This is a genomic window from Terriglobus albidus (assembly GCF_025685425.1).
GTDB lineage: Bacteria > Acidobacteriota > Terriglobia > Terriglobales > Acidobacteriaceae > Terriglobus > Terriglobus albidus.
Genome location: NZ_JAGTAS010000056.1, coordinates 346,029 through 403,699, shown reverse-complemented (window position 1 = coordinate 403,699; position 57,671 = coordinate 346,029). Strand labels below are relative to the sequence as shown.

Here is a 57,671-nt window from a genome sequence, read left to right as displayed (position 1 = left end):
TTGCCACCGAAGGTGCTGCTCCGTTTGTTCCAGAAGGTCGCAGCTTGCCTGTGCTTCGTGAGGCGGTACAGCATTGCCAGGGATGCGACCTTTACCGGCATGCGACCCAGGCCGTATTCGGCGAGTTGGAAACTCATCAGAATGCCACGCGACCAAAGGTCGCGATGATGATGATTGGCGAACAGCCGGGCGATCAGGAGGATAGGCAGGGCCGCCCGTTCGTTGGCCCGGCCGGAAAACTACTCGATCAGTGTCTCGATGAAGCACAGATCGATCGTCATGCCGTATACGTCACCAATACCGTCAAGCATTTCAAGTGGGAACCTCGCGGGAAACTTCGCATTCACAAGAAACCTGGTATGCAGGAGATCCGTGCGTGCAGACCATGGCTTCGGGCCGAACTTGAGACGGTACATCCGCAACTGATTGTCTGCCTGGGCGCCGTTGCCGCACAGTCGTTACTCGGCTCAAAGTTCAAGCTTACACAAGCACACGGAGAGATTGAACGGGCCGAGGGCCTTCCCCCGATTATCGCGACATTACATCCCTCGGCGGTCCTTCGAGCGCAAACGGATGAAGACCGGCATCGCAACCGAGAGATTCTCGTTGAAGACCTGAAACAGGCAGCGGCTTATTTGCATCACGCTCGTTCATAGCACCTTCGCCGCGTTGGCGATGATCATGCGGAAACCACGCCCACTCCTTGGGGATGAGGGGCATGATCCTGCAATGCTGGCAGCACGTTAAACAGCATAGCCCGGGAATATCCCGGGCTATGCTCGTAAAAGAGGTCCTGTTAGAAAATCTGGAAGTTCACCGCGACCGCCAGTTCTACCGCTACTGGTACGCCGTTCTCAGTAGCAGGCTTGAAGCGGTATTGCCGTACGGCTTCGATTGCCTTGTCGTCCAGCCCCATGCCAACCGGGCGTGGGACGCGGACGCGTTGCGGGCGACCCTGTGTATCAACGATCAGGCTGACAATGACTTCGCCCTGGAACTTGGCTTTACGGGCTTCCTCGCTGAACTCAGGCTCCGGACCGTAGATCAACTGGGGCGCAAGAACACCGTTGCCGATCTTTTTAACGCCGCCACCGTAGTTTCCACCCGATCCCGGTCCGAGACCTGATCCGTTGCCGGAGCCAATGCCTGTTCCAGAGCCGTTGCCAAGAGAGGATACCCCGACCGCCGGCGCATTCGGCATACCGAAGTTCGGCATGGTCACGTTCGACATCTTCAGGTCCTTCTGGACCTCGATCGTGGGCTGAACATGAATCTTCGGCTCTTCAATAGGAGGCTTGTTCGGAGGAACAATCTGCTTATCAGCGAACTTCGGAAGTTCACCTTTAGTGACCGGCGTCGGACCACGCTGACCGCCGCCGCCGCCCATGCGTTGCGCGGCCTTAAGCGAAACAGGAGGAGGCACCTTCGACATGTCCAGGTTGCTGACGACGGGCTTTGCCATGATCTGGACGACCTTGTTCTTCACTATCCAGAAGATGGCAAGGATCACCACCACATGTACAACCACCGCTATGGCCGTAGACTTGGGGTCGCGCTTAACCTTCATGCGGTCGACGACCGCAATCGGCTTTGATTGCAATTGGAGAGGGGGCAGTTTCTCCGGGAAAAAAACGTCCTTCACGCTCGCCCACAGCGAAACGAACACGTTTTCTTCTGTCTTCTGGAGTTCTGTCCCGAAAAGAGGCTCGGCGCTTTTGAGGGCGTCGAACTGACCGTCGTTCTTAGGATCGAGTCCTGGTGGCGTCAAAACGGTATTCGCCATAAGCTGCTTCGCAAACCTGGCCTGCGGGCCGTATTGCACCCACACCCTTCTTCCAAATTCTCGCGCCGTTGGTGGACTACGTCTCCCGGTCTTCGCCGGCTCCTGCCACGGATCGCGCTCAGCGTCTGGCTCCGCTCCTAGTTTACAGAGGTTTTACCAGCCGCGCAGTCACTTTCTTTGACGCATGGAACCACATCCGGGTATACGGCTGCAATGCCCCGACAAAGTAAAATGATCTTTTGGTGACCTCGCGTACCAACTCAGGAAAAAGCATGTCAGATTCGCCCGCGCAGAAGCCGTTGAAGTCTACCCTGAACCTGCCGCAGACCGCCTTCCCCATGAAGGCCGGCCTTCCGCAGAACGAACCAGCACGCCTCCAGAAGTGGATCGAAAACGACCTCTACGGACAAATTCGTGCCGCCCGCGCCGGCGCGCCGAAGTACATTCTGCATGACGGCCCGCCATACGCGAACGGCGCTATCCACCTGGGCCATGCGCTGAATAAGTGCATCAAGGACTTCGTCGTTAAATCCAAGACGATGGCCGGTTTTGATTCCCCCTATGTGCCCGGGTGGGACTGTCATGGCCTGCCCATCGAAATCAAAGTCGATGAGCAGCTTGGCCGCAAGAAGCTGGAAATGGACGCCGTTACCGTCCGTCAGCAGTGCCGTGACTACGCGCAGAAGTACGTGGACCTGCAGCGCTCGCAGTTCCGCCGCATGGGAGTCCTGGGCCGCTGGGACGATCCTTATCTGACAATGAGCTTCCCCTACGAAGCCCGTATCGTCGAGACCTTCTACGAGTTCTTCGAGCATGGCTACGTCTACAAGGGTCTGAAGCCGGTCTACTGGTGCTGGCACGACAAAACGGCTCTGGCGGAAGCCGAGGTGGAGTACGAGATGCACACCTCGCCCTCCATCTACGTTCGCTATCGGCTCCTCAGCGATCCTGCCGACCTGTCGCCGGAGCTTGCCGGCCGCGAGGTTTACACCATCATCTACACCACCACGCCGTGGACGCTTCCCTCTTCGCTGGCGGTTGCCTTCAATCCGGAGTTCGACTACGTCGCCCTCGAAAACAGCGACGGCGCCGTCTACCTGGTTGCTGAAGCGCTTGCCGCCGCTGTCCGTGAGTCCTGCAACATGCCGGAGGCAAAGGTGCTCACCCATGTAAAAGGCACGGCGCTGGAGAACACCACCTTCGCGCATCCTTTCCTGCATGGACGAACGATCCTCGGAGTGCTGGGCGATCACGTGACCGCCGAACAGGGTACAGGCGCCGTCCACACCGCTCCGGCACACGGTCCCGATGACTTCTACACCGGCGCAAAGTACGGCCTGCCGCAGACCACGAATGTCGACGATGCGGGACGAATCCGCAACGGCCTGCCGGAGTACGACGGCCTGCACATCTATAAGGCCAACCCGATCATTCTGGACATCATCCGCAAGAACGGGGCTTTGCTCTCCGAAACCGAGGTCAAGCACAGCTACCCGCACTGCTGGCGCTGCCACAGGCCGGTGATCTACCGCGCCACAGAACAGTGGTTTATCGGTATGGAGACGCCGGTCAAAGACCAACAGGGTAACGAGACCACCTTCCGCCAGCGCGCGCTGGATGAGATCAAGAAGGTGACCTGGGATCCCTCCTGGGGCGAAGAGCGCATCTCGAACATGATCGCCACACGCCCCGACTGGTGCATCTCGCGCCAGCGTATCTGGGGTGTGCCCATCGCCGTCTTCCTGTGCCAGAGCTGTGACCACCCCATCAGCGATAAGGCCCTCAATCAGAGCATCGTGAAGCTCTTCGAGAAGGAAGGCGCCGACGCCTGGTACAAGTACCCGGCCGAGCAACTGCTGCCTGCCGGAACCACCTGCACGAAGTGTGGGCACTCAGCCTTCCGCAAGGAGATGGACATCCTCGACGTCTGGTTCGAGTCCGGCTCATCGTGGCATGCCGTACTGGAGGTTGAGCCTGAACTCCGCTTCCCCGCCGATATGTACACCGAGGGCGGCGACCAGCATCGCGGCTGGTTCCATTCGTCGCTGCTGGCCTCTGTCGGCATCCGCAATGCCGCGCCTTACAAGTACGTTGCCACCAGCGGTTGGACGCTTGACGAGCAGCGCCGCGCCTTCTCCAAGTCGCTCGGCAACGGCGTGGATCCCGTCCTGGTCATGGACCAGCTCGGCGGCGACATCGTCCGTCTTTGGGTGGCCTCGGTCGACTTCCGCGAAGACGTCATCGCCTCCGTCCCACTGATGAAGCGCCTCGCAGAGGAGATCTACCGCAAGCTACGCAATACCTTCCGCATCCTGCTGGCGAATCTGTATGACTTCAATCCGGCGGAAGATGCGGTAAAGGAGTTCAGCGCTCTCGAACCACTCGACCAGTACATGCTGGCCAAGGGGGCCGAGATTGTCGCTAAGGTGCGTAAGGCCTACGATGAGTTCGAGTTCCATCGGGCGTATCACGCCATCAACGAGTTCTGTAACTCTGACCTGAGCGCGTTTTATATCGACGTTCTGAAGGACCGCCTCTACACCTTCGCGCCCAACGCTCCGGGACGCCGGAGCGCCCAGACCGCGATCTGGAAGATTACGGAGGCACTGGTTCGCCTGGTCGCTCCGGTGCTCTCGTTCACGGCAGATGAGGTGTGGGAGTATCTGCCGAAGGTCGACGGCCGTGAAGCAAGCGTCCACATCGCGCATTTCCCTGCGCCTGAAGACCTGGCTCCGGCTAGCACCGAGACCCTGGTTGCGAATTGGGAGAAGTTGCTTGCTGTTCGTGATACGGTTCTTCTGTCGCTCGAAGAAGCCAGAAAGAATAAGCAGATCGGTAAAGCGCTCGATGCCAGCGTTGCCGTAACTATTCCGATGGTGTTGAAAGAAAGCTTCGATAGCTTCGGCTCGCATTTCGCAGAGCTGTGCAATGTATCTGCATTCCGGTTCTCGGTGGATGGCGATCAGGCGTCTTCGGTGGAAGTAACGCCCTGCGAGACGCTCTCCGAGATCACAAAGTGCGAACGTTGCTGGCGCTATACCAACGATGTTGCCTCCAATAGCCATTACCCAACCGTCTGCGCCCGCTGTGCAACAGCACTCGACGAGATCGGCTACGAGCCCTACACGGCGTCCTAGGAGTAGTCCACCAAATGCCTGAAGTGGTTGTTCATCCAATCGTCCCGTCCAGCCGTACACGCGACCTTCGGCTGTGGCTGCTTGTCATTACCGCACTGGTAGTGACTGCAGACCGCCTGTCGAAGCTATGGATTGAAGCGCATATTGACCTGGGTTCGGCCATCACCATCATCCCGCGGGTCTTCCGGTTGACCCATGTCCTGAACACAGGAGCGGCGTTCTCCATGTTCGCCGACTCCACTTCGCCGGAACGTGTGCGCATTGCGTTGGTTGTTTTTTCAATCTGTGTCACGGTGGTGATTGCCGCCATGATCTACAGAATGGGCCGCACACTATCACTCACCAGCTTCGGACTGGCTCTGATTCTCGGTGGAGCGCTCGGCAATCTGTACGACCGCATCCGCTTTAATCATGTAGTCGACTTCCTGGAAGTCCACATCGGCACCTACCACTGGCCCGACTTCAATCTGGCCGACTCTGCCATCTGTGTTGGCGCTTGCCTGCTGCTGCTTGAGATATTCCGGCCGCAGCCGAAGGAATCAGCAAGCGTCCAGGAATGAGAAGAGAAACATCGGGGAATGAGAAAAGGGCTGCCAGACCGGGCAGCCCTTTCCACGTATCAGTGGCTCCGGCCCCGACGGCGGCACAGAGTCTACGTTGACGAAAACCTTACTCCTGTTCGTCCCCTGCTGTCACCTTCACCGCTTCTTCGCGGGGGCCTTTTTCGCAGGAGCCTTCTTGGCAGGCTTCGGCGCAGGCTTGGTCGCCTTATGAGCAACGGGCTTCTTTGCCGGAACGGCTTTCTTCGCTGGAGGGGCCGGCTTTTTGGCAGCAGCATGCTTGACCGGAGCCGCCTTCTTTGCCGGAACCGCAGCTTTCTTTGCGGGCGCCGGTACCGGCTTCTTGGCCTCCGGTTTCGCAGGAGCTTTCTTCGCAGGAGCAGGAGCCGGCTTCTTAGCAGCAGCCTTTGCCGGCGGAGCCGGAGCCGCCTTCTTCGCAGGAGTTGCAGGAAGTGCCGGCTTTTTCGATGGCGCAGGCGTGGTCGCAGCCTTCTTCGCAGGAGCATGCTCTGCAGCCTTCGCTTCTGCTGGTGTGGCCTTCTTCGCAGAAGCTGCCTTCACTGGCTCAGGAGCAGCCTCATTGATCTCGGTGGCCAGATTCTCATCTGCAATCTCGATGCCGACGTCACCAGAGGCGATCAGCTCATCTGCGGCCTCCTCGACGACAGGAGCGGCCTTCTTCGCCCGCTTTGATTCTTTCTTGGCCGCACGCGGACGGCGCAGGTTAACAGGCGGAGGCGGAGCAGGCGGCGAGTAGGGCTCGAGGTACGCCTTCATCTCCTCCACAGTCGACAACTTGCCATCCATCAACTCAAAGAAAAGCTTCTCGACCAACTCGTCATAGCCAGGGAGATCCGGCGTGATACGCATCTCCAGCATCAACGCATAAGGGATCTTCAAGCGGGCCTGCGGCCACTCCGCGGTAAAAGCCTTGAACTTGTTCTGCACGGAAGAACCGGACTTTGCCGCAAAGACCATCTGCAGTACGGCTTCAGGCTTGGCAGCGTGCAACAACTTCCACGCAGCGGATGGAGCCGCTGCCGACTTGCCGGTAAATTCCGTGGCAAGCGTCTTGCCTTGAGCCTCCATGCCGTCAATCGCTTCCACAAAGGCCTGACGCGGAAAGCTATGCTTCAGCGTCGCGACATCCTTCGGCGGCAGTTTGGCCGTCAGCAGAGGGAAGGCAATCGCAGAGGCGTCCGGAAAGATTCCCTGTAATTGCAGTACACCTACTTTGTCGCGCAGATCGTCCAGACCGGTCGCATTCACGACCTTCGGTCCCCAGGCCGGCATGAGGGCCTTCATCCAGCCCTCGTTCTCCAGGTGGCGCAGAACACGCAGGCCGTCTTCCTCATATGCGATCTCTTCCAACTCGTAACCGCGGTACCAGGCCGGAAGATTGGCGATATAGTCTTCTTCCTTTGCCGTCTCGTAACGGGCGCGGGTACGCTCTTCCAGTTGCCAGCCAAGACGCGCGGATAATCGGGCGGCACGAATCAGACGGGACGGATCCTCAATGAATCCATAATTCGAGACTAGCCGGAGTTCCCGGTTCTCAATATCGGCAACGCCGTTCAACGGATCCATCAGGAGACCCCAGGATCCCTCATTGAGCGACAGCGCCATGGCATTGGCCGTGAAGTCACGGCGGCGCAGGTCTTCCAGAATGTTCGCCGGCTTGTAGACCGGCTTGGCCGGTTTGGGATAGGTGACACCCAGCGTACTGCTGATCTCCACCCGTACAGAGCCTGGAAAGTCGAAGAAAAGTGACTGTGTCGGCTCATACTCCCCAGAGAAAGTCCCACCGACTTTCTGTATATCTTTCTTTAACTTGAGAGCATTTCCCTGAACTGCTACATCAAGATCGCGCACGGAGGTGCCTGCCGTAAGGTCGCGCACGGCTCCTCCAACAAGGAACAACGTCATTCCGCGCTCCCGGACGACGGCCCTGATCTTCTCCAGCGCATCCTTCTGGTTAGCGGATAGTCGATTTTCGAGCAGGTAGATGTAGTCGGCCATAGATAGGCGGGCAGCGCTCCGGGCTTCGGATTCGTCGCTAACTCTCGCCGTATCAATCGCTTAGCATCGGCAAGCAAGACGACACAAAAGCCAAATGTAACATATAGGTACTGCTTTTGCTACATTCCTGCTGCTTTTTATGAACCCGATGAGACAATGCCGAGTATGCCTGCGGGACGAAAAAAAGTTCTCATCCGAAGATTTAGCCGCGACAGCATAGCCGGTTACCTGCCGGCCGCAGGCTTTGTCCAGGACGATGCACTGGAGCTTCTGGATCTTTCCGGAAGGGTGACGCCTGTTCCCCTCTCCGAGATAAAGATGGTGCTTTACGTCCGCGACTTCAATCTTACGGAAAAGGATCCGGAGCGGACGCTGCGGAAGACCTTTCTCTCCAAGCCGCGGACGGAGGGCCTTTTTATCCGACTGAAGCTCCGCGATGAAGATGTGCTGGAAGGTCTTGCACCGTTGGACATCAGCCTGATGGATTCGGCGCTGGAGGATAAGGGTATCCAGTTCACACCTCCTGACGTCCGTTCCAATGTGCAGCGGATCTTCGTTCCCCGCCGGGCCATTGAGAGCATGGACCTCCTGGCGGTAATCACTACACCGTCCAAGAAGAAACCTGCCGCCTCGACCCCCGACAAATCTCTCCAGGAACAGCTTTTCGCCACCGAGCTGCCGCCGAATTCAAGACCCAATTAAAGCTAGGAATCTTGTCCAAAATGAAAGGGGCGGCACGCGGCCGCCCTTCATTCTTTACGACTGGAAGCTAGTCGGCAGCAACTTCGTTCTCGACCTTAGCCTGCACCTTCGAGTTGAAACGGGAGTAGGTGAAGTAGACCACCAGGCCAATGATGAGCCAACCGATCAGGCGGGCCCAGTTCTGCCAGCCGAGCTTGTACATCATGTAGCCGTTGAACACCACACCGAGAACCGGCACAACCGGGATCGGCCATACCAGCGGAGCGCGGAAGGGGCGCTCGCGGCTTGGATCGGTCTTGCGCAGCACCACAACCGCGATGCAGACGATTACGAAGGCCAGCAGCGTACCGATGTTCACCATCTTGCCGATATCGTCGATCGGTGTAATGGAACCGACGATGGCGGCCAGCAAGCCGGCCAGGATGGTTCCCTTCCATGGTGTGCGGAACCGCGGGTGAATCGCACCGAAGAACTTCGGCGGTAACAGACCATCCTTGGCCATGGCATACAGGACTCGGGACTGACCGAGCAACATCACCAGCATGACCGAGGTGAGACCAGCCAGAGCTCCGACTGTGATGATATCCGCCGCCCATCCCAGGTTATGGGAGAGGAAGGCGCGGGCCACTGGAGCTTCGATGTTGATGTCCTTCCAATAGACCATGCCGGTGAGAACACCTGCCACACCGATGTAGAGCACGGTGCAGATCAGCAGGGAGAGGATGATGCCGATCGGCAGATCACGTTGCGGATTCTTGGCCTCCTGGGCGGTAGTCGAAACCGCGTCAAAACCGATATAGCTGAAGAAGACCAGACCCGCCGCCAAACCGATACCACCACTACCAAAGGGTGCGAAGGTCGACCAGTCATGACCCCAGTTCGCCTTGTCGACGTACTTGATACCAAGCAGGATGACGAACAGAACCACGGCTACCTTCATCACGACGATACCGGAGTTGAATTTAGCCGACTCCGAGATACCGATCACCAGAATTGTCGTGATGACCAGAGCGATGATGAAGGCCGGAAGGTTGAATCCTATCTCCATGCCGAAGAGATGCGGGGCTCCAAGCAGTGCATGCGCCTGCGCGGTTAGATCAGCCGGAGCGGCAGCCTTCAATGCATCCAGAGCGGCAGAAAACGTCTGCGTTCCTGGGATCAGCTCGGGATGCTGTACAGCCAGCATCTTGCGGGCAATGACATCGGTCGCAGTACGCAGGCCCGTCCAATGGTCATAGGAGAGCCACAGCGGAAACTTCAGTCCGAAGATCGATAGAAACTCGATGAAGTGATTCGACCAGCCAGAGGAAACGGTACTGGCGCCCATAGCGTACTCGAGCGTCAGATCCCAGCCGATGATCCAGGCGAAGATCTCACCCAGCGTGGCATACGCGTAAGTATAGGCAGAACCCGCCAGCGGAATCATGGCGGCGAACTCGGCGTAGCAGAGACCGGCGAAGACGCATCCTAGGCCAGAAAGTACATAGGCCAGCGTAAGAGCCGGCCCTGCGGAGTGTGCGCCTATCCCGGCGAGAACAAAGATGCCGGCGCCAATAACCGCGCCAATGCCGAGCGCAGTCAGTTGAAACGGTCCGAGCGCTCGGACGAGTGTGTCGGAGCCTTCCTCATGTGCCTCTTCGAGGAGAGTATCCATTGATTTCGTGGCGAGTAGTTTGGCCATGTAGCGGCGACAGCTCCTTAGTGCCTCAGTATTGCTGGGATGTGAAGAGAATACCCGAAGGTGGGCGGGTTGCGGGGAAAACTCTCCGGCCCCCGCCTTCGGGGTTAAATCCTTTTACATGCACTGCTAAACGTACAACGACACGAGCTTTCTGCCAATCTCCTGAAAGACCAAATTGCTCTGCTCCGTCTCCAGCTTGCTGCCGGTGTAATACACGGTGATCAGAATCGGTTGACGGTTGGGTGGATACAGGATCGCGATATCGTTGGTCGTGTTGTAGTCGCCCCCTCCTGTTTTGTCGCCTTCCTTCCAGTTACCTGGCAAACCGGCCCTGATCTTCTTCAGACCGGTCTGCGTCGCCAACATCCAATCATTCAACTGTTTACGTGAGGCAGCGCTGAGCACATTGCCGAGAGTCAGCTTCTGCAGTGTCGTCAGCATCGCCGATGGGGTGGTGGTGTCGCGCGGGTCGCCTGGGATTGCGGAGTTCAGGCTTGGCTCATTCCGGTCAAGCCTTGTGGTCTTATCGCCGATGCTCCGCAGCCACTTTGTAAACCCGGCTGGTCCGCCCACGGTCACCAGCAATAGATTCGCCGCCGTATTATCCGAAAGCGTAATCGCTGCTTCACATAGCGCTCCGACGGTCATTCCGGTCGCGACGTGCTCCTTCGCGGCCGGCGCGTGCGAAAGCACCTCTGCCTGGGTATAAGTCACCAGGCGATCGAGCTTCTCTTGCCCTCGGTCCACGCGTGTAAGTACCTGAGCCGCCAGCGCCAGTTTGAAAGTACTGCACATCGGAAAGGCTTCACCGACACGATAAGCGGCCCGGGCTCCGGTCTGCGTATCGAGAACAGACACGCCCAGGCGTCCGCCTTTCTCTTTCTCCAGTTGCATGAGAAAGGGCTCCAGCGATTTGAGTTCGGGCGTAGATGAAGCAGCAAACAATCTGTTCCTGGAGGCAAGAACAGCGGCAGTGGATGCAAGAAAGGCGCGGCGTGTCGGCATGATGCGTTCAGGGTAGATGGAGACCTTCCTGTGGACGGTGCCGCAGGAATTCAATCAGTAACGCCCACGCCGTCCAGGCTCTCAGACTTCTCACTGCGGCTCTTCCAAACCAGGTACACCGGTACCCCCAGCAACACCAGGATCAATCCCGGCCAGGTGTACTGAGGCTTATACCGCAACAGGACGTAGCTTACCCACGCTGCCATCACGATATAGATTGCCGGCAGCACCGGATATCCGATCGCCTTGTAGGGACGAGGCGCATCGGGTTGTTTCTGCCGCAGGATGAAGATGCCTGCGATGGTCAGGATGTAGAAAACCAGCGCAGCAAAGATCACATAATCCAGCAACTGCCCGTACGATCCGGAGAGACACAACAGGCACGTCCACAGGCACTGCACCCAGAGCGAGACTGTTGGCGTGTTCGTCTTGTGCGACAGCTTACCGACCGACTTGAAGAAAAGGCCGTCCTGGCTCATGGCATAGTACACACGCGCCCCGGCGAGCAGCATGCCGTTCGCGCAGCCAAAGGTCGAGATCAGGATGGCGAGCGCCATGATGCGCGAGCCGTATCCCGAGAATGCTTGCTCCATGACTGCCGTCGCTACACGGTCCTGGCTCGCATACTGAATGCCGCGGGCAACGATCGTGGTTCCCTGCGGATCGCCGTGCAGCGGAAGCACCGCCAGATAGATGAAGTTGCAGAGGATATACAGCAGCAGTACGGTACCAGTGCCCAGCACCAGCGAAAGCGGCAGGTTGCGCTTGGGGTTGCGGACCTCACCTGCGGTGAAGGTGACGTTATTCCACGCATCGGCGGAAAAGAGCGAACCAACCTGTACCACCGCCAGCACCGTAAAGAGACCGATCAATACGGTCGGACCGCCCGCTCCCTGCTGTACCGGATGCAGATCGCTCCATCCGGCGCCCTTCCAGAAATTGCCATTGGAGAAGTTGGCGGCGATCGCTGTGGCATTGCGGGCCAGCAGGCCAAGAAGAACCACCATGGCGAGAGCAAAGATCTTCGCCGAGGTAAAGATGTTCTGCACCAGGGCTCCCAGCCGCACGCCCATCGAGTTGAGCGCGGTGAGTAGAACGATGATGATGATCGCTGCCAGATTAGCCGTGGACAAACCGATATCCATATTGCCCAGCACCATGGGACCCACTGGAATCGGAGGAACGTGCGCGAGATGGATCAGCCAGTGATCTGCGGCGACCGATGGGAAAAAGACTCCAAGAAACTTGCCGAAAGCGACTCCCACCGCGGCAATCGTGCCTGTCTGGATCACCAGGAAGAGCGTCCATCCATACAGGAAACCCCAGAGTGGACCGATCGCTTCGCGGAGATAGATATACTGTCCGCCGGCCTTCGGCATCATGGCAGCAAGCTCGCCATAGCTGAGTGCGCCGATGATGGTCATCACCGCGGTCACCAGCCATGCGCCGATCAACAGCGCGGGCGAACTGGTACCGCGAGCGATATCCGCTGCAACGATGAAGATACCGGAGCCAATCATGGATCCCATGACGATGGCAGTGGCAGAGAACAGGCCGAGGCCCTGAACAAATTTAGGCTGCGAGGTTTCTTGCGTGGACACGTTGGCACTGTTGTACCAGTTGAGGTGGAAGGTTGCCAGTTCGGAATATCGCTTCCTGCAAAATACGAAAAAATTCGTTGACGCGGGGAACTTCCCTACCCCCACCGCGTAGCCTTGTCTAACCGAAACCGGTTTCAGTCCTCACAAGGAGAGTCGCATGAAGGGTTTGGCAGTGATGGTGTGCTTGTTCGGATGCGTTGCGTCAGGAATCGCGCAGGAACAGAGTCTGACGGGCAATTGGATGGCAACGGTAGATTTCTATGGCTCGCCTCTTTACTGGAAGATGGAGCTCAAGCAGGACGGGGAGAGGATCACCGGAGACTTCTCCGGCGATAAAGTCGAGGGGACCTATGCCGGCGGTAAACTCCAGTTCCTGGCGAAGGATACGCACGGCGGCTCAGAAGAGCTGACTGCCTCTGTTGTGAATGGCCAGATCAGCGGCACCGTGATCTGGATCGACAGCTCCGACAAGGAGCATCCAGCGACGCGCACCTTCCTTGCGGAGCGGGTACCAGTCCGCCCCGAGGGTCCTGCGAAGACACATGAATTTGTCCCCACAGTCTTCCATCGCCAGTTCTCTGCCCTGAACAAGCCTGTGCTCACCATCAATCCAGGCGACACCATCCATACGACCACGGTCGATGCCGGCGGAGCTGATGCCACTGGCGTCAGGCGCTCGCTTGGAGGCAATCCCGAGACCGGCCCGTTCTACATAAGTAGCGCTATGCCGGGCGATACCCTGGTTATCCATATCAAGTCACTCAAATTGAACCGGGATTACGCCATCAGTACGGACGGCATTGTTCCCAGGGCGCAGAGCCAGGGCATGGCGGTGACGATGAAGGACACGGGCAAAGGGACAAAGTGGAAGCTCGACCTGACTAAAGGCATTGCGACCCCGGAAAACCCAGGGGAACACATGAAGAACTACACCGTCCCGGTCCGCCCCATGCTTGGGTGTATCGCCGTTGCAGTACGCCCCTCCAATGCCGCCCCTGGGACAGGAGACGACGGAAGTTATGGCGGAAATATGGATTTCAACGAGATCACTGAAGGCGCCACAGTCTACCTGCCGGTCATGGTTCCGGGAGCTCTGCTCTACTTCGGTGACGGCCACGCGGTTCAGGGCGATGGAGAAACCACGGGAGATGCTCTTGAGACCTCCATGGACGTCACCGTGACAGTTGATGTCATCCCGGGCAAGCGTCCCATGGAGCCCCGGATCGAAAATGCGACGCACATTATGGCGATGGGCGAAAACGGATCGCTCGACGATGCCATCAAGGAAGCCACCGAGAATATGGCGAGCTGGCTCAAAGACGAGTACCACCTCACGCCGAGTGAGATCGGTATGGTCTTCGGCACCGCGGCCGAATATCGCATCAGCGAAGTAGCCGACCGGAATGCGGGCGTTGTGCTCAAGATCAGCAAGGAAAGGCTGAAAGGTCTGTCGAAATAAGAGCTTGGCCATCACTGCGCCGGAGACAGGCGGCAGGGGGAGTTTCCCTCAACCGCCCGCTCCGGCGACAATAGAAGACTGGCCATGAACGAGCAGATCGTCATCCGCGGAGCGCGCACCCACAACCTGAAAAACATCGATGTCGACATCCCCCACAACGCCCTGACGGTGGTCTCCGGCGTTTCCGGCTCGGGAAAGTCGTCGCTTGCCTTCGATACGGTCTACGCCGAGGGACAGCGCCGCTATGTCGAATCGCTCTCGGCGTACGCCCGCCAGTTTCTGGAGCGTATCGAGAAGCCCGATGTCGACCACATGGAGGGGCTTGCTCCGGCAATCGCCATCAAGCAGAAGAACACTACCCGGAATCCGCGTTCCACGGTTGCGACCGCCACGGAAATCTATGACTATATGCGGCTTCTGTATGCCCGCTGCGGTACGGTAACCTGCCTGCACTGCGGCGGCATTGTTCGCCGCGATACGGTCGACGAGATCGCTGCCGCAGTCCTCGGCCTGGGTGATGGTACCCGTCTGTACGCACTCTTCCCGATCCAGCGCCGCGATGTCCTGCTCGAACCGATGCAGGAGTTTGCCCCTGCTTCGGAGGAAGAGGCAGCTCCTCCCAAGCCTGCAAAAAAAGCAGCGAAGAAGAGCGCGAAATCGGCAAAACCTGTCGAAACACCCGCTCTGGTGGATCCAACCGACGCCCAGAAAGAGCGCCTCTCCGAGCTCCGCAAGCGCGGCTACAACCGGCTTTTTCAGAACGGCAACATCGTGGAGTTCTCTACCCCCGAGTCGTTGCTGGAGCTCGACTTCACCAAGCCGATCTATGTACTGGTCGACCGGCTCTCAGTCTCCGCAGATGTTCGTGCCCGTATCGTCGATGCCATCGAGACCGGTTATCGCGAATCCAACGAGATCTACTTCCAGACAGCTCCGCGTGACGGCTCCTCCCCGCAGACATTGCACTTCTCCGCCGCCTTCGAATGCGTGAACTGCCACCGTGCTTATCGTGAGCCAGAGCCGCGCCTCTTCAGTTTCAATAACCCCTTCGGCGCGTGCCCTCGTTGCCAGGGTTTCGGCAACACCATCGATTTCGATCCCGGCCTCATCATTCCCGATCCGTCGAAGACCCTGGCCGGCGGCGCCATCGATCCGTGGGAGCGTCCAAAGTACCGCGCCTTCCACGGCGAGCTAAAGCGCTTCGCCAGGGCCAATGACATCCCCATCGACGCTCCCTGGTACGACCTGACTCCAGCGCAGCAGGAGATGGTGCGGCAGGGCGGGAATGGCTTCCCTGGCATCCGCGGATTCTTCGACCAGCTTGAGAAGAAGAAATACAAGCTCCACGTACGTGTCTTCCTTGCAAAGTACCGGGGTTATGCTCCCTGCCCGGTCTGCCATGGTCAGCGGCTCCGCGCCGAGGCACGGGCTGTTCTATTGAACGGAAAGAACATCTGCGAGGCTTCGTCGCTCACCATCACCGCCGCCCGCGAGTTCTTTGACAGCCTGAGTCTCACTCCGGCACAGACCGAAATCGCCGGAAAGATCCTGGAGGAGGTTCGTCAGCGTATCGGCTTCCTGGAACAGGTTGGCCTCGATTACCTCACTCTCGACCGGCTCTCCTCTACGCTGTCCGGGGGCGAAGCCCAGCGCATTCAGCTTGCTACCTCACTAGGGTCGCGTCTGGTTGGCGCTCTGTATGTTCTCGATGAACCGTCGATTGGACTGCATACGCGGGATACCGCCAAGCTTATCCACATCCTGGAAGAACTGCGTGATCTGGGCAACACCATCCTCGTTGTTGAGCATGATCCCGATGTCATCCGCTCCGCCGACCGTCTCATCGACATGGGCCCAGGCGCGGGAGAACTCGGCGGTAAATTGCTGGCCTCCGGGACGGTTGCGGAAGTCGCAAAGCATCCGGACTCCACCACGGGACGGTACCTCTCCGGACGCGCTCACATTCCCGTCCCCGCGACCCGCCGTGAACCCGGCCGCACGAAGCTGAAGCTTACAGGCGCACGCATTCATAACCTTCGCGGCGTGGATGTTGAGATTCCGCTGAACCTGCTCTGCGTCGTCACCGGAGTCAGCGGATCGGGCAAGTCGACCCTGATCCATCAGGTTCTGTACCGGGCTCTCATGCAGCAGATGGGGCAAACCGAAGGCGGAGATCCCACCGGACTTTACCGTGAACTCACCGGGGCGCAGAACCTGAGCGAAGTCGTGCTCGTCGACCAGTCGCCCATCGGCCGTACACCGCGCTCCAATCCCGTTACTTACATCAAGGCATTCGATGCCATCCGCGATCTGTTCGCCGCGCAACCCGACTCCAAGCGCAAGGGCTACACCGCCGGAAGCTTCAGCTTCAATGTCCCCGGCGGACGGTGCGATGTCTGCGAAGGTGACGGCACGGTCACTGTCGAGATGCAGTTCCTTGCCGACGTTGAGCTGCCCTGCGACGAGTGCCATGGAACCCGCTATAAAGCCGGCATCCTCGAGATCAAGTACAAGGGCAAGAACATCCATGACGTGCTGAACATGACTGTCCGCGATGCCCTGAGCTACTTTGCCGGCCATCCGAAGATTATCGATCGGCTCGCAGTACTGGATGAGGTCGGCCTCGGCTACGTTCGTCTCGGCCAGTCGGCCACTACCCTGAGCGGTGGCGAGGCACAGCGTGTGAAGCTGGCCGCCCACCTGGCAACCGCCCGTGCCGCCATTGCGGCGCAACGCGGAGAGAGCGCGAACAAGAAAGCATCGTCCCGCACTCTCTACATCCTCGATGAGCCAACGACCGGCCTGCACTTCGACGATGTGGCAAAGCTGCTTGCTGCCTTCCGCAAGCTGATCGAAGGCGGCGGCTCTCTGCTGGTGATCGAGCACAACCTCGACGTGATCAAGAGCGCCGACTGGGTCATCGATCTCGGCCCCGAGGGCGGCTCCCGCGGCGGACAGATCGTCGCCATCGGAACTCCGGAAGAGATTGCCGCCAACCCCGACAGCCTTACCGGGAAGTGGCTTGCGCCGGTGCTCGACGTCAAACATTAAGAGGAACATCCATGGCATCGAAGATCTTTCCGGCGTCCCTGCGCCTTTTCACCTTCGGCGGAGCGCTTCTGGCCGCCACCACCGGCCCATGGATGCTCCCTGTCGCCGGCCAGCAATTGCCTGCCGGGACCCGCTCCGTCGCCGACGAAGACCAGGATCGAGCCGAACAGTACAAGAAGGCCCAGACCGCTCTTGACCAGCAGAACTATGCCGAGGCTGAACGCCTGCTGACGGGTCTCGTCAAAGCCGATCCGAAGAACGCCGGGATGCTTTACCAACTCGCCTTCTCTCAGGAAGCACAGGACAAGGACGATGCGGCGGAGGTCACCTATAAAGCCGCGATCTCCGCCGATCCAAAGCAGTTCGAATCCACCCTGGCACTTGGCCTTCTACAGGCCCGGAGGGGGCATTTGGATAGCGCAAGAGAGACGCTGCAGAAGGCAGTCGTTTTGCAGCCGGGAGATGCTGCACAAGCAAATGCTTTGAAAGCGCGGGCTTTCCGTGCTCTCGCCCAGATCGACCAGACCAAAGACCCGGCCGCTGCGCGCGACTGGCTGGTAGCAGCGCTCAAGCTTACGCCCGAAACACCCGAAGATACTCTCATGGTCGCCGAGCTTGCCGATGCCGCCGGAGACACTGCTGACGCTCTGGCTCAGTACAAAAAGCTGATGGCAAAAGGCCCCACCAGCCCCGAAGTTGCCGTGAGTTACGCCCGTTACCTGCTGCGGCACGGCCAGGCAGCGGAGGCGACTCCGCTACTTGAGCAGTTGTTGGCAGCGCATCCTGACGATGCCAATCTGAAGCGGCTGCTTGCGCACCTCTATACCCAGGCAAACGATCCGGCGAAGGCCGAACCGATGCTGCGTGCTGCTCTTGCCGCAACGCCGGACGACCCGTCTTTGCTGGACGATCTCGGTTCTGCCCTGGTGCTGGAAAAGAAGTTCGACGAAGCGCAGCAGGTGTTCGCCAAAGCCGTAGCATTACCTTTGGATCGCTGGGAACGCCCACAGGATCTGGGTGAGACACTCGGTCATCTCGCTTTTGCAGCGTCAGAGAATCATCAGCCTAGAATTGTGTTGCAGGCGCTGACACAGAGAGCTACACTCCTTCCAAATTCGCCGTCAACTCTATTTTTGGAGGCAACGGCGAACGATAGCCTGCATCAGACGGAACGAGCTGTTCTGCTGTATCACCAGTTCTTATCAGCCGCTGCAGGTAAGTATCCGGACCAAGAGTGGCAGGCTCGCCACCGACTTGCCGCTCTCGAACACAGGTGAGCACTTCCGAAAGGGGTGCGGTATGCCGTTCGCAGTACGCAGTGCATGTAACGCTTTACTTCGCCCTGGTTTCCGCCACGCCGCTCTTTCCTTTTTCGCGGTGGGCGTCCTACTGCTGCCTCCAGCAGTGCAGGCAGCAGGCGCCGCAGACGTAGACCTGGCAGTTATTCAACAACTCGAAAACAAAGCCTTACTCGCAGCTCCACGAGAACAGTGCTTCCTTTACACGGAGCTGGTAGGCCGTATGACGGAGCTGGCCAGCCGTCAATTGGCAATGGGTGACACCGACAAAGCCGCGAACACGATCAAGAAGATCTCCGAGTACGCCGAGCGCATCCACATGGGCGTAGCCGACGATTCCAAGAAACTGAAGAAGGCAGAGATCCTGCTCCGCGAGACCGACCACCGGTTGAACGACATCATGCATGCCTCCTCCGGTGATGACCGTGGCATGGTTCAAGCCACCCTGAAACGGCTGCAGACTGTTCACACGGAACTGTTGGCCGTTATCTTCCGACACTAAAAACAGCCATACCCGCGTGTCCTATGCCCCATGGCGGACATAGGACACGCGAATATCTAGTGTGCCGCTTCCGTCAGCTTCGTCAGTGAATCAAGGAAGGTGAGGCGCACCATAGCGGTGGCCTTTCTGGCTTCCTCAATTGTGCTCTTCCGTGACTGCCAGGCAGTATCGCTGGAAACGGCTGTTCCCTTCTCAAGCGACTCCGCAGCCTTCTCTCCGAGAGCTGTCAAAACACTCAACTGATCGAGTTTCGGCAGCACATCCTGCATATGGGAAGAGACCTGCATCTGCTGCTTCGCATGTGGAATCGCCCGCGCTATCTCCGCATACCAGGAGCGGAGCTTGCCGCAGGCGTCCGTGTCCTTCTGCAGGCAGCGGTCGACCATCACGTTACTCCAGTGACGCGACGGCGGATCAGGCCGCACGGCATCGACGAAGCGGTCGAATGGAGTCAGTTGGTCAGTGTGCTGGGCCTGGTAACGCTCGCCGAAGCTGACTGGTTCCAGGACGGATGCCACCGTGCGGAGATCTCCAATCTGTTCCGTATGCGCCATTGCGCGTAAGCGGGCATCTCCACTTTGTAGGTGGTTGAGTCCCAGCGATTCCAGCTCCAGGGAAACGGCCTCCAGCCGGTCATACATGCTGTTGACGTCGGTAACGCTCTGTGGCGACCACAGGCGCTCCGCAATAGCGGCAGCACGCGGCCAGATACGGGAGTCGATGTCGACCTCGTTCACGTGTTCGCCCCACATGGGTGTTTCGCCGCCAAGAATGCGCTTCTGCTCTTCGGCGGTAAGCGTCGTGTTCTGAGGGATGGGATCGGCGAGGTAGTGATCGGCCGCCGTCTTCATACCGTCAAGGTAGTAGGGCGCAGAAAGAATCCCCTCATAGCCCATCTGTGCGCCTTTTGCCAGCGAGGCGACACCGCGCCAGGACTGCACCACGATGTCCTTCGGAAGCTCCGGTGTCAGGATTTCGTCCCATCCCATCATCCGTTTGTGCAGCGATGTCAAAATCGCCAGCACCCGCGCATTGAAGTACGCCTGCAATGCCTCGTTGTCTTTGAGATGATGCGCCTCTTTGAACTTGAGAATACGCGGATTGTTCTTCCAGTCAGGCGCCGGAGTTTCATCGCCACCAATGTGAACATATGCATCGGGAAACAGAGCGGTTACTTCGGTGAGGAACTTCCGCAGGAAGACGTAGGTCTCCTCGCGCGTGGGGTCGATGGCGACGTCGCTCACGCCGAACTCACGGCGGATGTCATCGGGCACTGTGCCGCTGGCCAGCTCCGGATAGGCATAAAGCCAGGCAGCGGAATGACCCGGCATCTCAATCTCGGGCACGACCCGGATGCCGCGGGCCCGGGCGTAAGCGACAATCTCCTTGGCATCCTCCTGGGAGTAATACAGGCCATCCGATCCTTTACCGGTGAGCTTGGGAAACAGCTTGCTCTCCAGGCGGAACCCCTGGTCCTCAGTCAGATGCCAATGAAAGACATTCATCTTCACTGCAGCCATGGCATCGATGTTGCGCTTCAACACAGGTAGGGGCTCAAAGTGACGTCCGCAGTCGATCATCAGACCGCGCCATGCGAACCTTGGTGAATCATGGACCGTAACCGCCGGAATCACATAGCCCTGCGGTGTCGGCTGTACGAGTTGGATCAACGTTTCCAGCCCATGCATCGCCCCCACGTCGGTATTAGCCTCAATGACGACTTGTTCGCCGGTTACCGTCAGCGAATAGCTTTCGTCCTCGCTGAGGCTCTGCACCTCCTGGCCGGGCGAGGCGACACTAACCTCCATCGGCGTCGTTCCAAAGACACCTCTTCCCTCGTGACGAAGGTCAGCCGCGACCTCGATCCGGCGAACAGCACGTGCAATCGCGGCTTCCAGGCGGGCATCATGAGAGCGCGGAGTTGTGATTTTGAACGTGGACTGCAGCGCCAGCGCGCCTGAGCCTTTCGTCAGCTCGACCGGCAGGGGCACCAAACCGGTCTCGGGCACGGTCTGGGCCTTGACGGTTACAGGAACAATGAGGGCGAGGGCGGCAAAGAGAACCGGACGAAGACGATCGATGTTCATGAGTTGTAGGTCCCGCGTACCGGGAACAGACAGTATAGGTTTCCGAAGCGACGGAGATCACGGCTATATGACCTAGGACGCCCAGCCCTTCTTCGCAAATTGCTGACAAATTCTCCGGTTTACCCCTACAATCCCGTCATGCTTCGCCGCCTGATCTGCCTTCTGCTGCTCGGCTCCGCCTTTTGCGCTTTCGCGCAGAAACGCGATGAGACTGCTCTTTCCGATGCCGAAGTGGAGGAGATCCGCGAAGCCGCCATCGATCCCGCCGCGCGCATCAGCATCTTCCAGAAAGCTCTGGAAGCCCGGATCAATCGGATTGAGGAGATTCTGAAGAAGCCGAAAGCACCGGGAGCTTCCGAGGATATCCACGACTACATGGAGCAGTTCCGGGCGATTGCCGACGAGCTCGACGACAACCTGGACGACTACCAGCCCAAGCACCCCGATCTGCGCAAGATTCTTCCGAAGTTGCTGGCGGCAACCGAACGTTGGATGACGGTTCTGAAGACGCCGCAGGACAACGCTGCTTATACGCTCGCCCGCAAGCTGGCCATCGAAGCCGCGCAGGATCTCCACGATTCCGCCAAGGAGATGATTGACGACCAGACCGAGTGGTGGAAGACCCACAAGCCACCCCAGAAGAAAGGCGAAGCACCTGAACCCATCGTGGTGCCCAGGTAGCAGATTTCAACGCAGGTTGAGCTAGAGCATTTTCCCTGTAGGTGTAGTGTAGGTTTCCGCATCTATGGGCGTTTTCCGCAATGAAAACGCCGCTGCATGCCCCTTCCGGGATACCCAGCAACAGGAAAAATGCTTTAACTTGGATGTAGTGTCTCCCGAGCTGCGCCAACTGTTTCACGAGGAATACCGCGAGCTGAGGCCGCGTGCCCCAATGCCGGAGTTTCATGTCCGGTTCCGGCGGTTTACTTCGCTGAATACGACGATCCGTCTGCGTGAGGGTAAGCTCTATGTCTCGCTGTCCGATCTTCTGGAGGCTGCTCCCGAGAGCGTGCTCCGGGCGATTGCCCACATCCTGATCGCAAAGCTGTACCGTAAGCCGATCCTTCGTCTGCACGCCGACCGCTACCGCCGCTATACACAGTCGGAACCGGTCTCAAAGATGGCCGAGCACATCCGCCAGACGCGCGGCCGGAAACGTATCCTCACCGCCAAAGGGCGGCATTACGATCTCGACGAGGTCTTCGAGACGCTGAACCGCAGGTTCTTCCACGGCCTGATGGGACGCCCAGTACTGACCTGGAGCGGACATAATGCACGCCGTCTTCTGGGACACTACGACGCCGCTCACAACACCATCATGATCAGCCGTGTCTTCGACCGGCCGGACACGCCTCGGTACGCAATCGAGTACCTGCTCTATCACGAGATGCTCCACTTGAAGCATCCCGTCCGTGTAAAGTCAGGCCGCCGCTGCGTGCACTCACGCGAGTTTCAGGCAGAAGAACGCCTGTTCCCTGAGTTGGAAGAGGCAAAAGCCTACCTTAAAAAGCTCTAGTTGCCAGTTAACCGTTTCCAGTTGACGAGGTATTGCATGGGTACAAGAAACACCTTCAACACACCCATGCGAGGCAACCCATCGCTATATCGCTAGTGCAACTAGCAACTGGCTAGCCAGCGACTTCGGCGGTCTCCGCAACCCACTTCTTCGAACGCGCCTTCGACCAGAGAATCAGCACAATACCGGCTACGATCGAACCAAGAGCAGCGACCTGAGCGTTGCTCATGCCCCAGTGCACCCGAGGGTTGATGCGGATGAGTTCGACGAACCAGCGCGCGATACCCGTCAGCACCAGGTATTCGCCCGTGAGCTGGCCGATCGGCAGATTCTTCTTGGCTCGATGCCAGAGCCAGATACCGAAGACCAGTGAGTAACCGAGTTCATAGACCGGCGTGGGATGGACCTTTAGCTCGGGAGGATTCGGCACCGGCGGATCGAGCGCGTCATTGCGGATGTGCACTCCCCAGGGCAACGTGGTGCTCTTGCCGTAGTCGCCGTCTCCGGAGAGCAGGCATCCGAGACGGCCAACACCATAGCCGATGGCAGCGGCGGGAGCGGCAAGATCCAGCATGCGCAGACCGCCCACCCTGCCCCCGTTCTGGAACTTCGCCTGACGTCCCTGCCACAGCAGCATGGCGATGCCTGCGCAGAGACCGCCGAACCACGCGAAACCTGCCTGGAACCACTTCAGCAGATAGAGGAGGATCTCGCCCGGATGATGCCAGCCTGGCAGCATGATGCGGCGCATGGAGTCGGCCAGCTCCGCGGGGTCCTGCAGCTCGTGATACGCCTTGGCGCCCAGCACACCGGCGATCGTGACGAACGCGACGACATTCAGGGCGTCGGCATCGATGGAAAAGCGCTGGAAGTTCTTGTGGAGGATGATCGTCGCGGCGACGGCGCCCAGCCAGAGAAGGATTCCGAAGGTGCCCAGCGTCAACGGGCCAAGATGCAGGTACGGATACATGTTTCCTTCAAGTATACGGTTCCACAGGCTTGATTCCCCGCCCCGAGGCTCGATAAGCTCGGATTCATCTATGTCCACACCCAGCATCGTAGAGCCCGCATTCATTCCTCCTGACAAGATGGAAGTCCTGATCTCGGAACAGCAGATCAAAGACCGTATCACCGAAGTCGGCAAACAAATCTCAGAGGAGTATGCAGGTAAGTCGATTGTTCTGATCGGCGTGCTCAAGGGCGCGGCTATGTTCCTCGCCGATCTGGCCCGCTCGATCACGGTCGATAACACCTTCGACTTCGTCGCCGTATCGAGCTACGGACGCGCCCGTGTCTCCTCCGGCGCCGTCAAGCTGATCAAAGATATCGACAACCCCATCGAGGGCAAACACGTCATCATCGTCGAAGACATTCTCGACACTGGCCTTACGCTGAGCTACCTGCATAAGCTGATGCTGCAGCACAAGCCGGCAAGTCTGAAAATCGCCACCTGCATTGACAAGCCGGCCCGCCGTGTTGCACAGATCGAGGCCGACTACGTCTGCTTCAAAATTCCGAATCACTTCATCATTGGCTACGGTATGGACTTCGCCGAACGCTATCGCGGTGTCCCAGATATTCGTCTTTATCCGGAAGACGCTGGTCACTAAACCCAAGTCTGGGTGTCCCATGTCCCTAAGGGACATGGGACATTCGAGCGAAGCTCGAACCGTTTTCACTGCCTTGTGTACGGCTATTCAAGGATGGGCAGGAAAGCAGATTTCTCCGCTGCGCTACGAAATGACAAACAAAAGCGATTTAGTGGCCCATCGGCACAAAGGTCGAATTGGTCGTGTGCTTCGGCCGCTTGCGGTCCGCCTTCAACTCGATGAAACCCAGCACCAGTACCACACCGGCGATCGCAGCAGCCAGATATCCAAGCTGCCCGTAGCCGAGGCCCATCGTCAGAGCGACACCGCCCACGCTAGCCCCCAAAGCATTGCCGAGATTGTAGGCTCCCTGGTTCATGGTCGCCGCCAGGTTTGGAGCGCCCCTGGCCTGATCCACAACGCGCGACTGCAGCGGGCTTCCCATGGCGAAGTGCACAAGACCCCACACAGGCACCATCGCAATTGAGGTTAGCGGATAACGCTGCGCCACTGGCATCACCAATAGCAAGCAGATCAACACGGCGCAGCATCCGAGGAAGCTCGGCAACTGCTTCCAGTCGCTAAGCTTCGCCCCGATTAGATTTCCGATCGTAATCCCGACACCGAAGAGGACGAGAACAATTGCAACGGCATGCGGCGATAATCCCGTGACGTCTCGCAGGATCGGCGCAATGTAAGTAAAGACGGCAAACAGTGAGGTCGAAGAGATAGTGCTGAGAACCAGTACCATCAGCACTTGCGGCTTCAGCAAAGTCCGCACCTCATCCTTCACATGCACACGGTCCGGCATCTGTGATGGCACCAGACTCCATAGACCGGCGCCTGCCACAAGCCCGATTGGGATGAGCGCCCAGAAGGTCGAACGCCAGCCGAAGGTCTGCCCCAGGGCGGTTCCTGCCGGCACACCCAGCACATTGGCTAAAGTCAGGCCGCTGAACATCAGTGCGATAGCCTGCGCGCGTTCGCTGCGGTGCACCATCGTCGACGCCACCACGCTGCCGATACCGAAGAAAGTTCCGTGGCAGAGAGCAGTAATGATGCGCGCGATCAGCAGAAGCTGGAAGTTGGGCGCCAGCGCACAGCCGACATTGCCGAGCAGGAATAACGCCATCAGCCACATCAGCGCCAGCTTGCGATCCATGCGCGCCATCAGTACCGCCAGGATCGGCGAACCGATGGTCACACTGAGCGCATATCCGGAGACCAGGATGCCGGCGCGTGGAATCGAGACATGGAAATCCGTCGCCAGTTCCGGCAGCAGACCCATGATGACGTACTCAGTCGTCCCGATTCCGAAGGCCGAGACCGCCAGGGCCAGCAGCGACTTGCGTATTGCCATAGCTAAAGCAATTCTCCTAATACTGTAGCTCTGGATAAATCTGCGAATACCGTTTTCTTCACAGGAAAACGGCGCAAACAGCCAAGACTTCACCCCAGCGAACTCGTTCGCTGGAGACCCGATACTCCGCTCCGCACCTTTAGGAGAATTGCTCTAAGCTGCGCGGTGCTCCGTAGCACTGCGGTCACCGCGCAAACCGAAGACCACGATGTACACGTAGCAGGCAGCCGCCACCATCAGCGCATGTTGGATCCCGATCTTATCGGCCACAAAGCCGGAAAGCAGCGGAATCACCGCTCCGCCGACAATGGCGCAGACCATCAGACTCGACCCTTTGCTCGTCAACTCGCCCAGATTTGCGATACCGAGGGTGAAGATACTTGGGAACATGATGGAGTTGAACAAGCCCACCGCAAGAATCGACCACATTGCTGTATGGCCCGAACTGAACATGCTGAGCAGTACCAATAGGCACGCAGCCGTAGCAGCCATCGCCAGCAGCGATGATGTCTTCATTTTCTGCAGTACAGCCGAACCGACAAACCGTCCGATCATCGCGCCTAACCAGTAGATCGATACATACTTCGCCGCCACTGCTTCGGTGAAGCCGCTGATCTCGGGCAGGTGCATGTAGTTCACCAAAAAGCTTCCGATCGTCACCTCGGCGCCGACATAGACGAAGATGGCCACGGCTCCCAGCAGAAGCTGCGGATGTCCAAGAAGCGCCCCCCAAGAGGAGCCGCGCTCATCAGGACGGAAGTCCTGCGTCAGCCCACCCATCGGCGGCAGCTTGATGACTGCCAGCGCCACCGCCAGAACGATCAACAAACCGGCAATACCGAGATACGGCAGACGGACTGTCGAGGCCTGCTGCGCGCGGAACTGCTGCAGCGCTGCCTGAGTAAGGCTGCCCAGCTTCGGAGCTTCGACCGCAGCGCCAAGAATCAAGGCGCTGCCCACATAAGGGGCCACCGTCGTTCCCAACGAATTGAAGGCCTGTGCCAGATTCAACCGGCTGCTGGCCGTACGCTGCGGACCAAGGTTCGCCACGTACGGATTCGCTGCGACCTGCAAGGCAGTAATGCCGGCGGCAAGCACAACCAGAGCAGCGAGAAAGAGTGGGAAGGCCGCCAGAGTGGCCGCGGGGAGAAACAGCAGCGCGCCTACGGCCATCGTCAGCAGGCCGGCGATCATGGTGCGCTTGTATCCGATGAAGTCCACCAGCTTGCCCGATGGAATCGCGAAGATGAAGTAGGAGGAGAAGAACGCAAACTGCACCAGCATGGCCTGCGCATAGCTGAGTTCGAAGACCATTTTCAGGTGAGGAATCAGAATGTCATTCAGGCATGTTAGAAACCCCCACATAAAGAACAGCACGGTGGCTGTCGAGAGGGCCTTCATGTTTGTCGTCTCTGGTCCACCCGAGATCGACTGCGTTGTTGTGAGCTCCATCCAAACCTCTTCGTATTAACAAACCAACAAGGGTGATTGTAAGCCAGCAAAAAATTATCGATTGGTCCATCCACTTCATCTCTGGCTGTATTTAGGTTGCCACTCCCGGGCATAGAATGCATTTGGGCCCCACATGGGCTGTACGCAGGAGCAATATGAGTATCTCAATCCCTGATCCGACTACGTTCGACGCCGCCGGCTTTGCCACGCAGGCACTCTCTTCTCCCTCAGCCCTGGCTGCGGTATTGGATCACACCCTGCTGAAGCCGGACGCCACGCGCTCCCAGGTACTGGCTATCTGCGAGGAAGCGGCCAAGTACAAGTTCGCCTGCGCCATGGTAAATCCATTCTGGACCGGGACTGCCGCAGCGGCATTGAAAGGCACAGGAGTTCCGGTCGGCGTCGTCATCGGCTTCCCTCTGGGCGCCTCTCTGACCGCCAGCAAGAAGGAAGAAGCCGGCCGCGTCCTCGCTCTGGGCGCGCATGACGTTGATATGGTGCTGAATATTGGTCTTCTGAAGTCCGGCGAGTTCGACGCCGTCAAACACGACATCCATATCGTCGCCGAGGTGGTTCACGCCAACGGTGGCATCCTGAAGGTCATTCTGGAGACGTGCCTCCTGAGCTTCGAAGACAAGATGCGCGCCAGCGAGCTTGCTATTGAAGCCGGCGCCGACTTCATCAAAACTTCGACCGGCTTCTCGACAGGTGGAGCGACAGTCGACGACATCCAGTTGATGCGAGGTGTGGCCGGAACTCGCTCTGGCGTCAAGGCGTCGGGCGGCATCCGTAGCCTGGCCGACGCCCAGGCAATGCTGTTTGCCGGAGCCACCAGAATCGGCGCATCCGCATCGGTACGCATCGTGAACGAGCTGACCAATCCTACCGATGCGATTGGCGTTCCTACGGGCGGATACTGAGAAGAGACATCCATATCCCGCCTTCATCGAGAGGGCGGGATATCATCTTTAAGGCAGGTAATAGAACGGGTTGGGCAGCTTTACGCTGGTCTCGGCCTGAGGCTCGCCGAACAGGTCGCTGTACTGATCTCCGATATTGAGGACCAGCCGATATCCAGCCCCTGCAATCTTTGACCGCTGCGCGGATTTGTAGGCAATCGTGGAAGGATACTTCCCCGGCTCCCGTAGATAGAGCTCCTTCCAGCCATGGAAGCCCGCCGTCTCCAGATTTCGAGCGGTGGCTTCGCGTTGTTCTTCTGGACGGCCAGTAATGAAGAAGACGTCGACACCCGCAGCCTGCGCCTTTGCCACCAGCCGCAGTGTTCCCGGGATCGGCAGCGAGGCCTCCGGAGAGATTACCCATTGGTTGAACATGCTTCCGATGTAGCCGAAGTCCTCGCGCTTCTCTTCGCAGTAGGCGGAAAGCGTCGTCTCATCGACATCCAACACGATCGCCAGCTTTTCGCCCTGCTTTCGCGATGCGGTGGCATGCTCCAGGACTGCGATTGCACGCTCGTACTGCGCATCGATATCGGCCCAGTAACAACCTGCTCCGGGAACACAATCGTAGTAGTCCGCGAGCTTGTAGCGTTCCTGAGCAAAGTTCGGCACCGGCTCCGCGGAGAGAAGATAGTGCGGATCATGTGCTGCCTGTTGCTGCGTCTCCATAAGCTGCTGCGCGGTGGGATGGGTCAATGGTCCACGCCCCGGGCATGTAGGAGGCTTCAGCGGATCAGATTGTGTAGGGCGCTGGGCCAGCAGCGAAGTAGCCAGAAGAAGAGGCAGAAAATTGCGGAAGCGCATGCCGGGATTCTAATTCTTGAAAGGCATCCATCCCCAACGTCCGCTTCATAAACTACAGCCACTTTGTTTGTCATTTCGCAGAGTTCGGGGTCCCTAGTCAGCTTCGCTGGCTGGGCTGAAACCATAGTGGAGAAATCTGCTTCTCTACATATCGTCTTAAGTCCGCACAAACGGTCGCGCACAGCGCGTTGCCCCACCTTCGTAGCTTCGCTACGAAGAATGGGGCGACGGGGACTGTAGCTTTCGAAGATGCCCGGCCTATTAATCAGGTCCTTCGCTAATCACCCCAGCGAACTTGTTCGCTGGGGACCCCGACGCTCAGGATGACACGACTAAACGCTGTGGCTCCTCAATTCTCTACTCGGTGTCGACGGAGTAGATATCGTTGATCACGTCCTTGTACTTGTCGTTGATCACTCGCCGCTTCAGCTTCATGCTCGGCGTCAGTTCGCCCGACTCCGGTGTCCATTCATCGACAACCACACGGTACTTCTTGATCTTCTCGAATGGCGCCAGAGTGCTGTTCACGTCAGCAATTACGGCTTTATACAGCGACTGGGCCGCCGGACTCTCCAGGGCGGCTTTGCGGTCGGACGGCAGCTCTGTTCCCTGCTGCTTGGCGGCAAGCGCCAGATTGGCGAAGTTGGGCGAGATCAACGCCGATACAAACTTCCGCTTATCGCCCAACAGCGCTACATTGCCCACCAGGTTCGAAGCCTTCAGCTTGCCCTCAACAAACGATGGAGCAATGAACTTGCCGGCAGAGAGTTTGATCAGCTCCTTCTTGCGGTCAGTAATAAAGATGAAACCGTCATCATCGCTATGACCGATATCCCCAGTCTTGAAGAAGCCGTCCTCAGTAAAGACCTCTTTGGTCGCTTCCGGCTTGTTCCAGTAACCCTGAAAGACCGATGGACCCTTCACTTCCAGTTCACCATCGTCAGCGAAACGCACCACAAGATTGGAAAGCGGCTTGCCAATAGAACCGACGCGATTGTAGATGGGGTGGTTCAGTCCAATGACCGGAGAGGTCTCGGTCAGACCGTAGCCCTCCAGAATCCGAATGTTCGCCGCTGCAAACCAGTAGGCGTTATCCAGGCCGAGAGGGGCGCCACCGGCGATATACAGGCGGACCCGTCCACCGAAGGCATCCTTGATCTTCGAGAAAACCAGCTTGTTGGCAAGCTTCCAGAGAGGGCTCGCGGGTATTTTTCCGGCCAGCACTGTCTCGCGGTGCTTCGTCCCCACGCCGATGGCCCAGGCAAAGATCTTCGCCTTGATGGGGGAGGCCAATGACTTCGTCTCTGCCGAGTGCCGGATTCGTTCAAAAACGCGCGGTACAGCCACCAGAATCGTCGGCTTCACTGTCTGCATCGCGGCCGGCAGGCGATCCAGACGCGATACATACGCCAGTACGCAGCCGTTGGCGTACATCTCGTAATCGAGGATGCGAGCCGTGATGTGTGACAACGGAAGGAAGCTGATGCACGAGTCGGAGGGATTGAAATCGATGAACTCGACTGTGTAGTTGATGTTCTGCGCGATGTTGTTGTGCGTCAGCATCACGCCTTTGGGCTCGCCCGTCGTACCTGAGGTGTAGACGATGGTGGCCAGGTCCTCAGGCTTCGCTTCGGCCAGCTTCGCCTCAAAAGCAGCATCGCGAGCCAGATCTTTCTCCGCATCTGCGATCAGGCTGCTGAAGCTCTCCGCGCCTGGAAACTCCCCGGCATCCATGACGATGACGCGCTCGATGCCAGGCGTCTTTTCGTGGATTGAAGCCAGCTTCTCATACTGTTCTTTTGTGGAAACGACCGCGATCCGGGCACCGGAATCGTTAAGCATATAGGTTGTCTGCTCGGCAGTCAGTGTCGGGAACAACGGAACGCCGACGGCCCCGATGGCAAGCACGGCAAAGTCTGTCACCGCCCACTCCCACCGGTTTTCGCTGATGAGAGCCACACGGTCGCCCTTCTTGATACCCCACGACTCCAGTGTTTTGGCAAAGGCGCGTACGCGGGTATAGAGCTGGGCAGAGGTAATGGGGCGCCACGAGTGATCGGCTGCCTGGGTGAGAACAACCGTGGTGTCGCCCTTGGAGGCGGCGCGGAGGAAGAGGTCGTTTAGGGTACGGAGGTCGAGGATCATCGCCGAAAGAATGATACCGAAGACAGGTTTCAGGAATTCATCATTCCGGCTGAATCCTCTCAATTTTCAGCAAAGACGGAATCCAGCCGGGCGCCTCTGACCCATATCTGGGTTCCTACTCCGCTCGCAGCATCTCCACCGAATCAATTCTCAGGACTTGGCTTAATTGGGGCAAATCGCGAATGCGACAGCAAAGATGATTTCGTCGCCAACAGAACTCCCAACGTTACGGGATCGATCGTCTTCATGCCATACAATCGCGACTCGACCAGTTGCGCTGCACTTATCCTAAGCCGAGTCGCCGCACGCTGTATGCATCAACTATCAGCTCTAAGAAACGCAAGCGAGGTAAGGCTATGCTCACCCCGCTTGCGTCTGACTGAATCAATTTGTACCGCAGCCAGGACTGCCGGGGAGATCAACTGTCTTCTTGGCCACGACCGCTCCTGGAGGAAGCCAGAATTCAATACCTCCTCCTGGCTGATCAAACGCGGGCGCAACCACGCCCATATAAGCCACAATTCCGCTGCGCACGCTGTCTGCATAGGCGAGACAAGAAGGCTCATTCGGCAGCGCGAGCTTTTGCCGGATGGCCGCGGCATCGAGCAGTTTTCCATTGTTTGAGACCATGGATAGGGTCGTCCACCAAGACCCATTCCGTGCTGTCACTGACTTTCCGGAGACGCGCACAAGTCCTGTTGCGCCGTGGAACGATTGATTGAATTTGTCCTCGGTCAGGAAGCTCACAACCTCTGTACCCGGAAGAAATGCGGGATAAAGAACACCGTCCATCTCCCCATTGAGCCGACGCGCCGAAACAAGCTCAATCCTGGTAACGCCACTGGTCAGCAACTGATCGTAGAGAGGACAGACCGGCGAACTGAAATCGGTTGTTCCCGGCGTTGTGATGGCTGGGTCCGAGAGGCACCCCGGAATTGCCGGCCATGCCCACCCCGTCTGGGCTGCCGCGGGCTGCGTTGCTGCGTTAACTTGAGCATGGGGCTGGCTTCCTGTCCAGCCGGCGAAAATGAGCGTGAAAACAGCAGTGAACAGAACTCGCATCCTGAATATCTCCTCAGCGTCAGAAGCTTTGTGACTGTTTGTTGTTAGCGAAGGGACGCACGTCCACATCAGATTTGAACTGCGAGGCGACTGTATCACGTCTCCGGAGACAGACAAAGAAATTCATCTGTATCCAAAGGTTCTCACTCGCTTCTAAGGGCGACCATTGGATCGACACCGGCTGCACGACGAGCTGGGATCAGCGACGCCAATAGCGCAGCCAAGGCGAGCAGGACAACTGCCGCCGTAATCATTATCGGGTCCCACGGCTTTACACCGAAGAGTTGGTCGGTCATCAGCTTCCCTGCTCCAATGGCCGCTGGTATGCCGAGCGCCAGGCCCACTGCGATCTGTATGAAGGCATTATGCAGCACCATGCGCACGACATCACTGCGGTTCGCGCCAAGCGCCATCCGCACACCGATCTCGCTCGTCCGCTGCTCCACCATATACGCCATCACGCCATACAGCCCCACGGCCGCCAACGTAAGACCGAGCACGCCGAAGAGTGTCGTGAGGGTCGCGATCATATTCTCCTGCTTGAAGTCAGCACTCACGACCTTCTTGTACGGATCAACGCCGTAGAGCACCAGGTCGGGATCGATACTGACCAGCGCCTTCCTTACCTGCTCCTCCATGCCGGAAGGAGCTCCCGGAGCCCAGATCACGATGTTGTAGAGATAGTGCGACCAGGTCTCACCGGCCGTGAACGCAGGATCGTCGTACTGCACCGTCTGCGTCTCCGGCACCCAGAACATCGGACGCACCGGATCCTTGTAGTCGTAGGTCATGTAGCGCATATCGCGCACAACACCCACAATCTCAAACGTTCCCGCATATTTGATCTTGTCGATGCCGAAGTGCTGGCCAAGGGGATTCTGATTCTTGAAGAATCGCCTGGCGAACGCTTCGTTGACCACGGCGACCTTACGTGTGGTCGAGGTATCTTCCTCGCCGATCGACCTCCCCAGAACCATCTGCGCCCCAATCGTCTCGAAGAATCCGGGCATGACCCGGGACCAGCCCGCCCCCGTGTCTTCTTTCGGCGCGGGTTCCGGCCTGCCCTGGATACGAATTCCGTCATTCCAGCTGTCGCCCGTCATTGGAGCGTAGAGAGCCGGGGCCGCCATACGTACGCCAGGAATCTGCATCAGACGGTAGTCGATCTTGCGGAACAGCGGCTCCAGTTGCTCGGGCTTGTAGTTGCCCAGCATCGGGTTGATCCACGCAATGTACCGGCCCTCTGTCTCAAACCCGAAATTCTGGTGCTCCAGGTTTCTCAGGCTCCGCCCCAGCAGAGCCGCCGTCGAGAGCAAGACCAGGGACATCGCCGCCTGACCGATGACCAGCGACTTCTGAGTCCAGGAATTTTTTCCACCAACGGAACGATTCGCTCCGCGCAGTGCGTCTACGGGGTTGGCGTGTGAGGTCATCCATGCAGGTGCGATCCCGAAGAGGATTCCAGTCAACACCGCGATGCCAAGCGTAAACAACAGAGCCGGGATGGACGGGGTCGCGCTGATCGGCACGAAGTTGTTGGAGTTTCCACGCTCCAGAGCCAGATACAAAATCAGCCTCGTGCCGGCGTAGGCCACAGCAACTCCGGAGATACCTCCAATCAAGGCCAGCGTGACTGCTTCGACCATTGCTCGGCGCACGAGGCGGCGCCGGGAGGCTCCCAGTGCGGTCCGGATAGAGGTCTGCGCTCGATCCTTGAGACCGCGGGCCAGCATCAGGTTTGCGATGTTGCCGCAGGCGACCAGCAAAACACACCCGGCTGCGATCAACAGCAGCCTCAACCCAGCCTTGTACTGGTCCCGCATGGCAGCGACTCCCGATCCACCCGGAATCAGGTGCAGCGTCTGTTGCTGCCAAAGCTGTTTTTCGCCTGGCTCCATATCGGGTACATGACTTGCCAGCCAGTCATGAAACTCCACGCGCAGCTTCGCTTCCAGCGTCGTCGAATCGACACCGGGGCGAACTCTCCCGATCAGATCGAGGAAGTTGCCGTTGGGCCGTTTCAACCTCGACGTAGCGCCGTCGATCATGATCTCAGTCGTCAGCGGAAGCCAGAAGTCCGGCATCCCGCCGCCGGCGAGCTTTGCGCCATAAAATCCGGGCGGCGCCACGCCAATCACCGTAAAGGAATGTCCATTGATCTGATAATTTGCGCCGACCACAGAAGGATCGGAACCGTACTTCTCCTGCCATACGTGATAGCTCATGACCGCGACAGGCGATGCCGATTCCTGATCGTCCGCATCCGTCATCAGGCGGCCGATCCATGGCTGCACACCGAGTGTTCGGAAGAAGTTCCCGGAGACATACTCTCCGTTGCGTGTATCTGCCTGTGCCTGTGAGCCGGCTCTGCGCACACCGAGCGCTGCATTCCCGGCCTGTAGCGCCGCCAGATCACTGAACTCCGGTGTATGCGCGCGAAAGTTCTTATATGCCTCCCAGGAGAAGAGAGAGAAATCCCCATCGCTGCCCTGCGTATAGCCGCCCCAATTGCAGCAGCGGATCTTATCGCCGATTCTCCAGAGCTCTTCCGGTTTCGCTACCGGCAGCGACTTCAACATCACCTGGTGCACCAGAGTGAAGATCGCGGTGGTCGCACCGATTCCAAGGGCCAGGGTCACCACCGCCGTAACCGCAAATGCCGGTGCCTTCTTTAACTGCCGAAACGCGTCCCGCAGGTCTGCCAGCATCATTCCCCTCCAAATAGCTTCGGAGCTACCAAAACTCTCTTTGCTGGGCTATACGGAAGGAATTGCGTTGCGGTTCCTTGAATAGATCATTTTCCCTGTTACTGGGTATCCCGGAAGGGGCGTGCAGCAGCGTTTTCATTGCGGAAGACGCCCATAAATGTGGATGCTCTGGACTACACCTACAGGGAAAATGCTTTACTCGCATTTCCCTGTTGCTGGGTATCCCGGAAGAGGAGTGCGGCGGCGTTTTCATTGCGGAAAACGCCCATAGATGCGGATGCNACAGGGAAAATGCTTTACTCGCATTTCCCTGTTGCTGGGTATCCCGGAAGAGGAGTGCGGCGGCGTTTTCATTGCGGAAAACGCCCATAGATGCGGATGCTCTGGACTACACCTACAGGGAAAATGCTTTACTCGCATTTCCCTGTTGCTGGGTATCCCGGAAGAGGAGTGCGGCGGCGTTTTCATTGCGGAAAACGCCCATAGATGCGGATGCTCTGGACTACACCTACAGGGAAAATGCTCTAGCGCAAAGAAAACCGGCTGATGGTCAGGTGCGGTCAGGTCGATGAAGCCCATCACTGGGAAAACAACGCAGCCCACGATGCATCCAACGGCATCCAGCGTGGCTCCGAAAACCATGTCGTCGGCATATCCGGGATATGAACCATGCCATGCCCTTGAGCACAGAGCAGCTCGGTGCCATACCAGTTCAGGAAGGCGGCGGAGGGCTGGCCTACACGGGCCGGATGTCCCAGCTTTCGCAAACAGCATGGGCAGCGATGGCGGTTGCTACGTAAGGTAAGCCGTATCGTCGGCAGCAAAAGCAGGAAGGCTGCAAACGCCTGTACACCACTCGCATCTTCCGGCCGCGGAAAAGCGAATTCCATTGCAATTGCCAGCGAACCGAGATAGGCAGCTGCAAGCAACAGAATCATCTGCACGCCTAGAAATATCGCTGGACGCCAGCGCATGCGCATTGGCATGCGCATGCCATCTTCACGCGCAAGAGGACGCGTTCCCGGCAAGGCGAATAGCAAAATCACACAAGCAAATAGAAAAGCCCTTCCTGGCATGAAGACACGCTCTTCCAGAGTCGTGACGTGAATGTGCAAGGGAAACTGTCGGTTCTGTAGTATTTGAAAGCCCCAATAAATATTGGGTGCTCCCGGAGCCACGGCGCCCAATACGTGACCATGCATACCAGCCGGTAGCCGATCTGCCAGGATAATCGCCTCCGGATCGTCCCATAACCGCAGCGTCGTACGCGGAAGTACCCCCTGGACCCGCACCGTGTTTCCGCCAAGACGCACTCTTGAGGGAAACCCTAACCCTTTCGCAGCGGCGTAACTTAGATAGATTCCCTCCCTGGCAGAGCCACCCAACCCTAGCATCCGTATCAGGTTGGCGGAGGCGGTCGCGACACGCAGGCGCTCGCCGTTGACATACCGCTTCTGGACCGCATAGAACGCGAACTCATCGAAGAGCGACTGCCGCCGTCGTGTCCATTCGGCGTACGTCTCATAGGCGATCGCGGGATGCTCCGCATCCTTCAGCAGCACTATGGATGAGGGAGCGCTGTAACTCCGGCTCAGCAAGATATCCCGGGAGCCTGGAACACACATTGCGGCGAACGCCATCATCAACAGTGCCATCGACGGAAGAACAAGTGCCTGCAGCCAGGAATGCGTCCAGAGCCGGGATTGCAGCCAGGGCAGCGTCACGGACCAGCCCACCGGCACATCCTTTTCGGTCACCGCGCGCAGCTCCCGCGCATCGGCCAAGGCTCCGCTCAACAGATGGACTGCCGCGCCCCATCCACACTCACTCCGCACATGCCACAGTTCGGCATTCCATTCAGACAACCATGTAGATCTCCGCTGGGCGGGCAGTAAAAGAGAAAGCAACCGCAGGTAGGTGTTCATACGCGCTCCTTCTCCTCTGCCGGCGCGGTGAGTGCTGCCAGTAACGGATACCGGCTGCGTGAAGCCTCCAGGACAGGACGCGCGGCCGCAGTCGTCTTGTAGTACTTACGAGGTGGACGCTGCTCTTTTTCGGCGATGGCCTCCGCTTCCCATTGTGACCGGATCAGCCCTTCCGCTTCCAACCGCCGCAGCGCCGGATACACGGTACCCGACGGCAACCCAGTGCTCTCCATGATGGAGAAGCCATAACGATAGCCGACCGCAATCGCATGCAGGATCAGGGCGGCGGTGTGCGAAAGCTTTCCGGTCTCAGCCATGCGCAGAAGGATACCTATGTAGCCATCTACTTGACAAGTGGGCAGGTTTCGCCTACTTATTATGAAGCTTTCTACATAGGGGTAGCGAGATGCTAGAAGCCAGAAATCTGACGAAGATCTACCGGGGACTTCCCGCGATTGAATCCATCAATTTCACCATCCGTCCGGGTGAGGTGGTCGGCTATCTCGGCCCTAACGGGTCAGGCAAGTCAACCACCGTCAAGATCATTACCGGCCTGGTACAACCCACGGAAGGCGGCGTTTTCTTCCAGGGTGGAAACATTCGGCATCAGTTGGAGCGATACCGAGCCACGCTTGGATATGTCCCGGAAGAGGCTCATGTCTACACCCATCTGACCGGACTTGAATATCTGCAATTGGTCGGCCGCCTGCGTGGGATGTCTGAATCTCTGCTCGACGCCCGCGCTCATGTGCTGCTCCGTCTCTGGGGGCTCGAAAGCTGGCGTCACAGCCCCATTGCCCTCTACTCCAAGGGGATGAAACAGCGCATTCTGCTCTCTGCCGCCCTTCTGCATAATCCGTCGCTTCTCATCTTCGATGAGCCGCTCAGCGGACTCGACGTCGTGTCAGCCCGCATCTTCAAAGACCTGCTTGAGGAACTGGCAGCGCGCGGCAAGGCGATCCTGTACATCTCTCACGTTCTGGAAGTCGTGGAGCAGGTCTGCAGCCGCGTGATTGTCCTTGGAAAAGGCAAAGTCATCGCAGACGAAACACCCGCCGGCCTGAAACTTGCCATGCAGCGCGGATCTCTCGAAGAGGTCTTTGCGGAACTGGTGCGCCAGCACGATACGCGCTCCACGGCACGCGAACTTGCGGAGGCTATCTCTCATGCCTGAAAGCAATGTTCTCGACCTGCGCCACGACCCGGTCTCACCTGCAGCCCGTATGCCTGGACGAACCGAGATCCTCATTCGTCATCTTCTCGCCCGCCTCTGCCAGAACGAGATGCTCTCGATCGATGGCGACATGAGCCGCGCGCTGCAAACCGCCTGGGCGATGGCATTGCCGCAGCTCTTTGCCACACTGATGAGCTTCCCTGTCTATCACCAGCCTCTTGGCGCACCCGCACGGGGCTACTGGCCCCAGGCCGGCGATCACTATTTTTTCATCACCTATGCCCTCTTCGTTATGGGAGCGGTTGCCGTCTACAGCTGGGACGTTCTCTTTCCCGATGCAATGGATGTTTTTGTGCTCGTTCCTCTACCTCTGCCGGCCCGACAACTCCTCAGTTCCCGCATCGTAGCGGTCGCCATCTTCCTGGCCGCTGCGCTGGTCGGCACCAATGCACTCGGTATCTTCTTCTTTCCGCTTGCAGCCGACCAGCCGCACATCGGACATCACATCCTCGCGCATTTCACTGCCGTAGTCTTCGCCGGAACGTTCGCCTGTACGCTCGTGTTGTCGATTCAGGGCATTCTGCTCACCCTCATATCGGAACGCCTCTTCCAGAAGATCACTCCCTTTCTGCAGATTCTGGGCATGCTGATACTCTTTACGCTCCTGTCGACCTTTCCGTTGGTGGTCGGCGCTCTACAAACAGTCCTCATCAGCTCTGCTCACTGGTCCCAATGGTTTCCTCCCTTCTGGTTCCTGGGTATCTATCAACGCATCATGTATGGCAGTGCGCCACCCTTCGATGTGCTGGCGATGCGCGGCATCATCGCAACCTTCATCACAGCAGCTATCACGTGCATCACGTACCCGATCGCTTATCGGCGGAAAGTCCGTCTGGTGATGGAGGGCTCCGCCGCCACAACTCAGCGCAGAGGAATTTTCAACACCGCCGCTGACGTCATTATTCCTGTGGTTGTCCGGAATTCCATACAGCGGGGCGTCTACCGATTCATTGGGCAGACATTGTGGCGCTCGCGCCGTCCAAGGGCGATGATTGCGATCTTTCTGAGTATCGGGCTTGCCCTTGCTTTCTCCAATCTCATTACGATCAACTCCTCGGGTATCCACTTCCGCCATGATGGAGCGCTTGTCTCCGTCGCCATCATCGCATTCTGGCTTACCTTCGGTCTGCGCGCGGCGTTCGCCTCTCCCGTTGATCTGAGGGGAAGCTGGGTCTTCCGCTCCATCCTGGGTCGCGAGAAATCTCTCGTTCTCGATGTCCAGAAACATTGGACCGTCTATGCCGTCCTGTTTATTTCGGCAGCACTCGCGATCGCCTTTGCCGTCGCCGGAGCAATCTCTATCACGAGGCTTTTGTTAGCCGTTCTGATTTGCACGGCTGTCGCCATTCTCACGACTGATTTTTATGGCCGCCATGCCAGCGCGATCCCTTTTACGCAGGCCATGAAAACAACACAGCACGAGCGCCCGCTTGCTGCCGCCCGGTATCTATTGGTGTTTCCCTTTCTCATGACATTAGAGGTGCGCTGGATGCACATGAGCTTTGGCTGGCTCTCGATCCTTCTACTCGCGATGTATCTCCTTCACCGCTATCTCATTCGCGCCGCCGAGGAGTGGCGCGCCAATGACTTTGACGGAAACCTCGACGACAGCGACCCAGACGAGTTCCCTACCAGCCTCGGGCTTCGCGAATAGCTCAGGAGGGTGCGAGGTACATTCGCATCCCGCAGTAGCTCAGTCTGGAGTGACAAGACTATCGATCGGGCCGCGATTTCTAACCAACGCTTTACCGATTCACCAATCGCGCCGGCAGCCGCGCTCCCACAAATGGCAACGCGGTTTGTCGTGGCCGTCGTTGTGATCGCGCATAAGTTCAAATCCAGGAAAAGTTTCATAACCGCGGAACTTTTTGAGTGCTCTTCTGTCTTAAGGCAAGCACCATTCCCGCGAAATGGTCAGACCGATAGATCCAATATCTCCTTCCAGCCATAACCAAATTTCGATTGACACAGATATTTGCGCGTCAATATAGTGGGCTCCGTTTCAAGAGGTCAGACCACATAAAACTCCATCGCGCAGGCGGTCTGGACTCGTGTGCTTCAATCACTTGGATTTTGTCTTGGGAGATTTCTGGATGTTTTTGTGTGCCCGCCGTATCGCTGCGTCTGTAGCTTTGATTTGCCTTTCGATCGTTTTCCAGCTTCAGGCGCAGCAGGCGTCAACTCCCCTGCCATACACCATGACCACTCTTGCCGGACTTTCTCCCACGGCAACAACGGCGGGAAGCGCGTGCCCCACGCTTGCCGGGGCGACTGCGATTGACGCCTATGGTGACGGATGCCCTGCGATCAATGGAGTCTTCGGAGCGGCGGGCCGCGGCGGCGTTCAGGTTGACAACTTCGGCAATGTCTTTGTGGGAGACGACGTCAGCGGCATCATCCACATGATCAACCAGACCTCAGGCATCATGACGAGGCTCGCGGGCGGAGGGACTGCATGCTCCGCCAAACTTGATGCCGCCGGAGATGGATGCATTGCGGCAACCCAGACGGTTACTAGCGGCCAGCGTGGCATCGGCACCGATCCATACGGAAACGTGCTGCTGGCGGGCTATAGCGACAATCTCGTTCACCTCGTCTGCCGCACGGCTTCCCCGCTGTGCACGGCAGCACAGGTTGGGACTATGCAGCTTGTGGCGGGTTGCTCCCAGGGCACAGGCTCAAACGGTACGGGAGGCGCGGGCTCAGACAATGTGCCTGCCTTCACGACCGCTGCAGGAACTTGTACGGCTGCAAAAGGTGAGGTCTACGGGCCTCGCGGCGTTACCGCAGACATCTACGGCAACGTCTATTTCGCAGATACCAACTCATCTCGCACACGTGTCGTCGTTGGACCTCTTACCTCGTCGTACTTCAGCGGGGCGAATCCTATCTACGCAGCGCTTGGGGTGTATTACCCCTCCATCACCGCGGGCTACGCCTACACGGTCGTAAATACGGCTGGCACCAGTACCTCCACTGGTGGTACCGCCACAAGCAGCGGCGCGGCCTGCAGCGTTACCACGAACGGAACCACCTATGCGGGAACTGCACTCGACGCCTACGGAGATGGCTGTCCCCTCGAATTCAGCTCCGTCAAGGCATCTTCGGGGTATACGAGTGGCGTAGCCGTAGATGGCTCGGGCAACATGGTTTTTACCGATCCCACGCACGGCCTGCGAGTCTTCTATGTCAGCGGCAGTGGAATATCAGGCGCGACGATGCGCGCCGCTATTGTCGCAAACAATTCTGGCGTGAGTCCGCAGCCGGGTTTCATCTATATGCTGGCCGGCGCGGGAGCCACGGTCGTCTCTGCAACTCCTACGTTGGGCAACAGTACCGCTCTTACAGATTCCACCATTACCAAGGTGACAATCAGTCCCCAGGGCCATATCTTCATCGGTGACAGCAACAAGGTCCTGTTCTTCGATATCAATACCGGCTACATTCGCACGCTCCTCACAGGATCAGCCAATGTCACCGCAGGAAATTACTGCAGCGGCAGCACAGGACAGAAGTCGCTGAGCGCCTACAGCGATGCATGCCCCGCTTCGAAGTCGCTCTTCTCAAACAGCAATGGATTGGGTGTCGCTGTCGACGGACAGGGCAACCTGTATCTCTATGACAGCGCCAGTAACACCACCGGCATGCTGGTGCGTAAAGTGCTTGCTCAAGGCATGGCCGCCCAGACACTCGGCACATCCCTATCGCAGACCTACCAGCTCCACTTAGCCGAGACTGCGAGCGGCACAGTCGCCGGTGCGACAGCAACGCTGACACCGACTCCCGATATTGCGGTGGGAACCCCAGCCTGTTCGCAGAATGCAGATCTATCAGTAGACTGCGCCGTCACCGCAACGGCCTCTCCATCTGCCGCAGGACAGAGATCGGCCGGCCTCGGTATTAATCTGCCATCCGGAAGTTGGACGAATCCAACAGCATCGATCAACTTAGGCGGAACGGTCTCCGGCTCGGTGCTTGCCTTCGATCATGCAAGCACAACGGCGTCGGGAAGCAGCTCACCCGTCGCACCGAATACAAGCGTCCTCCTGTCCGGCACCACACCGGTCGGTGTAGCTGTCGACGGAGCCGGCAATGTATATACGATCGACCCGAATCACGGAACCATCGTTGCCTCTTTCCAGGGCGGGAGCGGCGTCACTCTCGCGAGCGGCATTCCCTCCGGTCCCACTCAGATTGCCGTTGATCAGCAAGGAAATGTCTTCCTTGTCGGAACGGCAACGCCATCGATCCAGGAGCTCGTGCTCAACGCCGCGACCTCCAGCTATTCATCTGTTTCCCTGAACTACACACCAGTCAGCGGGACTGCAATGCCGCAGGCAATTGCGGTTGATAAAACAGGCAATCTCTTTATCGCTGATCTGCAATCCACTTCGGCCAATACAGCGATCTATCGCCTCTCCACCTCCGGAGGTACAGTGCGGCAGCAGTCCATGGTCGCAACGGGATTCAGCAATCCCGTCTCACTCGCAGTCGATGGAGCAGGAAACGTCTATGTGGCCGATCGCAGTGCAGCTAGTGTTTTCAAACTGACTCCAAGCTCGACGGGAGCGTACACACAATCCACATTCCTCACCAACGTGATTCCCGTTGCGGTCGCGGTCGACCCCGGCGGTGATGTGTATGTACAGGATCAAACGACAGGTTCTGTGCTCGAAGTTCCGGTAAGCGGTCCTTCGTCCGTGACCGTTCTGACCGGCCTCACTGCCCCGACCGGACTAGCCCTGGACGGTAAAGGAGTCGTATACAGTGCTGACGCCAACAGCGGCATCACGCAGGTGAACCGCGGCGCTATTACGTACAACTTTGGAACCGATGAAAACATTGTCTTCGCGGGAACACTGACCAACGCAGGCAATATCGCAATCACGGGATCGAACACCGTCACCAATACAACCAACTTCAATGTGACGGGAGGCAATACCAACGGTTGCAGCTTTACCAGCAGCGTTCTTGGCGCACTTTCCGCGGGTGGCGCTTGTAATATGTCAGCTACGCTCGTCGGAAGTGGCTCAGGCACGGTGTCGGATGTGCTGAGCTTCGTTCCGACTGCATCCACAGTAGGAGCCTTGACTCTTACGGGCACACTTCAGGGCGTCGCGATCGCAACGACAACCACAGTCAGCAGTCCCTCGCCAGCTTCCCCAATCTATTCAGCAGGTGGAACGGAAGCGACATTTACCGTAACCGTCACGGCCGGCTCCGGAGCAACCGCTCCAGGTGGCACAGTTGCAGTCACGATCGACTCCACGACGAGTTATCCCACGCTCGTTGCGTCCGGAACAAGTGGCATTGCTACGGTCACAGTCACTGGCTTATCCGCAGGCACTCACACGATCTCGGCCGTCTACAGTACGTCAGGCAGCTTCACCGGATCTAACTCCGGCACAGCGCAAAGCTTCGCCATTGCGCAGATACCGACGACTGTAGCCTGGACACCCGGCGTGACCAGTTCTCCCGTCAGCCAGGCCATCGGCACCAGCGTCCTGAATGCGAGGGTCTCACCCTCGGTCTCAGGAACATTTGTATACACGGCAACGCCATCTGGTGGCTCTACTGTCACCGTGGATGCAGCCTCCTATCTGCCAATCGACACTTACACTCTGACGGTTACATTCACTCCGATTGACGCGGTCAACTACACCACCTCAACCGCGACTGTCACCAACTTCAGCGTGGTGAAGGCGAATACCACCGCGAGCGCCGGTGCCTCAACGAATGTCGTCGCAGCAGATGGAACCGGAAATTACACGAGTCTCTCGACAGCACTGGCCGCATTGCCGACTACCGGTGGAACCATCTATCTGAAGCCTGGAACTTACACAGGCCAGAATACGGTCAGTTATCCGAATGTCGCCCTACGCGGCCTGGGTGGCGATCCGACAAAGGTGATCCTTACCGGCGAAGATGGAGCCTTCTCTTCCCCCTTCGTTTACCCGGGTAGTAGCGCCGGCAATGCCAATGCCGGCGGTGACCAGGGATCGTCTACCTTGAACGTGGCAAAGAGCGCCTACATCGGCAGCCAGGCGACCTCCGGAAACGTGCAGTACACGCCGAACGGTTTCTATGCCGAGTATCTGACGATCCAGAACACGTACAACACCAGCACAACCACTACGTCGACGTACTCCACGGCAAGTGGAAGCTGTGCTGACACAGGCGTGGGACAGACGCTCAAGTCTCTCTATGACTCTGGCAAGCAGTGCAACTCGCAGGCGCTGGCGCTGTGGATGACCGCGGACCAGGCGGTGCTGAACAACGTCAATCTCACCAGCTTGCAGGACACGCTCTATGCAGGCAGCCAAGGATGCAGCAGCAGCTCATGCACTCCGGCGCGTCAGTACATGTGGAAGGGCACCATCATCGGCGATGTCGATTACGTCTTCGGCGACGCCGCGCTTGTCTTCGATCGGACGAACTTCTTCACCGCGTGGCATGGAACTTCGCCGGGTGGCCCGACAACCATCGAAGCACAGAATAAGAAATTCCAGACCGGCAGCAGCAATGACTATCTGAGCGGTTATATCTGCAATGATTGCACTCTGCTTTCGCAAAGCACCGGCATGTCGAATCTTTACTATGGCCGGCCCTATGGAGCATATTCCACCTGGATCATGTTGAACTCGTTCGTCGATCAGGTGAATCCGGTCGGCTGGATAGAGTTCTCAGGCAATACAAATCTGCCGACATCCACCTATGCCGAGTACAACACGCAGCCATACGTTGACCCTGCCGTTGGCACGGCTCCTTATCCCGCATCGCTGTTCAACGGAGCCGTTGTTCCAACAGGCGGTAATACTGGCGCGGGGGTAAACGGATCACGTGAGACGACCTCGACCAATCCGGGCACCATCGCAGCGAACAATGCGGTGCATACGAGTCTTACTGCTGCCCAGGCAGCACAGTACTATCCAGTCACGTTCCTTTCGGCAACAGTTCCAACACAGACCTATAGCGGCTTCTCCGCCAACTGGAACCCCGTGAATGCGCTTGCCACTGCGGTCAACTCCTTTGCCCCGACGGGCAGCATCACGCTGAACTCCTACGGCAGCAGCGTGACCATCCTTGGACGTCCGCAGACGCCAGGCGCAGGTTTGATCCCGACGGGAACCTATCAATTCCTCGACGGGAATGTTGTACTTGCCTCCGGTTCTCTTGATGCCGCGGGTGAAGCGTATCTCACCACGAGTACGCTCGCCGCCGGCGTCCATACCATCACCATGGTGTACGGCGGCGATGCCAACTTCAACGGAAGCACGTCATCGGCGTTCACCATCACCGTACCGGCAGCTCCGCTGGTTGCCACCAGCACCTTGCTCACCCTCGACAATACGAGCAGCACCTACGGCGGCACGATTACTGGCACTGCCACTGTAGCCGCCAACTCCGGCAGCGGGACGCCCAGCGGCAACGTAAACCTTCTTGCGGGATCCACCACCGTTGGATCATGCACATTGTCGAGTGGCGCCTGCACGTACACACTCTCGGGTGTGAGCGCGGGTGTTCAAACACTCAAGGCGGTCTACAGCGGCGATGCGTCTTATGCAACCAGCACTTCAGGCGGAGCAACCATCACGATTGCGCGTGCTGTTCTGCAGGTAACGGCAAACAACGTCACAGTCCAGGTCGGCGCAGCTCTGCCTTCCTATACGGCAACGATCACAGGCTTCGTTAACAGTGATACGCAGGCGACGGCCGTAACCGGGTCGCCCGCATTCACCGGAGCAGCGACCGGTACAAACACGGTCGGCATCTTTCCAATCACAGTTTCGACCGGCACTCTGGCTGCCACGAATTACACGTTCAATTTCACCGGTGGTTATCTGTACGTTCAGGCTGTGAATCAGGCGGCTCCTGTGGCTACAGGTGATACCCGCACCGTAACCGAGCCGCAATTCCCAGCCGTCTGCACGGCGCTAGCTGCTTCGCTGGCGTCGGTAAACGACGATCTACCAACCTCTGTCGATTCCACAGTCACCAATCCCGATGGAGCCCGCATTCAGGCTGCCCTCAATAGCTGCTCTGGAACCGGTCAGGCAGTAGAACTCTCTGCCGGAAACGCAGGAAACAACGCTTTCCTCACCGGTCCGCTTAGTATGCCGTCGAATGTGACCCTGTTGGTTGATCCCGGCGTTATCGTCTTCTTCTCGCGCAATGCGCAGGACTACGACAAAGTGCAAGGCACGCACACCTGCGGCACTATCAACAACAACGCTGCTACTTCCACCTGCCGTCCTCTCATCGATATTCCAGGCACCTCGACCAATGTCGGCATCATGGGATACGGACGGCTGGACGGCCGCGGCGGCGACGCGCTTCTCAATGCCATTGATCCGTATGAGGGCTACAGCTGGTGGGGACTATCGGCTGCAGCGAACGGAGTCGCGAATCAGCAGAATCCGCGTTTCATCCTTCTTGAACGCGGCGCAAGCAACATTACCCTTTACAAGATCACGCTCCGCAACTCTCCTCTATTCCATGTCTCCTCCACCGGCGGCGCAGTAAGCAATTTCACCGCATGGGATGTGAAGGTTGTCACGCCAACGAGTTCACGCAATACAGATGGCATTGATCCAGGAAATGCGACAAACTTCACGATCACGCGTTCGTGGATCTCCGATGGTGACGACAATATTGCTGTCGGCGCCTCCGGCGGCGGATCACAGAACATCTCAATCACCAATAACCACTTCTTTGCGGGCCATGGAGAGTCGATTGGAAGCATCACCCAGGGTGGTATCAGCAATATTCTTTTCGACGGCAATATGCTGGCGGGCAACGGATTTGCAGGACTCGGCAGTTCGGTGAACAACACGGCCGACGGCAATTCCACCGCAATTCGAATCAAGTCGGCGAATGATCGTGGTGGACTTGTCACAGGAATTCAGTACTCCAACTCCTGCTTCCTCGATCATAAGACGGACGTCCAGTTCACGCCGCTTTACAACACGAATACCGGAACACAAACACCGAACTTCCAGAACATCCTGATGCAGAACCTGGTGTTCCTGAACAATGCGACGACTGCGAGCGCAGGAAGTCTGCAGTTTACCGGTGCGGCAAACGGGTCAACCATTAACCCGCTTATTGTCACGCTCGACAACGTGACCTTCCCAAGTGCCCTCTCCTCGTCGAACTTCGTAACTACGGGAACAGGCGGGACAGAAACCAATGCACAACTCACGCTGGGACCGGGACAGGTCTCATCCAACTTCGTTTCGGCATGGACAGGCTTCGCCGGGTCGAACGGCAACACACTGACGGACAATCGCACGGCAACCACCCTGCAGGCGCCCCAGTGCAACTTCACCTACATCGCTCCTGAACTCACTGGTCCTAACGGTTTACCGCAGACCATCAGCTACGGACAGAATGCGACTGCAATGGTCGTCCTGACGCCAGCGGTCGGTGGCGCCGCTTATCCTACCGGCACAGTTACGCTGACAGACGCATTCGATAACAGCAAGAAGACGGTTACCCTGACTGGTTCGTCGGAAACCACGTCCATCCCGCTGAGCGGCCTGGCGATTGGCACGCATACGTTTACCGCAACCTACTCCGGTGACACCAACTACCCGCTACCCAGTGGCTCGACCTATTACACCCAGACAGGACCATATGTCGTTACGGTGAATGCCGCAACCCTGGCGAGCACGTCCACAGCACTTTCTGGTGTTCCCTCGTCAGTTGCATACGGATCTTCGTTCACGGCGACAGCAGCCGTGACAGGTACGAACCCGACGGGCACGGTTGCATTCGTTGTAAATGGCTCCGTATATGCGAGCTCGACGCTGACATCTGGCGCCGCAACCACGACCATTACCCTACCCTACAGCGCCTCCGCATACAGTGTCACCGCAATCTATAGCGGAGACACGGTGAATGCCGGATCCATCTCATCGGCGGCGACGGTTTCCGTCTCGGCGGCGGCGACCACAACGACTCTCTCGGCGAACTCGACGACGAGCACTCTCGGTCACCCGGTAGCCTTGAATGCAACCGTGACCTCAAGCGCTGGAACACCTACCGGCATAGTAAGTTTCAGTTACACAACTACGACAAATTCGACGGCAACGTTGTTGACCTCTTCCTCTCTGGTGAGTGGAACAGCATCGGTCTCTGTATCCTTGCCGATCGGAGCCAATTCCGTCACTGCGAGCTATACAGGAACGGGCGCATTCGGAGCATCGAATTCCACGGCGATGACCATTACTGTCAATCCGCCCACCATTGTTGCATTACCTACCGCTCCAATCGCGATGCCGTACACCATCTCGACCATCGCAGGCGGTTCTTCCCTGACGGTTCCGAGCAGCGGAACGATGGCGTGCGCCGGTGCAATCGATAAGTGGGGTAACGGATGCCAGGCAACCGCAATCGCGCTGTCCAGCGCCGATGATCTTCGTGCTGTTGCTGCCGATCCCTTCGGCAACGTGTACTTCACCGATATCAGCGCCGCGCTGATACGCCGCATCGCGCCGAATGGCATCATCAGCAACTTCGCCGGGCGCGTGACCGGAACCGCCTGCGTGCCCTCGGCAACAACCGGATGCACGCCGACACTGGTCAGTATCAGCAAGCCTCGCGGAATCTCCTCTGATGCCGCCGGCAATATCTTCATTGCTGATTACAGCGGAAACAAGGTCTATAAGGTCAGCGTCTCCACGGGATTGATGTACCTCGTGGCAGGTACCGGCACTGCCGGATCGACCGGCGACGGAGGCGCGGCCACATCGGCCCAAGTCAATGCTCCTCGCGGTGTCTGGGGCGATACGGTGGGCAACATCTATATCGCCGACACGACTGCTAACAAGATTCGTGTCGTCGACGAGACCGGTGTGATCCACACGTTTGCCGGAACCGGCACCGCAGCCTCGAACGGAGACGGAGGCCCCGCGACCTCAGCTGCGATCAGCAACCCGCAGGGTGTGATGACGGACGCGAACCTGAACGTCTATATCGCCGACTCAAGCGGCGGTAAGATCCGCGTGGTGTGCGTCACCTGCGGAACGAATTCGCCGCTCGATGCACTGCTTGCCAAGCTCGGAGTTACCGCGCCGGTCAATGGTTATATCTACACCATCGCCGGAGGTGCAGGCGCTGCCTACAGTGGCACCTATCCGACGCTAGGCACCAATGTCACTATGTCTCCGCAGAAGCTTGCGATCGATAGCAGCAACAACCTCTACATCTCCGATGGCAATGGTGTGATCTGGTTCCAGGACTTCCGGACCGGCAATCTCCGCCCGGTTGCGAGCAATGCCTCCGCAGTCTGCGCGGGCGCAACCAACAGCATCGGCGATGGTTGCCCTGCGACGCAGGCGAAGTTCGGCAATGGTGGCAACGGCATCGGTGTCGGCAGCGATACCCTCGGCAACATTTACATCTCAGACACGCTCAACCTGCGTATTCGTAAGGTGAGCACCAACCTGCAATCAACTGCAGTCGCGACCGGAACGGCTTCTTCGTCGCCTGTGAATATCCACTTCATCGCAGGCGACACCGCCACCGGCAATGGCATATCGGTCAACTCACCAGAATGGACTCTCTCATCTTCAGCGTGCTCGACCAACGGTGACACCACGACGGATTGCCTGCTTACCTCCACTTTCACACCGGCCGTACCTGGCGCTCGCTCCACGATACTGACGGCAACCAGCACGCAAGGACATACGGCCTATCTCGGCTTGACCGGTACAGGTCTTGGCGCAGGTGCGACACTCGATCCTGCCAGCACGACCAGCTTCGGAACAGGCCTGCAGGTAGCAGGACTTGCAACGGATAATGCGGGGAATGTCTATGTGGCCGACAGCGCAAGCAAGTCTCTGCTGAAATATGCTTCTTCGGCAGTGGCGCAAGGCAGCAGCGCTGTTCCGACGACCCTGGCAGCTCTTACGGCCCCCGGCGCCGTTGTGACTGATCCGCGAGGATATGTCTATGTGAGCGACGTATCGACGGGCCTGGTTACGCAGGTTTCGCCGGCAGGAGCAACATCTATACTGCCCTTCACCTTCACCAAGCCGACAGGACTGGCTGTCGATTCGATCAATAACCTCTATGTCTCTGATGCATCGGCACAGGCGATCTACCAGGTGAATCCGATCACCGGTGTCATGCGTCAACTGCCGGTGGGAACGCTGGTAGCGCCTGCCGGGCTCAGCATCGACCCGAACGGAAATCTGTTGATTGCCGATTCGGGCGCGCCGGCACTCTATCGCTATAACCTGCAGAGCGGAACCCGAAGTGCGGTTTCGACAACCGCCACTCAGCCGTCCGTTGCCATAACGGATGCTGCTGGCAATCTGCTTATTGCCGACTCTGGGTCGATCCTCGCTGTTCCAGCCAGCGCGAACAGCAGCGGCTTCACCATCGCAACTACAACACCTGCTGGACTTGCTACCGATAGCGCCGGCAATCTCTATACCGGTTCTTCTTCCGGTTCGATTCTCAAGCTGATCCGCACGCAAGGATATTTCCAGTTCGCGAACACTTCTGCGGCGCCTCAAAACTTCAGCCTGCTGGAGTCTGGTAATCAGACCCTGCAGTTGACCTCGGTCAGCCAGAGCGATCCAGCCGACTACAGTCTGAGCGCTGCCTCGTCCACAGACTGTTCCGTAAACACAAGCAATGCCGGTACGCTGGCGATCGGGGGTGTATGCAACGTTACGGCAACCTACACACCTACCACCTACGTCACTACAACCGACACGGCAACCTTCAACGGAAACCTGGCGAACGCGAGCCTTTCTACCCCGTCTGCGGTGCAGCTGACCGTGACCGGACCTGCAACGGCACCCGCCGCCAGCATGACGCTCGGTTCGTTCATTCCAGCCTCACCGGTCTATGGTCAGAGCATCACCGTTACGGCGACAGTCACCGGCGCTTCCGTTATTCCCGCCGGAACGGTAATTTTCACCGTTGATAGCGCCACGATGAACGCCGATCTCGTGAATGGCGTGGCTACTGCAACGCTGCCGTCATTGAAGGCCGGTTCTCACTCCATTACGGCGTCGTACACAAGCAGCAACGGTTACACCGCTGCAAGCACCTCCGCAACAACGCTTGTCATCGGACAGGCGCAGCCTACTCTTACCTGGTCTTCACCGGCGGCGATCACATACGGAACTCCACTGAGCGCGACGCAGTTGAACGCAACCTCAGGCGGAGTCGATGGCGCCTTCACCTACACCCCTGCGCTTGGCACGGTAGTGACGGCCGGAGCACAAACCCTGGCCGTCACGTTCACACCGACCGACACAACCGACTACACAACGGCAACAACCACGGTCCTTCTGACGGTGACTCAGGCAACGCCAACCATTACCTGGGCCACGCCAGCATCGGTCACCTACGGCACCGCACTGAGCAGCGCGCAGCTCAATGCCACCGCAAGCGTGCCCGGCACATTCTCATACTCCCCTGCGGCCGGAATGATGTTAAGTGCAGGACAGCAACTGCTCTCGGTAACCTTCACTCCTAACGACACAACCGATTACACCAATGCAGTGCAGACGGTTCATCTGACGGTGAACCCTGCCGCGTCCAACCTTGCATTGAGCGGAACGCCGAATCCGGCGGCCCAGGGCAAGACAGAGACCCTTACGGCAACAGTGACAAGTGTCGGACAGCCCACAGGCAACGTTGTCTTCTCCTCTGGAACGAACATCCTTTGCACTTCGCCACTCAACGCGTCAGGAATAGCGACCTGTCCCTTTGTTCCTTCCGCATCAGGAACTCTGACCATCACAGCCCAGTATCAGGGCGATCAGAGCCATCTGGCCTCCACGAGCAACATGGCTTTGAACGTCTATGACACGTCGGTGCAACTCCAGTTAGCCAGCACACAACTGGTCTATCCCGGTGCAACGAATGTGACGGTCTGCGTTGCGGGAGCAACTTCGGCAACACCGACCGGCACAGTCACCATTGCAGATGGAAGCACCACGCTGACTACGCAAACGCTTCAGGGTAATGGATGTGCCTATTGGTACATTTCGCCGGGACGCAGTGCGGGTAGCCACTCGATCAGCGCCACCTACTCGGGCAATAGCAGCAATCCGTCCGGAACATCCGCTCCGGTTCTGGTAACTGTCAGCCCGACTCCGGTGAAGATGAGCGCGTCCTGCTGGAACTCTTCGTTTGCATACGGAGCCAACTATCAGTGCACCGTGAATCTGAGCTCCTCCGCTGGATCGCCGCAAGGTGTCATTACGTACAGCTATGACGGGAGTGCTCCCGTAAGCGTGGCGCTCTCATCCGGCAATGCGCAGTTCACAATCACAAAACCGAATGCGGGCAGTCACACCGCCGCGATCGATTACGCACAACAGGCTAACTATGCGGCTGCAACAGAGCAAACCAATAACTTCACCGTCACTTTGGCGCCGGTGACCGTATCGCTTACACCGTCCAGCTGGTATAGCAAAGTCGGAACAACCATCACGTTCCAGGCATCCATTGCTTCCTGGAGTGCGGGTCCGCCGAATGCTAGCGGTACGGTTTCGTTCTATGACGGCTCAACTCTGCTTCAGACGGTTCCGGTCAACAGCAGCGGCCAGGCAAGCTACGCGACATCCGGGCTCTCCGCGGGATCGCACGCCATTACCGCCACCTATGCAGGTGGCACAAACTACGCTTCGGGCTCCGCGAGCGTCAACATAACGATGGCTCAATAAGGTGATGTTGAATGAGAAAGGGCTCTTCAGAGATGGAAAGCCCCTTCTTGTTTAGAGCATTTTCCCTGTTGCTGGGTATCCCGGAAGGGTTCGTGAAGCGGCGTTTTCATTGCGAAAACGCCCATAGATGCGGATGCTCTGGACTATACCTGCAGGGAAAAAGCTCTAACCGAAGTTAGATGATGCGCAAAATCCTATAATGAGACGATGCGATACCCGCCGGAACATAAAGCTGAAATCCATCAAAGAATTGTGAAAGACGCCTCACGGCGAATCCGTACAGAAGGGCTGACCGGCGCTGCCGTTTCCGCGGTGATGCAGGACACTGGTCTGACCCATGGTGGCTTCTATAAACATTTCGCGAGCAAGGATGAATTAGTTCTCGAGTCGCTAAACGAGGCCTTCCGGGAGATTATCAACCGTCTTTTGAAGGCCGCAAAAGAATCTCGCCCTGAGATCGCGTGGAAGGCCATCGTGACAACCTATCTGCAGCCGGAACATTGCTCTCAAGCTGAGAGTTGGTGCCCCCTGACCGCGCTTGCTCCTGAGATGGTTCGCACCAGCGAAGAGATGAAGGGCCGGATCTTCGACGAGCTCAGGAACTACAAAGACCTCATGCGGCCGTTCATGCCGGGACGGAGATCTACTGATAAAGAGAGCGCTTTTTTTGTAATCTTTTCGACAATGATCGGGACAGTCCAGATTGCCCGCTTGCTGCCGGATCCCGCGTTACGAGAGAAGGTACTCGCAAACACCAGGGACTTCCTGCTGCGCAGCTTCTGATTCCATTTGCATCTTTTAGAACACCGCGTGGACTGCGACTGCTACCGCACGGCTATCCGGCTTTACGCAAAGGAAATTCGTGCCCCTTCCCGGAACGAGGCGAGAGCGAACTCGGGGCATCCAGATTCGCATTGTCCTCCACGCCGACGCCAAGGCGATCCACAAGCTCGCCTCCTAACCATCCACCCACGAAAGATAATGCGACGGCGACAAATGAAAGCGTCAATGCAGCAGTCGACGGAATCTGACCAGTCTTGTCGCGTATCCACCAACTTGCAGCAAACATCACCACGACAACGACGTTTGTTCCACCATGCAGGAGGCCGATTCGCCACGCTCGCGTTTCCCTGGGAATAGCGGACCAATCGATAGCGCCAAAGACAGCCGCGCAGAGGCCGCCGATAATGCCCGCCGCAATCAGCCAGAAAGAGACGCGATACCAGAAGGCATCTCGCTGGATGAGGGCTACGATGTCGAAAGCAGCCGCGGTGGCAAGCAATCCCAGAGGAAAAACGACCAACACCGGATGAATAGGGTGTCCGAGAAATTTGGCTTTACTCTCCATGTCGCACCTCCATCTCGATAGAACCAAACCTTGATGCTGAGATGCCTGTACTGGAGATCGGGTGTCCTGCACGGAGAGGCGCGGCTGGGAAATACCTTAAAGAGGAACCGGCTGGCAACCTTGCGGCCAGCCGGTTGTGTTGCAAGTTCCTTTTATGCCTGGGGCTTAGGAACCAGGCGGATGAACTTCTGCGATGCGTTCGCCCAGTCGGCGAGCAGAGTCTTCGCCAGCGAGCTGTTCGACCTTTCTACATGTGCTTCGATCAGTTCGTGAAGCTGCATCTGCGCATGCTCGCCTGCCTGCTCGAAGGTCTCCGGAGCCAGGAAATCTTCGTGGCAACGCTTGGTCGACAGGAAGCTTCCGTCAGCGTCGTATACCCAGGCGATGCCGCCCGTCATTCCGGCGCCGAAGTTGATACCGGTCTTACCGAGAATGACAGCCATGCCGCCCGTCATGTACTCACAGCCGTGGTCGCCGATGCCTTCTACCACAGCAGTGGCGCCGGAGTTACGGACCGCGAAGCGCTCGCCCGCGCGGCCGGCGGCAAAGAGCGTGCCGCTGGTTGCGCCGTAGAGAGCCACATTGCCTAGGATGACGTGGTGGCCGGAGTGCTGTGCCGCCAGACCGCGTGCACGCAGGATGATCTCACCACCCGCAAGGCCCTTGCCGACAAAGTCGTTGGCCTGGCCTTCAAGGATGAGCTTCATACCGTCGACCGCGAAGCAGCCGAAGGACTGACCAGCGGTGCCGTTCAGGTTCAGCGTGATGTCGGGACGCGGCAGCGGAGCTTCGGCGCGCGACTTCAATAATGCCAGCTCACCCGCGATGCGCGCGCCAATAGCACGATCGCGGTTCGCCACGTCGGAGTGCACACGGTATGGCATTCCCTGCTTCGCCGCGTCGACTGCCGGGCCAACCCAGGCTTCATCGACAGCAGGACGCGAGACCGGGCGATCATTCCGGCCTCCCTGCCAGCGAACTGCGCCTTCTTCGGTAGGAACGGCCAACATCGGCTTCAGATCCAGACCGCCATCGAAACGGACCTGCTCCAATAGATCGGTGCGTCCGATTGCAGCTTCCAGCGAAGGCAGACCGTAACGGGCGAGAAGCTGTTGGACTTCCGAAGCGAGCTGCTGGAAGAACTGCACCACGTGCTCAGGCTTGCCGCGGAACTTCGCGCGGAGCTCAGGCTTCTGCGTGGCAATGCCCGTCGGGCAGGAGTTCAGGTGGCACTGGCGAGCCATATCGCAACCCAGAGTCACCAGCACTGCCGTTCCGAAAGCAAACTCGTCCGCTCCCAGAAGCGCGGCGACCAGGATGTCGCGAGCCGTCGAGAGACCACCATCGGTACGCAGACGGACGCGGCCCCGCATGCCGTTTTCGATCAACACCTGCTGCGCCTCGGCCAGACCAAGCTCCCACGGATTACCCGCGTACTTGATCGACGACAGCGCTGCTGCACCCGTACCGCCCGTGTTACCGGCGATCACGATGTAATCGGCATATGCCTTGGCCACACCCGCGGCGACCGTTCCAACGCCGCAGGAGGAGACGAGCTTCACACCCACAGCCGCACGCGGATTGACGTGCTTCAGGTCGTGGATCAGCTGGGCAAGATCCTCGATCGAGTAAATATCGTGATGCGGCGGCGGAGAGATCAACGGCACACCCGGCTGCGCGTGGCGCAGACGAGCAATCAGGCCGGAGACCTTGTGTCCGGGCAACTGTCCACCCTCACCGGGCTTGGCGCCCTGGGCAACTTTGATCTCGATCTCCTCGGCGTTTGCCAGATACTCGGCCGTAACGCCAAAGCGTCCGCTGGCAACCTGTTTGATCTTGTTGTTCAGCATGCCATGGATCGCCGGAGCGGCAACGATCGGCTCGGCAACAGCGACGCCGCCTTCGCTCTCGTTGCGGGCCATGGTGACGACACCACCGCCAGGCGTACGGAAGCTGGAGACGACCGGACTCGGCTTGTAGACGCCTGGATCTTCTCCACCCTCACCAGTGTTGGACTTGCCGCCCAGGGTGTTCATGGCCAGTGTGATCGTCGAGTGCGCCTCGGGGCTCAGGGAGCCGAGCGACATAGCCGATGCGATGAAGCGGCGGTACATCTTCTCCGGCGCTTCTACCTCACTGACAGACAGCTCCGGTCCTGCCGGGCGAATCTCCAACAGATCACGGAGGAAGGCGGGTTCGCGGCTGGCAACATTCTGGGTATAGATCTGGAAAGCAGCAGCAGGGTCGGCAGCGGCGGGAACATTACGAGCCGAGCCCACAACAGTCTGCAGCTCCTTCACCAGCGGAGGAGCCCAGCCATGCGGCTCAGTGCCGTCTGCACGGCGGAACTTCACCCAGCCCGGATCGGTGAGATCGGTTGCCTGCTCCGCGCCCCAAAGCTTACGGAGCTGCTGCTCGATCTCGGCAAAACCGATACCCGAGATAGGAGCCGGCGTCTCTGGGAAGCACTTATCGACGACACTCATGTGCAGGCCGAGGATGTCAAAGAGGTGGGCCGAACGATAGGAGTCGACGACAGAGACACCCATCTTCGACATGATCTTGGCCAGACCGGCGTCGAGCGCCTTGAGCATCTTCTTCTCGGACTCGTAGGGGTCGGTTCCGGCCGGAGTAAGAGCACGTCCGCTTTCGAGCGCCAGCCAAGGACAGACCGCGCCTGCACCGTAGCCGATGAGGACGGCGGCGTGGTGAATGTCGCGACAGTCTCCTGCCTCCACAGCGATACCCACGTTGGCGCGCAGACCAGCCCTAACCAGAACCTCATTGACGTAGGCGGTAGCCATCGCCATGGGGATTGGAAGCGAGGCGGCTGAAGCTCCACGGTCGGTCAGCAGCAGAATGCCGGCGCCGTTGCGCACCAGAGTTACAGCCTGCTCGCCGACAGCTTCGAGCCCGGCTTCGAGGGTCGTAGTTGCAGTGAAGAGACACGGCAGCTCAACCGTCTTCAGGTTGGCGGCATGATCGTACTTGTGCTCACGCAACGCAGCGGCCTGCCCCAGAGAGAGGAAGGGCGAAAACAGCGAGAGACCTGGCAGCGGAGCATGCTTGTCCAGCATGTGTGACCACGGGCCGAGACGCGTATGCAGCGAGACGACGCAGGCTTCGCGCAGTGGATCGATCGCCGGATTGGTTACCTGGGCGAAGCGCTGGCGGAAGTAGGCATAGAGCGGACGCGGAGCCTTCGCCAGAAATGCGAGCGGCGTATCGTCACCCATCGACCACACTGGATCCTTGCCCTCGGTCGCCATCGGCGCGAGGATCATGCGGACCTCTTCCTTGGTATAGCCGAAGGCAAGGTGAATCGGCAGCAGCGACTTCAGATCGGGTGTATCGGCGATGTCGGCCTTGACCAGCGGAGTCTGCTCGGCAAGAAGCTGCTGGTAGGTCGGGTCTGCATCGAACAGGTCGAAGAGCTCGTCATTATGCAGCACCTTGTGCTCGATGAGATCGACGACGAACATCTCACCTGGCCCAAGACGTCCGGACTCGATCACCGTGTTGGGATCAAGATCGACCAGGCCGGCCTCGGATCCCGCCACGACGATGCCAGTATTGGTGACGGCATAGCGTGAGGGACGCAGACCGTTACGGTCCAGGGCCGCGCCAACGACTTTACCGTCGGCAAAACCGAGCGCAGCCGGGCCGTCCCAGGGCTCAGCCATATCCACGTGATACTGCAGGAAGGAAGATGGCTTCGCAGTATAGGCCGGCGGCACCAGCATGCGGAGTGACTCAGGCAGCGTGCGGCCGTTGTAACGAAGCAGTTCGACGGTCTCGTCGAGAGAGGTGGAGTCAGAACCGCCCTGCGTCAGGATCGGCTTGCACTCATCAGGCAGGGTGGCATCGCGAGCAGCCATACGGGCGCGGTTGCCCCAAACGGTATTGATCTCGCCGTTATGCGCCAGGGCACGACAAGGCTGTGCGCGGTGCCAGGTCGGCGTGGTGTTGGTGGCGTAACGCTGGTGGAAGA

33 protein-coding genes (2 of these 33 cut by a window edge) are annotated in these 57,671 nt (G+C 58.4%); 16 read left to right on the top strand and 17 right to left on the bottom strand.

Annotated elements, in window-relative coordinates:
• A protein-coding gene (locus OHL21_RS16170; protein WP_263418314.1) for a UdgX family uracil-DNA binding protein crosses the window boundary here: on the top strand, window positions 1-656 show its 3' portion. Its footprint begins 10 nt before the window's first position; only the last 656 of its 666 coding nucleotides appear in the window; its start codon lies off the left edge, out of view; its stop codon occupies window positions 654-656.
• 140 nt (window positions 657-796) lie between these two features.
• On the opposite strand, the gene OHL21_RS16165 is transcribed toward OHL21_RS16170, so the two are convergent.
• Window positions 797-1,783, bottom strand: coding sequence for an energy transducer TonB (locus OHL21_RS16165; RefSeq protein ID WP_263418313.1), 987 nt, complete (start codon window positions 1,781-1,783; stop codon window positions 797-799).
• Between the two features lie 272 nt (window positions 1,784-2,055).
• Here OHL21_RS16165 and ileS point away from each other — a divergent pair, with 272 nt between their 5' ends.
• Window positions 2,056-4,920: an isoleucine--tRNA ligase gene (ileS, locus tag OHL21_RS16160; RefSeq protein ID WP_263418312.1), complete on the top strand. Its 2,865-nt coding sequence runs from the start codon at window positions 2,056-2,058 to the stop codon at window positions 4,918-4,920.
• 14 nt (window positions 4,921-4,934) lie between these two features.
• Window positions 4,935-5,480 (top strand): signal peptidase II, encoded by a 546-nt coding sequence (lspA, locus tag OHL21_RS16155; protein WP_263418311.1) that lies wholly within the window; start codon window positions 4,935-4,937, stop codon window positions 5,478-5,480.
• Window positions 5,481-5,618: 138 nt separating this feature from the next.
• Here the strand turns inward: lspA and OHL21_RS16150 are convergent, their stop codons facing one another.
• On the bottom strand, window positions 5,619-7,499 hold the full coding sequence (locus OHL21_RS16150; RefSeq protein ID WP_263418310.1) for a tRNA nucleotidyltransferase/poly(A) polymerase family protein: 1,881 nt from the start codon (window positions 7,497-7,499) through the stop codon (window positions 5,619-5,621).
• Between the two features lie 165 nt (window positions 7,500-7,664).
• Here OHL21_RS16150 and OHL21_RS16145 point away from each other — a divergent pair, with 165 nt between their 5' ends.
• Window positions 7,665-8,201: a DUF6982 domain-containing protein gene (locus OHL21_RS16145; protein WP_263418309.1), complete on the top strand. Its 537-nt coding sequence runs from the start codon at window positions 7,665-7,667 to the stop codon at window positions 8,199-8,201.
• Window positions 8,202-8,268: 67 nt separating this feature from the next.
• Here OHL21_RS16145 and OHL21_RS16140 read toward each other — a convergent pair whose 3' ends face one another.
• From OHL21_RS16140 to OHL21_RS16130, 3 genes are all read right to left on the bottom strand, one after another.
• Entirely contained in the window at window positions 8,269-9,882 is a 1,614-nt protein-coding gene (locus OHL21_RS16140) for an amino acid permease (protein ID WP_263418308.1), read from the bottom strand.
• A gap of 126 nt (window positions 9,883-10,008) precedes the next feature.
• The gene (gene bla / locus OHL21_RS16135) at window positions 10,009-10,776 is read right to left on the bottom strand and encodes a class A beta-lactamase (protein WP_263418307.1); all 768 of its coding nucleotides are present in this window, start codon (window positions 10,774-10,776) and stop codon (window positions 10,009-10,011) included.
• A 161-nt stretch (window positions 10,777-10,937) separates the two neighbouring features.
• Entirely contained in the window at window positions 10,938-12,488 is a 1,551-nt protein-coding gene (locus OHL21_RS16130) for an APC family permease (protein ID WP_263418306.1), read from the bottom strand.
• Between the two features lie 157 nt (window positions 12,489-12,645).
• Between OHL21_RS16130 and OHL21_RS16125 the strand changes: the two genes are divergently transcribed.
• From OHL21_RS16125 to OHL21_RS16110, 4 genes are all read left to right on the top strand, one after another.
• On the top strand, window positions 12,646-13,947 hold the full coding sequence (locus OHL21_RS16125) for an acetamidase/formamidase family protein (RefSeq protein ID WP_263418305.1): 1,302 nt from the start codon (window positions 12,646-12,648) through the stop codon (window positions 13,945-13,947).
• A gap of 84 nt (window positions 13,948-14,031) precedes the next feature.
• A complete protein-coding gene (gene uvrA, locus OHL21_RS16120) occupies window positions 14,032-16,998 on the top strand; it encodes an excinuclease ABC subunit UvrA (protein ID WP_263418304.1) in 2,967 nt (988 codons plus the stop codon).
• Window positions 16,999-17,009: 11 nt separating this feature from the next.
• Window positions 17,010-18,275, top strand: coding sequence for a tetratricopeptide repeat protein (locus tag OHL21_RS16115; RefSeq protein ID WP_263418303.1), 1,266 nt, complete (start codon window positions 17,010-17,012; stop codon window positions 18,273-18,275).
• Window positions 18,276-18,297: 22 nt separating this feature from the next.
• A complete protein-coding gene (locus OHL21_RS16110) occupies window positions 18,298-18,798 on the top strand; it encodes a hypothetical protein (protein ID WP_263418302.1) in 501 nt (166 codons plus the stop codon).
• A gap of 56 nt (window positions 18,799-18,854) precedes the next feature.
• Here OHL21_RS16110 and OHL21_RS16105 read toward each other — a convergent pair whose 3' ends face one another.
• A complete protein-coding gene (locus OHL21_RS16105) occupies window positions 18,855-20,885 on the bottom strand; it encodes a beta-N-acetylhexosaminidase (RefSeq protein ID WP_263418301.1) in 2,031 nt (676 codons plus the stop codon).
• 138 nt (window positions 20,886-21,023) lie between these two features.
• Here OHL21_RS16105 and OHL21_RS16100 point away from each other — a divergent pair, with 138 nt between their 5' ends.
• Entirely contained in the window at window positions 21,024-21,566 is a 543-nt protein-coding gene (locus tag OHL21_RS16100) for a hypothetical protein (protein WP_263418300.1), read from the top strand.
• A gap of 148 nt (window positions 21,567-21,714) precedes the next feature.
• On the top strand, window positions 21,715-22,401 hold the full coding sequence (locus tag OHL21_RS16095; RefSeq protein WP_263418354.1) for a M48 family metalloprotease: 687 nt from the start codon (window positions 21,715-21,717) through the stop codon (window positions 22,399-22,401).
• Between the two features lie 112 nt (window positions 22,402-22,513).
• Here the strand turns inward: OHL21_RS16095 and OHL21_RS16090 are convergent, their stop codons facing one another.
• Window positions 22,514-23,371 carry a prolipoprotein diacylglyceryl transferase gene (locus tag OHL21_RS16090; protein ID WP_263418299.1) on the bottom strand — a complete coding sequence of 286 codons (858 nt, stop codon included), beginning with the start codon at window positions 23,369-23,371 and terminating at the stop codon, window positions 22,514-22,516.
• A gap of 70 nt (window positions 23,372-23,441) precedes the next feature.
• Between OHL21_RS16090 and hpt the strand changes: the two genes are divergently transcribed.
• Entirely contained in the window at window positions 23,442-24,011 is a 570-nt protein-coding gene (hpt, locus tag OHL21_RS16085; RefSeq protein ID WP_263418298.1) for a hypoxanthine phosphoribosyltransferase, read from the top strand.
• 148 nt (window positions 24,012-24,159) lie between these two features.
• Here hpt and OHL21_RS16080 read toward each other — a convergent pair whose 3' ends face one another.
• Both OHL21_RS16080 and OHL21_RS16075 read right to left on the bottom strand, forming a co-directional pair.
• Entirely contained in the window at window positions 24,160-25,350 is a 1,191-nt protein-coding gene (locus OHL21_RS16080; RefSeq protein WP_263418297.1) for an MFS transporter, read from the bottom strand.
• A gap of 153 nt (window positions 25,351-25,503) precedes the next feature.
• Window positions 25,504-26,802, bottom strand: coding sequence for a sugar MFS transporter (locus OHL21_RS16075; protein WP_263418296.1), 1,299 nt, complete (start codon window positions 26,800-26,802; stop codon window positions 25,504-25,506).
• A gap of 155 nt (window positions 26,803-26,957) precedes the next feature.
• Between OHL21_RS16075 and deoC the strand changes: the two genes are divergently transcribed.
• The gene (deoC, locus tag OHL21_RS16070) at window positions 26,958-27,722 is read left to right on the top strand and encodes a deoxyribose-phosphate aldolase (protein ID WP_263418295.1); all 765 of its coding nucleotides are present in this window, start codon (window positions 26,958-26,960) and stop codon (window positions 27,720-27,722) included.
• A 48-nt stretch (window positions 27,723-27,770) separates the two neighbouring features.
• Here the strand turns inward: deoC and OHL21_RS16065 are convergent, their stop codons facing one another.
• The 6 genes from OHL21_RS16065 to OHL21_RS16040 all read right to left on the bottom strand — a co-directional run bounded on the left by OHL21_RS16065 (window position 27,771) and on the right by OHL21_RS16040 (window position 36,722).
• Entirely contained in the window at window positions 27,771-28,565 is a 795-nt protein-coding gene (locus OHL21_RS16065; protein ID WP_263418294.1) for an HAD family acid phosphatase, read from the bottom strand.
• A 357-nt stretch (window positions 28,566-28,922) separates the two neighbouring features.
• The gene (locus OHL21_RS16060; RefSeq protein ID WP_263418293.1) at window positions 28,923-30,710 is read right to left on the bottom strand and encodes an AMP-dependent synthetase/ligase; all 1,788 of its coding nucleotides are present in this window, start codon (window positions 30,708-30,710) and stop codon (window positions 28,923-28,925) included.
• A 384-nt stretch (window positions 30,711-31,094) separates the two neighbouring features.
• Window positions 31,095-31,772: a TNT domain-containing protein gene (locus OHL21_RS16055; RefSeq protein WP_263418292.1), complete on the bottom strand. Its 678-nt coding sequence runs from the start codon at window positions 31,770-31,772 to the stop codon at window positions 31,095-31,097.
• Between the two features lie 143 nt (window positions 31,773-31,915).
• Window positions 31,916-34,483, bottom strand: a complete 2,568-nt coding sequence (locus OHL21_RS16050; protein ID WP_263418291.1) for an ABC transporter permease — start codon at window positions 34,481-34,483, stop codon at window positions 31,916-31,918.
• 575 nt (window positions 34,484-35,058) lie between these two features.
• Window positions 35,059-36,405: a hypothetical protein gene (locus OHL21_RS16045; RefSeq protein WP_263418290.1), complete on the bottom strand. Its 1,347-nt coding sequence runs from the start codon at window positions 36,403-36,405 to the stop codon at window positions 35,059-35,061.
• Window positions 36,402-36,722, bottom strand: coding sequence for a PadR family transcriptional regulator (locus tag OHL21_RS16040; protein WP_147648251.1), 321 nt, complete (start codon window positions 36,720-36,722; stop codon window positions 36,402-36,404). Before OHL21_RS16040 ends, OHL21_RS16045 begins: the two co-directional genes overlap by 4 nt.
• Window positions 36,723-36,811: 89 nt before the next feature.
• On the opposite strand from OHL21_RS16040, the gene OHL21_RS16035 reads away from it, so the two are divergent.
• From OHL21_RS16035 to OHL21_RS16020, 4 genes are all read left to right on the top strand, one after another.
• The gene (locus tag OHL21_RS16035) at window positions 36,812-37,579 is read left to right on the top strand and encodes an ABC transporter ATP-binding protein (RefSeq protein ID WP_263418289.1); all 768 of its coding nucleotides are present in this window, start codon (window positions 36,812-36,814) and stop codon (window positions 37,577-37,579) included.
• Window positions 37,572-39,293, top strand: a complete 1,722-nt coding sequence (locus OHL21_RS16030; RefSeq protein WP_263418288.1) for a hypothetical protein — start codon at window positions 37,572-37,574, stop codon at window positions 39,291-39,293. The genes OHL21_RS16035 and OHL21_RS16030 overlap by 8 nt, the downstream gene beginning before the upstream one ends.
• A 439-nt stretch (window positions 39,294-39,732) precedes the next feature.
• Window positions 39,733-52,332 (top strand): pectinesterase family protein, encoded by a 12,600-nt coding sequence (locus tag OHL21_RS16025; RefSeq protein ID WP_263418287.1) that lies wholly within the window; start codon window positions 39,733-39,735, stop codon window positions 52,330-52,332.
• Window positions 52,333-52,584: 252 nt separating this feature from the next.
• A complete protein-coding gene (locus OHL21_RS16020) occupies window positions 52,585-53,115 on the top strand; it encodes a TetR/AcrR family transcriptional regulator (RefSeq protein WP_263418286.1) in 531 nt (176 codons plus the stop codon).
• Between the two features lie 52 nt (window positions 53,116-53,167).
• Here OHL21_RS16020 and OHL21_RS16015 read toward each other — a convergent pair whose 3' ends face one another.
• Both OHL21_RS16015 and OHL21_RS16010 read right to left on the bottom strand, forming a co-directional pair.
• A complete protein-coding gene (locus OHL21_RS16015) occupies window positions 53,168-53,680 on the bottom strand; it encodes a DUF2231 domain-containing protein (protein ID WP_263418285.1) in 513 nt (170 codons plus the stop codon).
• Between the two features lie 152 nt (window positions 53,681-53,832).
• Window positions 53,833-57,671: the 3' portion of a glutamate synthase-related protein gene (locus OHL21_RS16010; protein WP_263418284.1), read on the bottom strand. Its footprint extends 640 nt past the window's final position; the window shows 3,839 of its 4,479 coding nt (coding positions 641-4,479); the start codon falls outside the window, past its right edge; it ends in the stop codon at window positions 53,833-53,835.

Bases quoted from the DNA above. Each gene is read 5' to 3' on its own strand.
- OHL21_RS16165 (WP_263418313.1), bottom strand. From the start codon at position 1,783: ATGGCGAATACCGTTTTGACGCCACCAGGACTCGATCCTAAGAACGAC.
- ileS (WP_263418312.1), top strand. From the start codon at position 2,056: ATGTCAGATTCGCCCGCGCAGAAGCCGTTGAAGTCTACCCTGAACCTG.
- lspA (WP_263418311.1), top strand. From the start codon at position 4,935: ATGCCTGAAGTGGTTGTTCATCCAATCGTCCCGTCCAGCCGTACACGC.
- OHL21_RS16150 (WP_263418310.1), bottom strand. From the start codon at position 7,499: ATGGCCGACTACATCTACCTGCTCGAAAATCGACTATCCGCTAACCAG.
- OHL21_RS16145 (WP_263418309.1), top strand. From the start codon at position 7,665: ATGCCTGCGGGACGAAAAAAAGTTCTCATCCGAAGATTTAGCCGCGAC.
- OHL21_RS16140 (WP_263418308.1), bottom strand. From the start codon at position 9,882: ATGGCCAAACTACTCGCCACGAAATCAATGGATACTCTCCTCGAAGAG.
- bla (WP_263418307.1), bottom strand. From the start codon at position 10,776: ATGCAACTGGAGAAAGAGAAAGGCGGACGCCTGGGCGTGTCTGTTCTC.
- OHL21_RS16125 (WP_263418305.1), top strand. From the start codon at position 12,646: ATGAAGGGTTTGGCAGTGATGGTGTGCTTGTTCGGATGCGTTGCGTCA.
- uvrA (WP_263418304.1), top strand. From the start codon at position 14,032: ATGAACGAGCAGATCGTCATCCGCGGAGCGCGCACCCACAACCTGAAA.
- OHL21_RS16115 (WP_263418303.1), top strand. From the start codon at position 17,010: ATGGCATCGAAGATCTTTCCGGCGTCCCTGCGCCTTTTCACCTTCGGC.
- OHL21_RS16110 (WP_263418302.1), top strand. From the start codon at position 18,298: ATGCCGTTCGCAGTACGCAGTGCATGTAACGCTTTACTTCGCCCTGGT.
- OHL21_RS16105 (WP_263418301.1), bottom strand. From the start codon at position 20,885: ATGAACATCGATCGTCTTCGTCCGGTTCTCTTTGCCGCCCTCGCCCTC.
- OHL21_RS16100 (WP_263418300.1), top strand. From the start codon at position 21,024: ATGCTTCGCCGCCTGATCTGCCTTCTGCTGCTCGGCTCCGCCTTTTGC.
- OHL21_RS16090 (WP_263418299.1), bottom strand. From the start codon at position 23,371: ATGTATCCGTACCTGCATCTTGGCCCGTTGACGCTGGGCACCTTCGGA.
- hpt (WP_263418298.1), top strand. From the start codon at position 23,442: ATGTCCACACCCAGCATCGTAGAGCCCGCATTCATTCCTCCTGACAAG.
- OHL21_RS16080 (WP_263418297.1), bottom strand. From the start codon at position 25,350: ATGGCAATACGCAAGTCGCTGCTGGCCCTGGCGGTCTCGGCCTTCGGA.
- OHL21_RS16075 (WP_263418296.1), bottom strand. From the start codon at position 26,802: ATGGAGCTCACAACAACGCAGTCGATCTCGGGTGGACCAGAGACGACA.
- deoC (WP_263418295.1), top strand. From the start codon at position 26,958: ATGAGTATCTCAATCCCTGATCCGACTACGTTCGACGCCGCCGGCTTT.
- OHL21_RS16065 (WP_263418294.1), bottom strand. From the start codon at position 28,565: ATGCGCTTCCGCAATTTTCTGCCTCTTCTTCTGGCTACTTCGCTGCTG.
- OHL21_RS16060 (WP_263418293.1), bottom strand. From the start codon at position 30,710: ATGATCCTCGACCTCCGTACCCTAAACGACCTCTTCCTCCGCGCCGCC.
- OHL21_RS16055 (WP_263418292.1), bottom strand. From the start codon at position 31,772: ATGCGAGTTCTGTTCACTGCTGTTTTCACGCTCATTTTCGCCGGCTGG.
- OHL21_RS16050 (WP_263418291.1), bottom strand. From the start codon at position 34,483: ATGATGCTGGCAGACCTGCGGGACGCGTTTCGGCAGTTAAAGAAGGCA.
- OHL21_RS16045 (WP_263418290.1), bottom strand. From the start codon at position 36,405: ATGAACACCTACCTGCGGTTGCTTTCTCTTTTACTGCCCGCCCAGCGG.
- OHL21_RS16040 (WP_147648251.1), bottom strand. From the start codon at position 36,722: ATGGCTGAGACCGGAAAGCTTTCGCACACCGCCGCCCTGATCCTGCAT.
- OHL21_RS16035 (WP_263418289.1), top strand. From the start codon at position 36,812: ATGCTAGAAGCCAGAAATCTGACGAAGATCTACCGGGGACTTCCCGCG.
- OHL21_RS16030 (WP_263418288.1), top strand. From the start codon at position 37,572: ATGCCTGAAAGCAATGTTCTCGACCTGCGCCACGACCCGGTCTCACCT.
- OHL21_RS16025 (WP_263418287.1), top strand. From the start codon at position 39,733: ATGTTTTTGTGTGCCCGCCGTATCGCTGCGTCTGTAGCTTTGATTTGC.
- OHL21_RS16015 (WP_263418285.1), bottom strand. From the start codon at position 53,680: ATGGAGAGTAAAGCCAAATTTCTCGGACACCCTATTCATCCGGTGTTG.